The sequence below is a fragment of the Sphingomonas sp. 1185 genome, from assembly GCF_040544655.1.
GTDB lineage: Bacteria > Pseudomonadota > Alphaproteobacteria > Sphingomonadales > Sphingomonadaceae > Sphingomonas.
Map to the genome: position 1 here is coordinate 1 of NZ_JBEPKL010000004.1, position 56,604 is coordinate 56,604.

At 67.6% G+C, this 56,604-nt stretch carries 50 protein-coding genes, 2 tRNA genes, 3 pseudogenes and 1 other annotated feature (1 of these 56 only partly in view); of the genes and pseudogenes, 34 read left to right on the forward strand and 21 right to left on the reverse strand.

The genetic code is table 11. The features are described from left to right. Positions 1-430 precede the first annotated feature (430 nt). From ABIC44_RS04500 to ABIC44_RS04510, 3 genes are all read right to left on the reverse strand, one after another. A complete protein-coding gene (locus ABIC44_RS04500) occupies positions 431-2,542 on the reverse strand; it encodes a transglycosylase domain-containing protein (RefSeq protein ID WP_354293952.1) in 2,112 nt (703 codons plus the stop codon). Between the two features lie 73 nt (positions 2,543-2,615). After that, positions 2,616-3,908, reverse strand: coding sequence for a dicarboxylate/amino acid:cation symporter (locus ABIC44_RS04505; protein WP_354293953.1), 1,293 nt, complete (start codon positions 3,906-3,908; stop codon positions 2,616-2,618). 101 nt (positions 3,909-4,009) lie between these two features. After that, positions 4,010-4,084 (reverse strand) — tRNA-Thr (locus tag ABIC44_RS04510). A gap of 85 nt (positions 4,085-4,169) precedes the next feature. On the opposite strand from ABIC44_RS04510, the gene ABIC44_RS04515 reads away from it, so the two are divergent. Continuing rightward, positions 4,170-4,316 carry a hypothetical protein gene (locus tag ABIC44_RS04515; RefSeq protein ID WP_354293954.1) on the forward strand — a complete coding sequence of 49 codons (147 nt, stop codon included), beginning with the start codon at positions 4,170-4,172 and terminating at the stop codon, positions 4,314-4,316. Between the two features lie 83 nt (positions 4,317-4,399). On the opposite strand, the gene ABIC44_RS04520 is transcribed toward ABIC44_RS04515, so the two are convergent. The 8 genes from ABIC44_RS04520 to ABIC44_RS04555 all read right to left on the reverse strand — a co-directional run bounded on the left by ABIC44_RS04520 (position 4,400) and on the right by ABIC44_RS04555 (position 12,024). Next, the gene (locus ABIC44_RS04520) at positions 4,400-5,167 is read right to left on the reverse strand and encodes an outer membrane protein (protein ID WP_309700495.1); all 768 of its coding nucleotides are present in this window, start codon (positions 5,165-5,167) and stop codon (positions 4,400-4,402) included. A 245-nt stretch (positions 5,168-5,412) separates the two neighbouring features. Next, positions 5,413-6,003: a putative hemolysin gene (locus ABIC44_RS04525; protein ID WP_354293956.1), complete on the reverse strand. Its 591-nt coding sequence runs from the start codon at positions 6,001-6,003 to the stop codon at positions 5,413-5,415. A gap of 186 nt (positions 6,004-6,189) precedes the next feature. Further along, on the reverse strand, positions 6,190-8,607 hold the full coding sequence (locus tag ABIC44_RS04530; protein WP_354293958.1) for a TonB-dependent receptor: 2,418 nt from the start codon (positions 8,605-8,607) through the stop codon (positions 6,190-6,192). Further along, a complete protein-coding gene (locus ABIC44_RS04535; protein WP_354293960.1) occupies positions 8,604-9,575 on the reverse strand; it encodes a FecR family protein in 972 nt (323 codons plus the stop codon). The genes ABIC44_RS04530 and ABIC44_RS04535 overlap by 4 nt, the downstream gene beginning before the upstream one ends. Positions 9,576-9,612: 37 nt before the next feature. Next, positions 9,613-10,263, reverse strand: a complete 651-nt coding sequence (locus tag ABIC44_RS04540; RefSeq protein ID WP_354293961.1) for a sigma-70 family RNA polymerase sigma factor — start codon at positions 10,261-10,263, stop codon at positions 9,613-9,615. A gap of 16 nt (positions 10,264-10,279) precedes the next feature. Beyond that, positions 10,280-10,675, reverse strand: a complete 396-nt coding sequence (locus ABIC44_RS04545; protein ID WP_309697908.1) for a putative hemolysin — start codon at positions 10,673-10,675, stop codon at positions 10,280-10,282. A gap of 303 nt (positions 10,676-10,978) precedes the next feature. Continuing rightward, positions 10,979-11,905 (reverse strand): MlaA family lipoprotein, encoded by a 927-nt coding sequence (locus tag ABIC44_RS04550; protein ID WP_354293963.1) that lies wholly within the window; start codon positions 11,903-11,905, stop codon positions 10,979-10,981. Continuing rightward, positions 11,902-12,024: a hypothetical protein gene (locus tag ABIC44_RS04555; RefSeq protein ID WP_354293965.1), complete on the reverse strand. Its 123-nt coding sequence runs from the start codon at positions 12,022-12,024 to the stop codon at positions 11,902-11,904. Before ABIC44_RS04555 ends, ABIC44_RS04550 begins: the two co-directional genes overlap by 4 nt. Before the next feature lie 328 nt (positions 12,025-12,352). Between ABIC44_RS04555 and ABIC44_RS04560 the strand changes: the two are divergent. Further along, a pseudogene (locus ABIC44_RS04560) lies at positions 12,353-12,640 on the forward strand (IS3 family transposase); the annotation flags it as partial. A gap of 43 nt (positions 12,641-12,683) precedes the next feature. Here ABIC44_RS04560 and ABIC44_RS04565 read toward each other — a convergent pair. The 4 genes and pseudogenes from ABIC44_RS04565 to ABIC44_RS04580 form a co-directional block, all read right to left on the reverse strand. After that, positions 12,684-14,885: a hypothetical protein gene (locus ABIC44_RS04565; protein ID WP_354293966.1), complete on the reverse strand. Its 2,202-nt coding sequence runs from the start codon at positions 14,883-14,885 to the stop codon at positions 12,684-12,686. Between the two features lie 155 nt (positions 14,886-15,040). Then, entirely contained in the window at positions 15,041-17,785 is a 2,745-nt protein-coding gene (locus tag ABIC44_RS04570) for a TonB-dependent receptor (RefSeq protein WP_354293968.1), read from the reverse strand. Positions 17,786-18,184: 399 nt separating this feature from the next. Next, positions 18,185-19,129, reverse strand: a pseudogene (locus ABIC44_RS04575) (transposase). Beyond that, positions 18,733-18,848 (reverse strand) — a sequence feature (AL1L pseudoknot). (Overlaps the previous pseudogene by 116 nt.) 200 nt (positions 19,130-19,329) lie before the next feature. Next, positions 19,330-19,776, reverse strand: coding sequence for a hypothetical protein (locus ABIC44_RS04580; protein ID WP_354293969.1), 447 nt, complete (start codon positions 19,774-19,776; stop codon positions 19,330-19,332). A gap of 118 nt (positions 19,777-19,894) precedes the next feature. On the opposite strand from ABIC44_RS04580, the gene rpiB reads away from it, so the two are divergent. From rpiB to ABIC44_RS04610, 5 genes and pseudogenes are all read left to right on the forward strand, one after another. Further along, positions 19,895-20,338 (forward strand): ribose 5-phosphate isomerase B, encoded by a 444-nt coding sequence (gene rpiB, locus ABIC44_RS04585; protein WP_354293971.1) that lies wholly within the window; start codon positions 19,895-19,897, stop codon positions 20,336-20,338. A 19-nt stretch (positions 20,339-20,357) separates the two neighbouring features. Further along, complete coding sequence (glyA, locus tag ABIC44_RS04590; protein ID WP_261271064.1) at positions 20,358-21,656, forward strand: serine hydroxymethyltransferase; 1,299 nt, start codon at positions 20,358-20,360, stop codon at positions 21,654-21,656. Between the two features lie 12 nt (positions 21,657-21,668). After that, positions 21,669-21,860 carry a hypothetical protein gene (locus ABIC44_RS04595; protein ID WP_309691817.1) on the forward strand — a complete coding sequence of 64 codons (192 nt, stop codon included), beginning with the start codon at positions 21,669-21,671 and terminating at the stop codon, positions 21,858-21,860. Further along, complete coding sequence (gene nrdR / locus ABIC44_RS04600; RefSeq protein WP_354293973.1) at positions 21,861-22,328, forward strand: transcriptional regulator NrdR; 468 nt, start codon at positions 21,861-21,863, stop codon at positions 22,326-22,328. Positions 22,329-22,496: 168 nt separating this feature from the next. Continuing rightward, positions 22,497-23,545, forward strand: a pseudogene (locus tag ABIC44_RS04610) (TrmH family RNA methyltransferase). A 126-nt stretch (positions 23,546-23,671) separates the two neighbouring features. On the opposite strand, the gene ABIC44_RS04615 reads toward ABIC44_RS04610, so the two are convergent. Then, entirely contained in the window at positions 23,672-23,980 is a 309-nt protein-coding gene (locus ABIC44_RS04615; RefSeq protein WP_307102347.1) for a chorismate mutase, read from the reverse strand. Between the two features lie 102 nt (positions 23,981-24,082). Here ABIC44_RS04615 and ABIC44_RS04620 point away from each other — a divergent pair, with 102 nt between their 5' ends. The 7 genes from ABIC44_RS04620 to aguB all read left to right on the forward strand — a co-directional run bounded on the left by ABIC44_RS04620 (position 24,083) and on the right by aguB (position 30,348). Then, positions 24,083-24,307 carry a hypothetical protein gene (locus ABIC44_RS04620; RefSeq protein ID WP_354293978.1) on the forward strand — a complete coding sequence of 75 codons (225 nt, stop codon included), beginning with the start codon at positions 24,083-24,085 and terminating at the stop codon, positions 24,305-24,307. A 160-nt stretch (positions 24,308-24,467) separates the two neighbouring features. After that, a complete protein-coding gene (rpsD, locus tag ABIC44_RS04625) occupies positions 24,468-25,082 on the forward strand; it encodes a 30S ribosomal protein S4 (protein WP_183950038.1) in 615 nt (204 codons plus the stop codon). 122 nt (positions 25,083-25,204) lie between these two features. After that, the gene (locus tag ABIC44_RS04630) at positions 25,205-25,573 is read left to right on the forward strand and encodes a hypothetical protein (protein WP_354293980.1); all 369 of its coding nucleotides are present in this window, start codon (positions 25,205-25,207) and stop codon (positions 25,571-25,573) included. Between the two features lie 125 nt (positions 25,574-25,698). Next, positions 25,699-27,330 (forward strand): M28 family peptidase, encoded by a 1,632-nt coding sequence (locus ABIC44_RS04635; RefSeq protein ID WP_354293981.1) that lies wholly within the window; start codon positions 25,699-25,701, stop codon positions 27,328-27,330. 11 nt (positions 27,331-27,341) lie between these two features. Next, the gene (locus tag ABIC44_RS04640) at positions 27,342-28,313 is read left to right on the forward strand and encodes an agmatine deiminase family protein (protein WP_354294172.1); all 972 of its coding nucleotides are present in this window, start codon (positions 27,342-27,344) and stop codon (positions 28,311-28,313) included. Between the two features lie 144 nt (positions 28,314-28,457). Next, positions 28,458-29,480: a hypothetical protein gene (locus ABIC44_RS04645; RefSeq protein ID WP_354293982.1), complete on the forward strand. Its 1,023-nt coding sequence runs from the start codon at positions 28,458-28,460 to the stop codon at positions 29,478-29,480. A gap of 19 nt (positions 29,481-29,499) precedes the next feature. Next, positions 29,500-30,348 carry an N-carbamoylputrescine amidase gene (gene aguB, locus ABIC44_RS04650; protein ID WP_354293984.1) on the forward strand — a complete coding sequence of 283 codons (849 nt, stop codon included), beginning with the start codon at positions 29,500-29,502 and terminating at the stop codon, positions 30,346-30,348. Between the two features lie 40 nt (positions 30,349-30,388). Here aguB and ABIC44_RS04655 read toward each other — a convergent pair whose 3' ends face one another. Beyond that, a complete protein-coding gene (locus ABIC44_RS04655; RefSeq protein WP_354294174.1) occupies positions 30,389-31,063 on the reverse strand; it encodes a uracil-DNA glycosylase in 675 nt (224 codons plus the stop codon). 22 nt (positions 31,064-31,085) lie between these two features. Here ABIC44_RS04655 and folK point away from each other — a divergent pair, with 22 nt between their 5' ends. The 4 genes from folK to ABIC44_RS04675 all read left to right on the forward strand — a co-directional run bounded on the left by folK (position 31,086) and on the right by ABIC44_RS04675 (position 35,416). Continuing rightward, entirely contained in the window at positions 31,086-31,562 is a 477-nt protein-coding gene (gene folK, locus ABIC44_RS04660) for a 2-amino-4-hydroxy-6-hydroxymethyldihydropteridine diphosphokinase (RefSeq protein ID WP_354293986.1), read from the forward strand. 20 nt (positions 31,563-31,582) lie between these two features. Further along, positions 31,583-31,658, forward strand: a tRNA-Lys gene (locus ABIC44_RS04665). 114 nt (positions 31,659-31,772) lie between these two features. After that, on the forward strand, positions 31,773-34,325 hold the full coding sequence (locus tag ABIC44_RS04670) for a DegT/DnrJ/EryC1/StrS family aminotransferase (RefSeq protein ID WP_354293987.1): 2,553 nt from the start codon (positions 31,773-31,775) through the stop codon (positions 34,323-34,325). Then, positions 34,322-35,416, forward strand: a complete 1,095-nt coding sequence (locus ABIC44_RS04675) for a glycosyltransferase family 2 protein (protein ID WP_354293989.1) — start codon at positions 34,322-34,324, stop codon at positions 35,414-35,416. The genes ABIC44_RS04670 and ABIC44_RS04675 overlap by 4 nt, the downstream gene beginning before the upstream one ends. A gap of 147 nt (positions 35,417-35,563) precedes the next feature. Here ABIC44_RS04675 and ABIC44_RS04680 read toward each other — a convergent pair whose 3' ends face one another. Further along, complete coding sequence (locus ABIC44_RS04680; RefSeq protein WP_309691896.1) at positions 35,564-35,695, reverse strand: hypothetical protein; 132 nt, start codon at positions 35,693-35,695, stop codon at positions 35,564-35,566. Positions 35,696-35,949: 254 nt separating this feature from the next. Between ABIC44_RS04680 and ABIC44_RS04685 the strand changes: the two genes are divergently transcribed. Next, positions 35,950-36,624: a phosphatase PAP2 family protein gene (locus tag ABIC44_RS04685; protein WP_354293990.1), complete on the forward strand. Its 675-nt coding sequence runs from the start codon at positions 35,950-35,952 to the stop codon at positions 36,622-36,624. Here the strand turns inward: ABIC44_RS04685 and ABIC44_RS04690 are convergent. Beyond that, positions 36,601-37,452, reverse strand: coding sequence for an HpcH/HpaI aldolase/citrate lyase family protein (locus tag ABIC44_RS04690; protein ID WP_354293991.1), 852 nt, complete (start codon positions 37,450-37,452; stop codon positions 36,601-36,603). The genes ABIC44_RS04685 and ABIC44_RS04690 overlap by 24 nt on opposite strands. A gap of 5 nt (positions 37,453-37,457) precedes the next feature. Beyond that, on the reverse strand, positions 37,458-38,465 hold the full coding sequence (gene galE, locus ABIC44_RS04695) for a UDP-glucose 4-epimerase GalE (protein ID WP_309691902.1): 1,008 nt from the start codon (positions 38,463-38,465) through the stop codon (positions 37,458-37,460). 77 nt (positions 38,466-38,542) lie between these two features. Between galE and msrA the strand changes: the two genes are divergently transcribed. Continuing rightward, complete coding sequence (msrA, locus tag ABIC44_RS04700) at positions 38,543-39,082, forward strand: peptide-methionine (S)-S-oxide reductase MsrA (RefSeq protein ID WP_354293993.1); 540 nt, start codon at positions 38,543-38,545, stop codon at positions 39,080-39,082. Between the two features lie 232 nt (positions 39,083-39,314). Here msrA and ABIC44_RS04705 read toward each other — a convergent pair whose 3' ends face one another. Beyond that, positions 39,315-40,250 (reverse strand): L-threonylcarbamoyladenylate synthase, encoded by a 936-nt coding sequence (locus tag ABIC44_RS04705; RefSeq protein ID WP_354293994.1) that lies wholly within the window; start codon positions 40,248-40,250, stop codon positions 39,315-39,317. A gap of 107 nt (positions 40,251-40,357) precedes the next feature. Here ABIC44_RS04705 and ABIC44_RS04710 point away from each other — a divergent pair, with 107 nt between their 5' ends. From ABIC44_RS04710 to ABIC44_RS04775, 14 genes are all read left to right on the forward strand, one after another. After that, complete coding sequence (locus tag ABIC44_RS04710; RefSeq protein WP_354293995.1) at positions 40,358-41,176, forward strand: arylamine N-acetyltransferase family protein; 819 nt, start codon at positions 40,358-40,360, stop codon at positions 41,174-41,176. Between the two features lie 466 nt (positions 41,177-41,642). Further along, complete coding sequence (locus ABIC44_RS04715; protein ID WP_307102377.1) at positions 41,643-41,957, forward strand: STAS domain-containing protein; 315 nt, start codon at positions 41,643-41,645, stop codon at positions 41,955-41,957. Continuing rightward, entirely contained in the window at positions 41,954-42,322 is a 369-nt protein-coding gene (locus ABIC44_RS04720; protein ID WP_307102379.1) for a response regulator, read from the forward strand. Before ABIC44_RS04715 ends, ABIC44_RS04720 begins: the two co-directional genes overlap by 4 nt. After that, positions 42,319-44,316, forward strand: coding sequence for a chemotaxis protein CheA (locus ABIC44_RS04725; RefSeq protein WP_354293997.1), 1,998 nt, complete (start codon positions 42,319-42,321; stop codon positions 44,314-44,316). Before ABIC44_RS04720 ends, ABIC44_RS04725 begins: the two co-directional genes overlap by 4 nt. A gap of 4 nt (positions 44,317-44,320) precedes the next feature. Beyond that, positions 44,321-44,824, forward strand: a complete 504-nt coding sequence (locus ABIC44_RS04730; RefSeq protein ID WP_309691920.1) for a chemotaxis protein CheW — start codon at positions 44,321-44,323, stop codon at positions 44,822-44,824. Positions 44,825-44,883: 59 nt separating this feature from the next. Beyond that, positions 44,884-46,668 carry a methyl-accepting chemotaxis protein gene (locus tag ABIC44_RS04735; protein ID WP_354293999.1) on the forward strand — a complete coding sequence of 595 codons (1,785 nt, stop codon included), beginning with the start codon at positions 44,884-44,886 and terminating at the stop codon, positions 46,666-46,668. A 131-nt stretch (positions 46,669-46,799) separates the two neighbouring features. Next, entirely contained in the window at positions 46,800-48,725 is a 1,926-nt protein-coding gene (locus tag ABIC44_RS04740) for a CHASE3 domain-containing protein (protein ID WP_354294000.1), read from the forward strand. Further along, positions 48,722-49,207 (forward strand): chemotaxis protein CheW, encoded by a 486-nt coding sequence (locus ABIC44_RS04745; protein ID WP_307102387.1) that lies wholly within the window; start codon positions 48,722-48,724, stop codon positions 49,205-49,207. Before ABIC44_RS04740 ends, ABIC44_RS04745 begins: the two co-directional genes overlap by 4 nt. A gap of 72 nt (positions 49,208-49,279) precedes the next feature. Beyond that, entirely contained in the window at positions 49,280-51,199 is a 1,920-nt protein-coding gene (locus tag ABIC44_RS04750; protein ID WP_354294002.1) for a methyl-accepting chemotaxis protein, read from the forward strand. Between the two features lie 201 nt (positions 51,200-51,400). Further along, positions 51,401-53,095, forward strand: coding sequence for a methyl-accepting chemotaxis protein (locus ABIC44_RS04755; protein WP_354294003.1), 1,695 nt, complete (start codon positions 51,401-51,403; stop codon positions 53,093-53,095). After that, complete coding sequence (locus ABIC44_RS04760) at positions 53,092-53,583, forward strand: chemotaxis protein CheW (protein WP_307102393.1); 492 nt, start codon at positions 53,092-53,094, stop codon at positions 53,581-53,583. Before ABIC44_RS04755 ends, ABIC44_RS04760 begins: the two co-directional genes overlap by 4 nt. Before the next feature lie 69 nt (positions 53,584-53,652). Then, on the forward strand, positions 53,653-54,504 hold the full coding sequence (locus ABIC44_RS04765; RefSeq protein ID WP_354294005.1) for a CheR family methyltransferase: 852 nt from the start codon (positions 53,653-53,655) through the stop codon (positions 54,502-54,504). Beyond that, complete coding sequence (locus ABIC44_RS04770) at positions 54,504-55,583, forward strand: protein-glutamate methylesterase/protein-glutamine glutaminase (RefSeq protein WP_309699585.1); 1,080 nt, start codon at positions 54,504-54,506, stop codon at positions 55,581-55,583. The genes ABIC44_RS04765 and ABIC44_RS04770 overlap by 1 nt, the downstream gene beginning before the upstream one ends. A gap of 14 nt (positions 55,584-55,597) precedes the next feature. Then, a protein-coding gene (locus ABIC44_RS04775) for a hypothetical protein (protein ID WP_354294006.1) crosses the window boundary here: on the forward strand, positions 55,598-56,604 show its 5' portion. Its footprint extends 736 nt past the window's final position; only the first 1,007 of its 1,743 coding nucleotides appear in the window; it begins with the start codon at positions 55,598-55,600; its stop codon lies beyond the right edge, outside the window.

The window sequence follows — 56,604 nt, forward strand, 5'->3', positions numbered from 1 at the left end:
ATCGGTGCCGCCATCGACACCTTCACGCCTGCCGAATGCGCCAACTACTTCGCCGCAGCCGGTTACGATGCAGACTGATCGGAATTTGCTCTAGCGCAGCTTGGGTGAGGGGTTGAGCGAGCCCAAAGGCTCGCGCGCTCGCCAAGCGAGCGCCTACCCCTCACCCAGCTCCGACTAGGCCTTTGCTTTCGCAAAGACCAAGTCTGCGCAACCCTCTCCCCTCTGCGAGGGGCGAGGGAAGGAGGCCCCTGAATGTCGATCCGCCTCAAATGCTATAAGTACCATCCCGGCCTTCGCCTGGGTGGCAGTTGTCGGACGTCGCAAGCGAAGCGCTGCGATCAAACGCCGAGCCATTCCTCGTCGCGCCGTCGCGGCTTCGGGTGAACCATCTCCCGTTCGCGTGAAGCCCCTCCCGCCGGAAGAGCCCCCGTTACTCCTCGCCCTCGCCATCGCGCTCGTCGGGCGGGCGGCGGTCCTCGGGGGGCGGGCCGGCGCGGTCGGGGCGGCGGCGGCCGGGGCCGACGGTGATCGATCCGTCCTCACCGGTGCGCAGGTCCAGCCCCATGCCCTGGATGATGTCCCCGACCGGGTCGCCCTCGATCGGCAGGGTTTCCTCTTCCATGCCGTTGGCGATCGCGTCGGGATCGACCTCCTGCTCGACCACCGGCGCGGCCACCGGCGGAATGTCCAGCGCGGACTGCATGAAGGCGCGCCAGATCCGCGCGGGCACGCCGCCGCCCGACAGGCCGGGGTTGGGGGTGTTGTCGTCATTGCCGACCCACACGCCCACCACCAGGTCGCGCGCGAAGCCGATGAACAGTGCGTCGCGCGAATCCTGGGTCGTGCCGGTCTTGCCATAGGCGTCGACGGTCAGCAGCGCCTGCCGCCCCGTCCCCGTCTTGATCGAGGACGACAGCAGGTCGAGCATCCCGTCATGCACGGCGGACGAGAAGCCCGTCTTGCGGTTGGTCAGCGCCTGATACCAGCCCTTGTCCTTCACATCGCCCAGGCCGCGCGCGACGACCGGATAGCTTTCATTGGCGATGGCGGCATAGGCGGCGGTCAGCTCCAGCAGGCTGACGGTCGAGGTGCCCAGGCCGATCGTCGCCTCGTTGGCGATCGGGGTGGTGATGCCCAGGTCGCGCGCCGCCTTGATCACCGACTTCACGCCCACCGCTTGGGTCAGCCGCGCGGCGGCGACGTTCGACGAGCGGGCAAAGGCCTGGCGCAGCGTGATCTTGCCCAGATAGCGCCCGTCGCTGTTGCGCGGCTTCCAGCCCGCAATGTCGACCGGCTCGTCCTCGATGGTCGAGTCCGGGGTCATGCCCGAACGCAGCGCCGCCAGATAGACGAACAGCTTGAACGCCGAGCCCGGCTGGCGTCGCGCCTGGGTGGCGCGGTTGAAGGGGCTCTTGGAATAATCCTTGCCGCCGACCATCGCGACGACGCGGCCGTCGGGGCGCATCGCGACCAGCGCGACCTGTGCCTGGTTGAGCCCGGCGCTGCGCACCGTCCGCTCGGCGATCCGCTGGAGCCGGGGGTTGAGCGTCGTCTGGACGGTCGCCTCGGTCTTGATCTCGCCCGCCTGGTCGCGCGCCTCGGGTAGCACCCAGTCGGCGAAATAGGTGCCCGAGGGCAGGGTCTCGGGTCGCGAGGCGAGCACGCGCTGCGGCTGGACCGCATCGGCCTCGCGCTTGGTCAGGAAGCCCGCATCCTCCATCGCCGCGACGACCACCGCCTGGCGCGCGCGGGCGCCCTTCAGATTGGTGGTGGGGGCCAGACGCGAGGGCGCCTTGACCAGCCCGGCCAGCATCGCCGCCTGGCCGATGTTCAGCCTGTCCGGCGTGCGCCCGAAATAATGTTTCGAGGCGGCGGTGATGCCGTACACATTGTCGCCGAAATAGACGTTGGACAGATAGCGCGACAGGATCTCGTCCTTGGTCAGCCACGCCTCCAGCCAGAAGGCGATCATCGCCTCGCGGATCTTGCGGCCCGCCGTCCGGTCGGAATCGAGAAAGGCGTTCTTGGCCAGCTGCTGCGTGATGGTCGATCCGCCCTCGCGCACGCCGCCCGATCCGACATTGTGCCACATCGCGCGCAGGATGCCGCGCGGGTCGATGCCCCAGTGCGAGTAGAAGCGCCGGTCCTCGATCGCCATGAACGCTTCGCGCACATGGGCGGGCAGCTTGGCCGCGTCGACCGGCGCGCCGATGATCGCGCCGCGCCGTGCGATCGGGGTGCCGTCATCGGCGGTCAGCGTGATCGACGGCGGCGTCGGCGGCTGGAGCGAGCGTGACAGCGGCGCGGTGACCGCCAGCCAGATGATCGCTAGTACCAGCAGGATGATGCCCACCCCCGTACCGCGCACGATCCACCGGCCCCAGTGGATGCGGTGGCGCGGGCGTTCGGCGGGCGCCTCGTCCTCGTCGGTGCCGAAGGACCAGCTCTGGGTCTCGGCATCGTAGAGCGGATAGTTGGGCCCCACCGGCTCATAGGGGCGATTGATGGGCGTACGGTCGGGATTGAAAGGGTCGGGGCGCATCACAGGGTTCCGGCGGTCTGCCACTCGCGTGTATTACTTTGCCAGAACACCGCGCGCAAGCTCATGGCGCAGTTTACCCCGTTTGCGGCACCTCCGGCAAGCGGTCTGCGGGGGGCGTCTGTTCGATCAGCCCGGCACGGTGCGCGACGATGGTCGGGACCAGCGCCTGGCCCGCCACGTTGATCGCGGTCCGCCCCATGTCGAGGATCGGGTCGATCGCCAGCAGCAGACCCGCGCCCTCCAGCGGCAGGCCCAGGGTCGACAGGGTCAGGGTCAGCATCACGACCGCGCCGGTCAGCCCGGCGGTCGCCGCCGAACCCAGCACCGAGACGAGCACGATCAGCACATAATCGCCGACATGCAGCGGCAGGCCGTAATATTGCGCGACGAACAGCGCCGATATGGCGGGATAGATGGCCGCACAGCCGTCCATCTTGGTCGTCGCGGCAAAGGGCACCGCAAAGGCCGAATAGGCACGCGGCACGCCCAGCCGCCGCTCCACCGCATCCTCGGTCACGGGCAGGGTGGCGATCGACGAGCGCGAGACGAAGCCCAGCTGGATCGCGGGCCAGGCGGCGGCGAAGAAGCGCTTCGGCGACAGCCCGTTGGCCAGCAGCAGCAGCGGATAGACGACGAACAGGACGAGGCCGAGCCCGATATAGACCGTCAGCGCGAAGCTGCCGAGCGCCGAGAGCGACTGCCAGCCATAGCGGACGATGGCATTGCCCAGCAGCGCGCCCGACCCGATCGGGGTCAGCCGGATCACCCAGGACAGGATGCGCCGGAAGATGGCGAGCGCCGAGGCGTTGAACGACAGGAAGCTTTCGCCCTTGTCGCCGACCCGCACCGCCGCGACACCGATCGCGACCGCCATGACGATGATCTGCAGGATGTTGAACGACAGCCCGGTCTTGAGCGCGCCGCCATCGCCCGCGCTGGTCGAGGCGGACAGGCCCAGGATGTTGGACGGGATCAGCCCGCGCAGGAAGTCGAGCCACGAGCCCGCCGTGTCGGGCCGCACCGCGCTGCCCGCCGCGACGCCGGCATGCAGGCCGGGTTGCAGGACGGTGCCCAGCGTCAGCCCGATCGTGACCGCGATCAGCGCGGTGATCGCGAACCAGATGAAGGTGGCGGCGACCAGCCGCGCGGCATTGTTCAGGTCGCGCAAAGCCGCGATCGACGCGACGATGGCGGTGAACACCAGGGGGACGACCAGCACCTTGAGCAGCTGGACGAAGCTCTCGCCGATGATCCGCAACGCCTCGGCCAGTCCGGCGACATTCTGCGCGCGCGCGAACAGCCCGAGCAGCAGCCCGACGGCCATGCCGACGAAGACCTGGGCCCCAAAGGAAAAACGAAATTTCATTGGGCCATAGCTAGCGAAGCCGCGAAACGATCCCAACCAAGTTTTGTGATGGGTCCCGAAAGCTGGGGGATCGCCCCGGCCCGGTCACGGGCGGGGGGAAATGGTGCTGCCGGTGAGGATTGAACTCACGACCTCAGCCTTACCAAGGATGCGCTCTACCACTGAGCTACGGCAGCACTCGCGTTTCACCGCGGGAAGCGCGCCTAGAGACGATCCGGCGGGCGTTGTCAAGCGGCCGTTTGCCGGAATATGCATTTTGTCATGACAAAAGACGAACGCGCGGAACGGCTGGCGGCGCAGCTGCGGGAAAATCTGAAACGTCGCAAGGCCCAGGCCAGGGGGCTGGACACCCCCGCCCCCGCCGCCCCGCCGCGCGACACGCCGCCAGAGGAGCGGGGCGCCGACTGACGGGGCGCGGGCCCGCCATGCAGAAAAAAGGCGCCGTCCCGGCCGGAGCAGGGACGGCGCCTTCGCATTGGGTCGGCGTGCGATCAGAACTTCTGGCGCAGGCCGATCATGAGCGAGGTCGACGAGCTCTTCAGCTTATAGTCGGTGGTCGAGCGGCTGAGATCCTGATCGAGCGTGACGCCCTTCATCCGCAGGCCCGACGTCTTCGCATAGCGGCCGAGCACTTCGATCGACGTCATCGGCGCCACGTCATAGCTGACGCCCGCGTCCAGATGCCAGCGGAAGCCCCAGTCGGTGCCGACGATGTCCGCGCTGGGCTTCAGCGTGCCGGGATTGGCGCTGCGCGCTTCGCGATAGGCCGAATATTTGACGCGCGAGGCGCCGATGCCGCCGCCGACGAACGGCTTGAGGGGGCCGTCCTGGATCAGGTCGACATAGGCCGAAACGCCCAGGTCGAACGACTTGGCACGGCCGCCTGCGACATAATTCTTGTCGCCCAGGGCCTTGGGATTGACGCTGGCGGTGTCGTAACCCGCCGTGCCTTCCAGGCGGAACCCGCCAAAGTCGTAACCCAGGCCCAGTTCGCCGGTGAAGCCGGAATTGTTGTCGATATTCTTGGGCAGCGTCGGCGCCGTCTTCGACACGGTCTGGCCCTTGGCCAGCACCCGGTTGGTCTTGACGTCCGAGTCGACCTGCACGCCGGCGCGGGCGACGGCATAGGGACCGGGTTCGGACTGCTGCGCGGCCGCGGGGGCAACGGCGACGATGGTGGCAATCATGCTGACGGCCAGGGCCGTCGAATACCGGTACGCACCGAGACGAGCGGCCGCGAACGTGCTAACCAGGGTCATGGAAAATCGTCCTTCGAAATGAAACTTGTTTCGAGTGGGCTGCACCAGTCTGCGTCCCCCTACACTCGCAAGACGACACCATTTCCGATATGCCTTGGGTCCCCGGAAAATTTTTTGGAAAAACTTGGTGGGGGAATTTTCTGCTTGGTCGTTGCTGTCACGGTCCTGCCCATGGCGCAACGAAAACGGCCGCGCGTCGAAACGCGCGGCCGCTATTCACAAAGGCTCCTGGCGAGCCTGGCCGATTACTGCTCGCGATACAGGCGCCATTCCTCCACGACGCGTCCGTTCGGCAGATGGCAATAGCCCGTCGTGCCGCCCGGCCCCTCGCGCATTTCCAGGCGCCCCTTCTGCTTCAGGCAGTAACCCGATGCCGGATTGGCGAGACCGATGCGATCGCGGCGGGCCGGGGCGGGCTTGCCCTCGTCGCGGCGGTACAGCGCCCAGGCATCGACCGTCTTGCCATTGGGCAGGCGGCACAGCCCTACATCGCCCTGCGGCGTGTGGCGGTCGATGTTGGTGCCGCCGATCTTGTCGCAATAGACCGATGCGGGATTGGCCATGGACGCGTCGTTGCGCGGCTTCGGGGCGGGGGGACGCTTCTGGCTTTCGCGGAACAGCTTCCACTCTTCCACGATCCGGCCGTTGGGCAACCGGCAATAGCCGATCTCGCCCGATGGCGTCTTGCGCGAGAATGAGGTTCCCTTGATCGAGACGCAATATTCCGAAGCGGGATTGGCGATGCCTTGCCTATTGGCCTGCGCCTGGGCGGGAGTCGCAAGCATGGCCGCACCCGCGGACACCAGGCTGGTCATCAGAAATACTTTGAGCTTCATATATTTGTCCTTCCCAACGAAGCCGGGAATTTTCCCGTTATGGAGATTGTCATTCCGAAGACGGGTTATTCCTTACTCCGTATTGCCGGTAGCTGAATGAACCGCTCGCCGGTATTCGACGGTCGGCTTTCGAGGCCGGGCAATGGGGATGACGGAGCGGTACGGCCGATACCGTAAAAACAATCGTCAGAAAGCGGCATCCAGCCCGATGCGGAAGGTCCGGGGGCGCAGCGGCGTGACCTGTCCCTTGCCGGTGAAGAAGGGGGTTCCCAGCGCGAAACGGTTGCCGCGCGTATCGGTCAGGTTCGTCACGCCCGCCGTCAGGCCGAAGCGATCCCATCCCAGCCGGGCGGTGAGGCCGCTGTCGAGGAAATTGCCCTGCTCCTCACCCAGCTCGGGTCCGACCCCGAGCCGCGAGGTGCCCACATAGCGGGCCCAGCCATCGACCTTCAGCCGCGTGCGATCGGATAGCGCGGCGTCATAGGACAGCCCGATGCGCGCGGTGACGTTGGCGATGTTCGGAATGGGCCCCAGCCGCGCCGTCACGCCCCCTCCAGCGCCAGCGCCTGCGCCTGTGCTCGCCACGTCGTCGGTCGTAGACGATTTCGGGGTGCGTTCGTTGATGCTGCTGTCGTTGAGCGAGAGCGCGGTGTCGACCCGCAGCCCCTTCGCCACCCGCGCGGAGGCGGTCGTCTCCACCGTCCAGATGTCGCCATTGCCCACATTGGCGGTGGACAAAAGGCCGCCCGCATCGACGAAGTCGGCCTGGATATTGCGCCAGTCGGTATGGGCGACCGTGAGGGAGAAGGCGAATGGGCTTCGCCCGGCGTGACCCAGGCGATAGCCCGCCTCGATCGTCGCGACATGGTCGCTGTTGAAGCGGCGGACATAGCCGTCGAAGATCGTCAACCCGCCGGGCCGAAACCCCTGCTGATAGCGCAGGAACATCGCGGCATCGGCCCCCACGTCCAGCAGGGCCGAGGCGGAAGGCAACAAGGAAAGCTTCCGTCGCGAGGCCAGCGTCGCCCCTACCTCGGGCCCGCTCTGCACCAGCGTGTCCTCGGCCGCCCCCGTCAGCACCGATCGGTTCACGCGCAGGCCGCCCGTCACCAAAAGGCTCTTCGTCCATCGCGCGCTCGCCTCGCCATAGGCGGTGGCATCCTGCGCCGCGTTCGACACGCCGGGAAGCTGCTGGCGGTCGCCGAGCGACAGGAAGGCGCGCGACAGCCGCGAGCGATTGTCGGTATAGCTCAGGCCCAGCAGCCATCCCGATCCGTCGGCATGCGTGACCCAGCCGCGCGTCTCGTTGGCGAACATGCGCGTCCGGTTGGTCTGGAGGAAGACCGTCGGGTCGTCGCCCGCCACCGTCGCGTCGTAACGTTCGGTCAGGTCATGCGCGGTGATGCCGGTCGAGGAACTGAACCGCACCTCTCCGATCCGGCCGTTCAGTACGAACTGGCCCTGGCGGAAGTCGCTTCCGAACCCCTCGACGACCTTGGTGTTGCGGGTCAGGGGGGCGCCGTTCCAATCCGCATATTGGCTGTCGGCCCCGCGGATACGCTGGCCGATCCCGATCAGTTCGGCGCTCCAATGGTCGGCGATCTTCAGGTGCACGGTGCCGCGCCCGCCCGCGATGCGCGTGGTGTTGACATTGTGGCGACCGAGCAGCGGCTTGTCGATGTAGCCGCCTTCCTCGACCGCCGTGGCGACCAGCCTGATGCCCAGCCGATCCGTCACGATCGGCAGATTGAGCACCCCCTGCGCGTCATATCCCGGCGCGCCATGCTTGGTGGCGGAGGCGCCCACCGCGACCGATCCGCCGGTGCGGTCCAGCTCGACGGGATTGGGAACCAGCCGGATCAGGCCGCCGAGCGAACCGGCGCCGTACAGCGTGCCCTGCGGCCCGGCCAGCACCTCGACCGCCGCCAGATCGGCCAGCCGAAGATCCGGGTCGGGGGAATTATAGCCCAGGCGCAGGTCGCCGAAATATTGGCCGACGGTCGCCTGGGTCGGGCCGGTGAAGCTGGAATCGGCGATGCCGCGTATGAACAGCTTGTTGCGCCCGGCCCCCAGATAGGTCGACGCCAGGGTCGACAGGCGAGAGGTCAGCCGCTCCGTCCCTCCGGCGCCGCCGAATTCCAGGTCCCGGCCGGAGATCCGCATGATCTGTCCCGCGACATGATCGAGGGGCAGGTCGCGCTTGCTGGCCACCACGACGATATCGGGCGTGGGCGGGGCGGGAGGCGCGGGTGCCGGGGCGGGTGGCCGGGGTCTGGGCGGGGGCGTGCGGTGCGCCGCTGCGCGGCCCGGCACCAGCCGGAAGAGCGCGGCATCGATCGGCTCGACCGCGCCGCCGCAGCGCGCGGCGATCAGGCGCAGCGCGGCGAGCACGGTCATCCGTCCGCGCAGCGCGGGCACCGGCTTTCCCCATAGCCGCGCATCGGTCACCACGACGCTGACGCCGCCCAGCCGCCCCAGCGCCAGAACCTGGCTGCTGACGCTGCCGGCGGGCAGATCGATCGCCAGCGTCGGCGCGGCGGCGGCAGACGTCGCGGTCGCGGTCGTCAACAGCCCGACCGCGACCCACCCGGCGGCCGGCCTCACCGATCGCCGCCCAGCACCCAGGTCTGGCCGTCCGTCCGGACATTCACCGCCAGCAGGCGACCCAGCAGCGCCGGATCGTCGTTCAGCGAGCGGAGATCGACCGTGCCGCTGAACAGCCGATCGGCGACGGAGGCGTCGGCGCGCACGGCATGGCCCATCTGACGGCTGAGATCACGGGCGACGTCGGACAGGGAAGCGCCGTCGAACGTCACCCGCCCTTCGCGCCAGCCCCCGACATCCTCGGCGCGCTCGCGACGGAAGGAGCGGCCGCCCGTCACCACCACCGCCTGACCGGGATCGAGCCGAAGCCCCGCGCCCTTCGGATCGATCATCACCGCGCCCTCCGCCACCGCGACGCGCGTCCGCTGCGGATCGCGCTTCACGTCGAAGACGGTGCCCAGATCGACCATCGTCGTCTCCCCGGCCGTCACCCGGAAGGGATGCGCCGCGTCATGCCGGACCCGGAACAGCATCTCGCCACGATCCGCGACCGCCACCCGTGCGTTCGCGCGGTCCAGCGTCACGCGCGAGCCGCCCGCCATGATGATCTGGCTGCCATCGGCCAGCGCGATCGCGCGCTGCTCGCCGGGGCGGGTTTCCACCGCATAAGGCTGCGACCGGCTGTTCCAGACCGAGGTGCCGACGACCACGGCCAGCATCGCGGCGACGGCCCCGCCGCCCCAGCGCCAATAGCCACGCCGCGCCGCGCCGGCATCATTGGCGGCGACCGGCACGGCCTGGACCGGGGCGGTAGGGGCGGGTGCGGCCTGAACGGGGGCCGTCTGGACGGGCAGGGCCGCGACGCGGTCGCGCGCCTCGGCGATGGCCATCGTCGCATCGTCATACCGGTCCGGGTTCAGCGGATCGGCCTCCAGCCACGCGGTCAGCCCGTCCCAATCGTCGAAATCGGGATCGGCGGCACGGATGGCCCAATCCAGTGCATGGTCCTCGACCTTCCTGCCGGTCATCGTGCCTTGTCCTTGATCGCGATGGCGTGGGTGATGCTCATCGCAGGTCTTCCTTCAATTCGATCAATGCGCGCGTGGCGATCCGCAGATCCGCCTCCACCGTGCTGAGGCTGACGCCGAGTTCGGTCGCGATCTGTCGTTGCGACACGCCGTCGATCCGGGCGCGGCGGAAGATCGTTTCCCGACGCGCGCCCAGCTTTGCGAGCACCGCCGCCACCCTGGTCACTTCCTGTCGCGCACCGATCACCCGCTCGCCCGCCGGTTCGCCCGAGGTTTCGCCGTCGCTGCTCAGGTCGTACCAGTCCTGGTCGCGGCGCTCCGCCTGGCGGCGCGCCCGATAGCGGTCGATCATCAACGTATCGGCGGCGCGAAACAGATAGGACATGGGATTGGCGATCGGTCCCGGCGAAAGTGTTGAAATCTTTAGCCAAAGATCATTCACCAGGTCTTCGGCGGAATCGCCCGCACCGCGCGCGACCAGGAACCGGACAAGTTTGTCGCGGTTGGCCAGATAGACTGCTTCGAGCCCGCTTGATGACATCGACACCGACATGATGGGAGTGAATCGTATCGAACTCCTTAGTGACGGATCGTTGAAAAAGGAATTCGCCGCCGTCACCCGCCGCGGATGCATGCGGGCGGGCGGCGGGGCGTGATCCCCTGCACGGCAAAAGTCCTGCCGCAGCATCGCGGCCCCATGGCGGTTACCGGCCACGGTACAGCGCCCATTCCTCGACCACCGCGCCGTTGGGCAAATGGCAATAACCCGTCTGGCCGTCCGGCGCGTCCACCGTCTCCAGCGTGCCGCCCAGTTCCTCGCAATAGGCGCTGGCGGGGTTGGACATGACCGCGATGCCTGGCCGTGGCCGGGGGAAATGCTGCTCGTCGATGGCGGGGCGATTTGGCTGGCGGCAATAGGGCGTGCCGTCGACAAGGATGCTGACCCCGCCGGTGCGGAGACACGCCCCGGTCTCGGGCGCCTGCACGCTCACCTGCGGAAAGGCTTCCGCGCTGGTCAGGATCAGCGCCGGTACGCCCGCGCATATCAGCAATCCCGTCGCGACATAGGCCAGTCGATCCATCACATACCCGTCCTTCATCCGCCTGCCCCTGATCCGCGCGCGGGCTTTTCACGCTGCTTTCACTCAGCAGACGGAGCGAAAGGGGCATTGCCTTTGAATCGCGACGGCGAGGTCCGTCACCCGTTCCAGGTCCAAGCCTGTCCATGCGCGGTGTTCGGGATCAGCGTCGCCGAGAGGAGGAGGGAGGTCAGGCAAAGAGCGAGCAGTCGCATCGGTCGTCCTATGATCCAGCCGCCCGGAACAAGGCGGCATGCCGGGTGGGACAGGAGCGGGGCGGGGGCTCCGCGATCCTGCGCTTCGAAGGCAGCGGGGCAGGGGCGATCATCCCGCATGGCTGGCCTTCCGGCGCGGGCAGGCGGGGAGGGGGGCGGACGGATCGACCTGGCCATAGGGCGTTTCCTCCACCACGGCGTCCGGGTCGCCCAGCCCCTTCAATCGCCGCACCCGCGCCTCGCGCTGGTCGAGATAGCGATCCCGTCGGGCAGCATAGGGATCGGGCTGTTCGCTGATCTCGCGCAACTCTTCATCCATCTCGACGCGGCGATCGAGCGTCCGCACGACGTTGCTGATGACGATATAGGCGCGGTTGCGGAACGGCCCCCCGATCGCGACCGGCGAGGCGATGCCGTCGACCGCACCGCCGACGAGATCGCGCAAGGTGGTTGGCCCGAGCAGGGGCAGGAACAGGAATGGCCCCTGTTTGACGCCATAAAAGCCCAGCGTGTCCGAAAAGCCGTTGGGGCGGCGCGGAAGACGGAAGGGGCACCGGCGCGCCATGTCGACCACTCCCGCCAGTCCGATCGTAGAGTTGATCGCGAAGCGGCCCACCGTCTCCGCCGCCTTGCCGAATTTGAACTGAAGGAGGAAGTTCACGAAGGCGACCGGCTCGCGCAGATTGGCGAAGAAGTTGCGCAGCCCGGTGCGGACCGGCCGTGGCGCGGCCTGCTCATAGACATGGGCGGCGGGTTCCAGGATGGCGTCGTCCACCTTCTCGGACAGCGCGAAGGCGGCGGCGTTCACCGCGCGCAGCGGATCGTTCGCGCGGTGTCGGCTCGCGGTCACCACAATCTCCTCCGCCTCGCCGGGATCGCTGTCCGGGGCGGGAGCGGCGGCGGCTTCGGGCGGGGCGAAGGCATGGACATCCTCGATCGTGATCGAGGCCGCCTCGAAATCCGGCGGCAGGGACACCGATCGCTGCACGGGCAGCGACGGGGTCGCCAGTATCGCGACCAGCGACAACGCGATCAACGGCCCTCTCCCTGGCTCTGGACACCCGGACCGGCGTGGGCGCCGCGCACCAGGATGGCGCTCGCGGACCCCGACACGCAAAGGGCGCCGGTCGCCAGCGTCAGGGCAGGAAGCGTCATGGGTCAGGTCCTTCGCATCGACGAAGCGCACGATCACCTCCGTCATCACAGGGACGGAGTCGGCGTCGGACCACCTTATATCCGAACGATCGTATACGGCTGGTTTCGGTCAGCGGGCGAAAGGGAATGGTTGCTCGGCGTTGCGGGACGACGTGGCGCAAGTGGGCGGCCGTGATGACGGCGATGCTCCGCAGTCTCCCTATACTGGAGGCAAGAGCGGAGAAATCCTATGGCCTGCGTCAAGACCTGGCAGGCTCGCCCGCAATCGGGGCGCCGAGCGTCGGGATTGCAAAGGCTCTCATCCACCAATCGAGCGGTCAGACCGAAACCTTCGCGATGGGCGGCGGTTGTTTCCATTGCGGAGAAGTTCGGCCGAGCGCCACATACACCGTATGAGTGGACGAAGAAGGCCGAGGTCGAGAGCGGAAAGCGCGCCGAGGTTCCGACCGAGGTGGCGGACAAGCTGAAGGCGTTGCAACGCGAGAATCGCGAACCGCGTCAGTTCAACCAAATCCTGTGCAAAGGCACCTGTGTATTTTGCCCAGGCGAAGCTCGACCACCACTTCCGGCGATGATCGCCTTAATCGACGATCATCGCGAAGCCTATTCGCTCAAAACGCAACTGTAATGCTAAGCATAACGCGCAAGGCTGAAATCCTTCATTTGTCGGCGATCAGCCATGTCTCCGCCACCTGTTTCCCGCGTCCGCTGCCCCCCATGCCGGACGGTCGGGTCCAGGCCAGGTCGAGCGTCCCCCCAGCGGTGGCCTCGCGCGGGATGGAGAGCGTCACCTGCATCGGGTTGGCGGTGCGGGCGAACTGATCCTGGAGAACGATATGGCCGTTGGCGACCAGCCGTATGGGCAGCGTATAGTCCTCCCCCGCATAGGTGACGGTCAGCCGGTAGCTGCGACGCGGGTCGAGGCCGGTATAATGCAGCCGCAACGGGCTGTCATACAGCGTCTCGGCATAGTCCAGCTCGCCGGGCCACCAGCCATCCTCGGGCGTGCGGTCGGCGATGCCGTCGATCGCGGTGATGAACATCTGCGGATCGGCCGTGAAGCCCAGCCCGCGCACCAGATGCGGCTCGGCATCGGGGCGGCCGAGATCGTCGTACAGCGCCCCCTCCGCGCGTCGGCTGCGATCGGGGATCGGCCAGCCTTTGGCCATCTGCGCAGTGATCCAGGCACGCCCGGTCAGGTCGACATCGGCACGGTCGAGATTGGCGCCGCGTTCGATGTTGGACGCGCCGAAGCGCTTCACGCTGAGCTGCAACCGCGCCTGCTGCCACAGCCGCTCTGCCAGGATGTTCAACCGGGCGAGCAGCGCCGCTGCCTCCGGCCCGTCCCCGGTCGCCAGGATCGCCCCTGCCCGTTCGGGATCGGGGGCAGCCAGGGCGGCCGCCCGGCGTGCACGCGCGGCGATGGTGCGGCGACGGACCATCGCGTCATAGACCGCCCGGTAACGCAGCGCGTCGATCCGCCAGTCGGCAAAGGCGGCGGGCCGGATCGCGTCCGCCAGGCGCAGCGTCGCGTCGATCCGTTCGTTGCTCGCCGGATCGCCGACCCAGTTGGCCTCCAGCGCGGGCGGAAGCATCGCGGCCATGGGATCGCCGATGAACATCCGAACATAGTCGCGCGCAAAGGCCTTCGGATGGGTGTGCGGGTTCCAGCCCAGCTCGAACCAGAGGAACTGGTTGAAATCGTCGTTCACCCCTTCGGAATAGGTGATGAACCCGGAGGTCAGGGGCATGAAGCGCGCGAAGATGTGCGTATAGGCGGCCGGGCGCGGATTGATCGGCTCGCGTCCCTCGGTCAGCGCGAATTCGGGCCACCAGCGCGGCACGGGGAATTGCGCGTGCATCGTGTGCGCAATGTCGGGATAGAGGATCAGCGGATAGCGCGCCGGAATCCGCGCGCGTTCGAGCGGCAGCGGATCGCGGGTCTGCGGCCCCACGAAAACGCCGGTCAGCCAGTCGGGGCGCTTGTCCAGTTCGTGATAGAAGGCCTCGAACCCCGCCGCGTCGAACCCTTGCGACGAGATATAGACGGACGCTGCGGGGTTGCGCGCGTGGAGCAGGGCAGCCTGCTGCGCCACCAGCGGGAATAGGAGCGACGGCGATGTATGACCCGGATCGCCGCCCGGCACATAGAGTGCATCGACATGGGGCAGATCGGCGAGCGTCCGCCGGAACGCCGCGAGTTCCGCCTCCACCGCGCCTAGTTTCTCGTAGTGACCGAGTTCGGGATAATAGAGCGCAAGGTCCAACCCCAGCCGATGGGTGATGGTCGCGATCCCCGCCAGCGTCTCGCGCACGGGTGCGGGGAAGAGCGGTCCCGTCTCGTCATCATCTGAGACGGGGGCGATCAACTGCACGCCGCTCGCGCCCCAGAGTGCGAAATCCTCGATCCGCCGCTGAAACATGGGCAGCGTCCAGGCGTCATAGCTGTTGTTCTTGGGGCGATAGCCGATCTGGGTCAGCCGCGTGGCATAAGCGGGCGACTGGCGGACCGTCCCTTTCAGCGACAGACGCGCCGTCCCGCCCGCGATGTCGAGATGGCGCAGGGCCCAGCCTGCGCCATAGACCAAGCCGCGCGTTCCCTCGGCCGTGATGACGGTGACGGGACCGACCCGGCGGACCTCGAAGGCCTCGCGGCCCAGCGATGCCGGGCGCCGCCACCGCCCCCGCCATCGGGGAGGCAGCGCCTTGGCAACCCCGTCCGGCGGAGCGATCAACAGCCGAACGGTGCCGCAATGCTGCACCCTCTCGGCCATTCGACGGGTCAACAGGTCGGCCGCAACCTCTCCCCCCGGTCCGACCGTAACACAGGACGCCGCGAGCGCGGCCGCTGCAAGGATCATGCGGCGTTCCGGGGAGAAAGGGAGACATTGCGGGTCACATTCTGCTCCATGGTTTCATTTTGGTCTTGTTCCGCGCCATCGGCGCAGAAAAAAGGCCCCGGCAGCGATGCCGGGGCCAGCGGAAGGCGGCTGCGCGACCGCCCTCCCGGGACGGATTAGAAGCGCGCGGTTCCCGTCAGCGAGAAAACGCGCCCATTCTTGTACAGCGCGGTCGGGGCCGACGGCGTGCTGCTATACTGGTAATATGTTTCGTCGAGCAGGTTCGACGCATTCGCCGTTACACGGAAATGATCGTTGATGTTGTACGACGCCGAGAAGTCGAGCTGACGATAGGAGTCGGTGAAGTTCGACGACTGGAGACGCCCGAAGCCATAGAAATATTTCGAGCGATAATTGTAGCTGAGCCGCGCCTGGAACGGTCCCTTCTCGAAATAGGGGACGATATTATAGGTGTTGCGCGACAGATAGGGCAGGCCCTGACCCGCGACGGCGGTCTCACCGCTGGCGAAGGTATAGTTGGACTGGATGCCGAAGCCCCAGATTATGTTCGCCTGCCCGGTCAGCGAGAAGCCGGTGACCGTCGCCTTGCCGCCATTGACCGGGCGGTTGATGGCGTATTTGTTGGTCAGGCCGGTCACCGCATTGGTGTATTCCACGCCTTGGCCATCGGGGCCGTTGTCGACGACATTGCCGATATAGTTGCTGATGTCGCGGTAGAACACCTCGCCCGACAGATAGCTGGCGGGGGCGAAATACCATTCCGCCGACAGGCCGAAATTGGTCGCGGCATAGGGCTTCAGGTCGGGATTGCCGCCTCCGCCGGTCTTCTGCGTGTCGTCGAGCGACAGCGAGCCGGCAAGGTCGCTGTAGCGCGGCCGTGCGATGACCTTGGCCGCCGCACCGCGCAGCACGACGCTGGGCCCGGCGTCATAGGCGATGTTGAACGCAGGCAGGAAGCGGTCGTCGGTGCGCGGTGCCGTCACCAGCTTGGTCTGCCCCGCCGAGGACAGATAATAGGTCGAGATGTCGCGCGTGCGGACAAAGCGGCCGCCGATATTGCCGCGGAACTTGCCCGTCTCGTAATCGACCTGGACATAGGCCGTGCCGATCCGTTCCTGCACCTGGAAGAAGGAGCCGGTGTCGAGCGGACGGGTGATGTTCAGCGTACCCGGCGCGTTCAGCGCCTTGATCGCGGCTTCCTTTGTCAGCGTGGCATAGGGCACGGCGTTGCCGGTGGTAGACAGGCCGTCATAGACGCTGCGGCTCAGCACATAGGAGCCCAGATCGGCCAGGGTGAAGAAGTTGTTGGTGTAGGTCGCGCCGCCATAGGTGGTCTGGCGGTTGTCATGGATGTTGGCGCGCACCCCGAAGCGCACCGTCTTCAGCAGGCCGCTGTCGAGGTCACGCGCGAAGTCGATCTGGCCGAACTTCTCCTGGTCGACGGTGTTCTCGGCGCGGGTGATGCCACCGATCTGCGCACCGTAGAAGCCCGCGCCGTTGGTTTTGGCCAGTACCGCCGCTTCGGTCCGCAGCTTGGATTCGGCGGGTGAGGTGCTGATCCACTGGGTGCCGTCGCTGGCCGGATTGTCCCAGTTCAGCGTGGTGTTGCGGCCGTTCGCGCCCACGGTGAAGCCCTGACGGGTACGGAAGTTCAGCAGATATTCGGGGTCCTTGCCGCCGGTCGCGCGGGTATAACCGGCATTGCCGGTAATCTGCCAGCCATCGACGTCCCAGTTGAACAGCGCGCTGTAGCTGTCGTTCTTGATGCGGGTGCGACGGAAATTGGTGTCGAGTTCGCCCATCCAGGTCTTGCTGGTGCTGGGCTGTGCCGCGAAGGTCGCCGAGGTGATCAGACCGTTGCTGATCGTCGCGGCGGTCAGCTGCGACCCGCGCGTGTTGTAGCTATATTCGGAATTGCTGAAATTGTCGTAATTGCCGCGGATCACGATCGCATTGGCGGTCAGGGTAAAATTGTCCGTCGGCTTGAACTGCATCGTGCCGGTGAAGCCCAGGCGCTGGCGCGTCTGCTGAAAATATTCATGCGCCAGATAGCCCGGCAGGCGCGCCGTCTTCAGGTCGTTGACCGTGCCCCCGGTAATCTTGGCGTTCGGGTTGATCAGCACGGTCTGGCCTGACGCGTCGGTGGTGGTGAACTGGCTGCCGGTCAGATAGCCATAGACCGCGACACCGGCGCGGGCGAGGTTCTCCTTGTCGTAATTGACCGAACCCAGGATCGCGAAGGTGTCGCTGTCATTGTGCCAGCTATAGAGTGCCGATCCACGGAAATTTCCCTTGGCCGAGCGGTCGTTATATTCATAACCGCCGGTCGCGGTGATGGTGCCGGGCTTCAGGTCCAGCGGCTTGCGCGTGACGATGTCGACGGTACCGCCGATCGCGCCTTCCTGCAGCCTCGCCTCGGGCGTCTTGTAGACGACGGCCTGGCTGATGATTTCGGGCGAAAGCAGCGAATAGTTGAAGGTGCGGCTCGACCGGTCGCCGGGATTGCCGCCCCAGTCGGCCGAGGCGATCGAGTGGCCATCGATCAGCACGCGGTTTAGCGCTGGCTCGACGCCTGCGATGGAAACCTGCTCGCCCTCGCCGAATTGGTGATCGACCGTCACGCCGGGCAGGTGCGACAGCGATTCCGCGACATTGGTGTCGGGGAATTTGCCGACATCCTCGGCGCTGATGACGTCGACGATCGCATTGGTCTTGCGCTTGGTGTCGATCGCATCCTGAAGGCTCTTGCGGATGCCGCGCACGACGATGTCGTTTTCTTGGCCGACGGCGCTTTGGTCCTGGGGCGATGTGACGGCGGATGCGGTCGTGGACTGAGCCTGCGCGGTGCCGGTCAGGCCCGCCAGGATTGTGGTCGCGAGTATGCAGTTGCGCAGGCGCATGATGATAACCCCCCTTTTTTTGGCGCACGCCCCCTATTGGTGTGAACCGAGTTTCGGCCGTCTCCTTGACGGACAAAAGTGCAGGGGACGTAGTCCGCTTTAGATAGATGACGCCCCCGCATCTAAATTGGAGGCATACCAATTAGTGCCAAAAAGGCCACCAAAAAGTTATATTATTATTGCTGCTGTTGGGCTTTCTGTAACGTATTACTATCAAAGCAAATTTCGTTGCACTTGGCGGATGCGCCCGCCCTGCTCCTCACTTTTTGATGATCGGGTACGTTAGATTCCCGCCGTGCAATTTTAAGTTGCGAATCGATGAGTTTACACCGGTAGTCTCGGATCGCCCATGCTGCGGCCTGAACCGCGCCGGGTTAACCGGAGGCGTTGGGTTGTGAGTCACGCTGCCATATCGATGGTATCTGCGGCAGCATAATATAGCTCCTCGGCTTCGGCGGGCGGGATGTTGCCGATGGGTTCGAGCAGCCGGCGATGGTTGAACCAGTCGATCCATTCGAGCGTGGCATATTCGACAGCTTCAAAGCTGCGCCACGGCCCACGCCTGTGGATTACCTTGGCCTTGTAGAGGCCATTGATCGTCTCGGCTAAAGCGTTGTCGTAGCTATCGCCGACGCTACCGAATGACGGCTCGATCCCGGTTTCGGCGAGGCGCTCGGTGTATCTGATGGATGCGTATTGCGACCAGCGGTCGCTGTGATGGATGAGGCCGGCCCGATGGGCCGGCCGGCGGTCATGGAGAGCCTGCCCCGGCGAAGGCCGGGGTGAAGTCCGACACCCGCAGCATGTTTGGCGCTGGCGCGTAGAACCAGCCTTTGACGTGATCCAACGGGCACCGCGCTGCCTTGTCGCTTATGGTCGTGCGAACCGGCTTGCCCCGGATCACACCCTGTAGGCCCATGTCGCGCATCGGCCGTTCGATAGTGCCATGGGCGATCGGCAAAACGCGGCAGATCGGCTCGACCCCATAGACATCGCGGTGATTGTCGATGAAGGCGATCATCGCCGGAACGGGCGGCCGAACTCCGCCTGGGCGAAATATGCGGAAGCCTTGCACAGAATCTCGTTGGCTTGGCGCAACTCGCGGACTTCACGCTCCAACGCCTTCATCTTGTCAGCGACCTCGGTCGGAACGCCGGCGCGCTTGCCGCTGTTCACCTCGGCCTTCTTCATCCGCTCATGCAGCGTCTGCGGAACGCAGCCAATCTTCTCCGCGGTGGAAACCACCGCTGCCCACCGCGATGGGTGATCGCGCTCGTGATCCAGCACCATCCGTACCGCTCGCTCGCGGACCTCGGGCGAAAACGTGTTCGTCGTCTTGCTCATACTGGCCCCACCTTCTCAGGAGTTGGAGCCTCCGACAAACCCGGCGCGGTTCACTTGGGCCTCCCACACATGACCAGTCCGCTCCATCAAGGTCCCGGCAACTGGGCCCCGGCCTTCGCCGGGGAACAGGGGGCGATAGGGCTGTCGGATGCCGGAATTTCGCGGGGAAGCGAGTCCGTGATCGACGGCTCGGCCCCGCCTTACGACTTGCAGTAACCCTCGCCCGTCTTGACCGTCAGGCACTCGGTCTTTCCTGCCAGATATTTCAGCCCGGTCGCATCGCCACCCGTCGGGCGCAGCGTCTCGCGCACGCCGTTGCGCTCGAAGACGATGGTGTCGCCCACCGCATCGCCCCGGAACTCGCCCCTGTGGTCGAGGTCCCATTGCATCTCCAGCCGATAGCGGCCGGGCGTCGCGGCATGTTTCACGTTCAGGACCATGCCCTCCACCCCGATCCAGCGGCCGACATAATCCGGCGCCTTCTTCTTCGGCACGCCGTTGAAGGTCGCGCCGTCGCCCGCCGGGCCCGCCGTTGCGGCCGCCTGGGGGCCGCTGGCCGGGACGGCGCCGTTGGTCACCGAGTCGGGTGCCTCGCGCGAGCAGGCGGAGAGGGTGGCGAGGGCGGCGAGGATCAGGATACGCGTCATGCCGCGCAGAACCCCTGGCCATGGCGCACGTTCCGTTGCGCGAAGGGGTAGCCATCCGCCCCGTGCGCGCGTAAAGGCGCGCTCATTCCATTCCTACCCCGTCAGGAGCGCCCGTCCCATGCGCATCGCGATCGCATCCGATCATGCCGCCGTCTCGTTGAAGACCGTGCTGGCGGACTGGCTGCGCGAACAGGGGCATGAGGTGCTCGACCTGGGCACGGACGGCACGGCGAGCGTCGATTATCCCGATTTCGGCCATGCGGTGGCCGAGGCCCTGGCCGATGGTCGCGCCGAGCGCGGCGTGGCGCTGTGCGGATCGGGCATCGGCATTTCGATCGCCGCCAACCGCAACCCCGCCTGCCGCTGCGCGCTCGTCTCCGAGCCGCTGTCCGCCGCGCTCGCCCGCCAGCATAACGACGCCAACGCCATCGCCATGGGCGCGCGCGTCATCGGCGAGGAAATGGCCAAGGCCTGCCTGACCGCCTTCCTGTCCACCCCGTTCGAGGGCGGACGTCATCAGCGCCGCGTCGACATGCTGTCCGCCGCACCCGCCCAGAATTGAACGCCCAAGGATATCCGCAATGAGCACGCTTAACGACGTCCAGCCCGCCGGCTTCTTCACCCGCACCCTGGCCGATGCCGACCCCGCCGTCTTCGCCGGTGTGTCGCACGAGCTGGAGCGCGAGCAGACCCAGATCGAGCTGATCGCCAGCGAGAACATCGTCTCCAAGGCGGTGATGGAAGCGCAAGGCTCGGTCTTCACCAACAAATATGCCGAGGGCTATCCGGGCAAGCGCTATTATCAGGGCTGCGCGCCGTCGGACGAGGTCGAGCAGCTGGCGATCGACCGAGCCAAGCAGATCTTCGGCTGCGACTTCGTCAACGTGCAGCCGCATTCGGGCGCGCAGGCGAACGGCGCGGTGATGCTGGCGCTGGCCAAGCCCGGCGACACGATCATGGGCCTGTCGCTCGACGCCGGCGGTCACCTGACCCACGGTGCCAAGGCGGCGCTGTCGGGCAAGTGGTTCAACGCGGTCCAGTACGGCGTCGACCCCGAGACGCATCTGATCGACTATGACGAAGTCGCCCGCATCGCGCGCGAGTGCCAGCCCAAGATCATCATCGCGGGCGGATCGGCCTATCCCCGCGTCATCGATTTCGCCAAGTTCCGCGCGATCGCGGACGAGGTCGGCGCGTACTTCATGGTCGACATGGCGCACTTTGCGGGCATCGTCGCAGGCGGTCTGCACCCGACCCCCTTCGGCCATGCGCATGTCGTGACCACCACCACGCACAAGACGCTGCGGGGCCCTCGCGGCGGCATGATCATGACGAATGACGAGGCGATCGCCAAGAAGATCAACTCGGCGGTCTTCCCCGGCCTTCAGGGCGGCCCGCTGATGCACGTCATCGCCGCCAAGGCGGTCGCGTTCGGCGAGGCGCTCCAGCCCGAGTTCAAGACCTATATCGCGGCGGTGGTCGAGAATGCCCGCACGCTGGCCGCGACGCTGAAGGCGCGCGGCGCGAACCTGGTCGCGGGCGGCACCGACACGCATCTGGCGCTGGTCGACCTGACCCCGCTGGGCATCACCGGCCGCGACGCCGACGAGGCGCTGGAGCGCGCGGGCATCACCTGCAACAAGAACGGCATCCCCAACGATCCGCTGCCCCCGATGAAGACCAGCGGCATCCGCGTCGGCTCGCCCGCGGGCACCACGCGCGGTTTCGGCCCGGCGGAGTTCGAGCAGATCGGCCATATGGTCGCCGACGTGCTCGACGGCCTGAAGGCCAAGGGCGAACATGGGGACCCCGAGGTCGAGGCGAACGTTCGTGCCCGTGTGCGTGAGCTTTGCGCACGCTTTCCGATCTATCAGGGATAAGGACGTAAACGCATGGCCAAGTTCGACGAGAAGTTTTCCGAGGTGCAGAACGACATCAAGTCGACCCCCGGCCTTGGCAAGAGCATGGCGAAATGGGGCGCGCTCGGCGCCGTGGTCGCGATCCCGGTGCCGTTCGTCGGTCCGGTCCTCGGCGCGGCGGCGGGTGCCGGTTACGCCTATTTCAAGGCCAAGAAGAAGATCTGAATGCGCTGCCCCTTTTGCGGCCATGAAGACAGTCAGGTAAAGGACAGCCGCCCCACCGAAGATGGGGCGGCGATCCGCCGCCGCCGCCAGTGCGAGGGCTGCGGCGCGCGCTTCACCACCTTCGAGCGCATCCAGCTGCGCGAATTGACCGTGATGAAGAGCGAAGAGCGGCGCGAGCCGTTCGACCGCGAGAAGCTGCTCCGCTCCATCGCCATCGCGACCCGCAAGCGCCCGATCGACCCGGTACGGGTGGAAAAGCTGGTGTCCGGCATCCAGCGCCAGCTGGAGACCAGCGGCGAGGGCGAGGTATCGTCCAAGCGGATCGGCGAATTGGTGATGGAAGGGCTGAAGCGCCTGGATTCGGTGGCCTATATCCGCTTCGCCAGCGTGTATCGAGAGTTCGGAGAGGCCAAGGATTTCGAGGCTTTTGCCGGGACGGTCGAGGAAGTGGCGCCGAAGGGGGAGTGAGGTGAGGTTCGGGGCGTGGGCTTCGACTTAGCTCAGCCTGAACGGCTGTTTGGATAAGCCCCAATTCCCCCGCCCCGTTCAGGCTGAGCGAAGTCGAAGCCCAAGGGACTCCCTTGCCCCAAGCCCCCGTCGCGATACCATCGCCTGGTAACGGACGGGAACCGGGCCATGGCCTTCTACTGCTACATCCTCCGCTGCTCCGACGGCAGCTATTACACCGGCCACACCGAAAACCTCGAACACCGCATCGCCCAACATCAGACCGGCGAACTCCCCTGCTACACCCAAACCCGCCGCCCGGTGGAATTGGCTTGGTCGCAGGACTTCCCCACCCGTCACGAAGCCCTGACCGCCGAGCACCAGATCAAGGGCTGGTCCCGCACCAAGAAATCCGCCTTGATCGCATCGGACTGGACGCGCCTGAAAGAAGCCGCGATACCGCGCGCGGAACGTGCCCTTCGACTTCGCTCAGGGCGAACGGAAGAGTGAACGTGAACAAATCCCAGCCCCCCGTCATCGTCCTGGTCCGCCCGCAGCTGGGCGAGAATATCGGCAAGGCCGCGCGTGCCATGCTCAATTTCGGGCTGGTCGAGATGCGCCTCGTCACCCCGCGCGACGGCTGGCCCAATCCGCAGGCGGGGCCCGCCGCCTCGGGCGCGGACAGCGTGCTGGAACAGGCCAAGGTCTATGAGAGCGTCGCCAATGCGGTCGCCGACTGTGCGCAGGTCTATGCCACCACCGTGCGCAAGCGCGGCGTCACCAAGCCGGTCGTGACCCCGGAAGAGGCGGCGCGCGAAATCCATGCCGACACGACCGGCCGGGCGGCCTTCCTGTTCGGGCCCGAGCGATCGGGGCTGGAGACCGACGACGTGGCGATCGCGCGCAAGATCGTCACCGTGCCGATCAACCCCGAATTCGGCAGCCTGAACCTGGCCCAGGCGGTGATCCTGATCGCCTATGAATGGTCGAAGGGCGTTGAGCTGGCCCAGCCGCCCGAGGTCGAACTGCCCGAGGTCGCGCCGCAATGCGAGCTGGACGGCATGATCGGCCAGTTGGAGGAGATGCTGGACGGCGCGGGCTATTTCTTCCCGCCCGACCGGACGCCCGCCACCAAGCGGACGCTGCGCACCCTGCTGACCAAGCCCGGCTGGTCGAGCCAGGAAATCCGCACCCTGCGCGGCGTGCTGTCGACGCTGGCCCGCCCGCGCGAGCGGTAACGCCCTACCTCCGTTCAGCCTGGTCATAGTCGAAGGCCACGCCGTGATCTCCGCCACGGGGGCCGCTTGGCGGGGGATGGCCCTTGGCCTTCGACTACGCTCAGGCCGAACGGAGGTGGGGTCGCCTTACCCCCGCGTCCGGTCGAAGGTCGCCAGTTCATAGGCGATCGACCCTTCGACCAGAACGTCCCACATCTCGGCGATGACGGCGCCGGGCAGGCCCAGCCGTTCGGCCTCGGCCCGCGCTTGTTCGATCACCTGGGTCTTGCGATCCTCGTCACGCACGCGGTCGCGGCTCGGCTTGATCCGCGCGGCGGCGTCCATATAGCCGAAGCGGCGCGCCAGCAGCGCCACCAGCTCGCGGTCGAGCTGGTCGACGCCCGCGCGAACCTCCGCCATGGTGGTGCAATCGGGTCCGGCGAGAATCTGGGTCATGGCCAAGCTCTGCCGGGCGGCGTTCGCGCTGTCCAGTCCGGCTTGCGGGTCGGGGCTGGCGCGCGATAGGCTGCGGCTTCGGTCCAATTGGGAGATAGGACGATGCTGACCACCTTGCTGCTGCTCGCGCTTTCCGGCCAACAGGCCGAACCCACCCCCGCGCCGGTGAAGGAAAAGAAGATTTGCCGCGTGCAGGAAACCACCGGCTCGCGCCTCGCCAGCAAGCGGATCTGCAAGACCCAGGCGGAATGGGACGAGATCGCCGCCAATGCCCGCAACGATGTGGAAAGCACCGCCGGACGGCTGAGCACCGCCAACGGCCGCTGATCCGCCGCTTCGCTTGACTCCGGGGTGCGTCTCGGTTAGGCGCGCCCCTTCGCAATTGCCCCCGCATCCCGGTGAAGCGGTGGGCCTGCGCTTGTCCCCATAAAGGCTTGCATGGTGCGATACCGGGACCAACGTCGTTCGTAATTGCCAAGGATTTAAGATGTCGAAGCGTCAGAGCGCGAAGTACAAGCTCGATCGCCGTATGGGCGAGAACATCTGGGGCCGCCCCAAGAGCCCCGTCAACAAGCGTGAATATGGCCCCGGCCAGCACGGTCAGCGCCGCAAGGGCAAGATGTCGGACTTCGGTCTGCAGCTGCGCGCCAAGCAGAAGCTGAAGGGCTATTACGGCGACGTGACCGAGAAGCAGTTCAAGGCCTGCTACCAGGAAGCCGCCCGCATGAAGGGCGACACCTCGCAGAACCTGATCGGCCTGCTCGAGCAGCGTCTGGACATGATCGTGTACCGCGCCAAGTTCGCGCCGACGATCTTCGCCGCGCGCCAGCTGGTCAGCCACGGCCACATCCGCGTCAACGGCGTGAAGTGCAACGTCGCGTCGCGCCGCTGCTTCGTCGGCGACGAGATCTCGCTGGGTTCGAAGGCGACCGAAATGGCGCTGGTCATGGAAGCGCAGCAGCTCGCCGAGCGTGAAGTGCCCGATTACGTCACCGCCGACGGCAACACCAAGGTCGCGCTGACCCGTATCCCGACCCTGGACGAAGTGCCCTATCCGGTGAAGATGGAGCCGAACCTGGTCGTCGAATTCTATTCGCGCTAAGTTTTCGGGTCTTACCGAATTGCGGAAAGGGCGGTCCTTCGGGGCCGCCTTTTTCGTTTCGGCGTCGCTTGCCGGATGCCGAAGGGCCGCCCATACTCCGCCCGTTCAAGGGGAGGGGCGCGATGCGACCGGGTTTTGTTGCGATCGGTGCATGGATGGTCGCGACGGCCGCCACGGCCCAGACCGCCGAGCAGGGCCAATATGCCGGACAGCTCCGCGCCATATTCACCGCCGTCGCCAGTGGCACCTGCCCGGCCGACCTGATGGCGGATGGCCTGCTCAAGGCGTGTCAGGACCAACTCCCCCGGATGGCGCCGGACCTGAAGGCGGCGGGGCCCGTCAAGACGATCACCTTCGTGCAGGCCGAACAAATAAGCGGCGAGCGGTATGAACAATATCGGGTGATCTTCACCAACGGCGCGCCGTCGAAGTGGACGATCGGCGGGCTGCGGAATGGCAAGTTCCAGTCGGTCTATTCGCTGGGGGACTGACGTTTCTCCTTGGCCCGGAACGGCTTTTCCGGGGTGGAAGCCGGATTGAGGGCCGATGCTCGGCATGCTTGCCCTTGGCGACGCCGCCCGGCACAACCTCCCCAAACACAAGGGGAAAGCACATCATGCGTCGTCTGGTCCTATTGTCCCTCCTGCTCTCGGGCACCGCCATCGCGCAGGAACGGCCCGCCATTTCGGTCGACACGCTCAAGACCGTGACGCAGGTCCTGTCCTCCGACGAATATGAAGGCCGTGCGCCGACTACGCCCGCCGAGGACAAGACCGTCGCCTATATCATCGACCGCTTCCAGAAGGCCGGTCTGAAGCCCGGCAACAAGGGCAGCTGGACCCAGGACGTGCCGATGGTCGAGATCACCGCGACCGACGTCCAGCCCTTTACGGTGGCGGGCAAGGGGCAGCCCATTTCGCTGGCCTACCGCACCGACATGGTGGCGGGGACCTATCGCGTCACGCCCCGGATCGACGTGAAGGACAGCGAGATGGTCTTTGTCGGCTATGGCATCACCGCGCCCGAAAAGGGCTGGGACGATTATGCCGGGGTCGATGTGCGCGGCAAGACGGTGGTTATCCTGATCAACGATGCCGACTGGCAGACCATGGGGCGCGAAGGGCCGTTCGAGGGCCGTGCGATGACCTGGTATGGTCGCTGGCCCTATAAGTTCGAGAATGCCGCGAAGCACGGTGCCGCCGCCGCGCTGATCGTGCACCAGACCGAACCCGCCGCTTACCCCTGGGCGGTGGTCCAGTCCTCCTGGACCGGGCCGCAGCTGGAGCTGGACGAGGCGGGGGATCATAGGGACCAGAGCCAGGTGATCGGCTGGATCCAGCAGCCCGTGGCCGAGCGCATCCTGAAGGCGGCGGGCCAGGACCTCGCCAGCTTGACCAGGGCGGCGCAGACCAAGGGGTTCAAGGCGGTGCCGCTGGGCCTGACCCTGTCGGGCGGCTTCGCCAACGCGATCCGGCGCCAGGCATCCAAGAACGTGATCGGCGTCCTGCCCGGCACCACCGAGCCGGGCGATTACGTCCTCTATTCGGCGCATTGGGACCATCTGGGCCGCTGCGACGCGGTGGACGGCGACGATATCTGCAACGGCGCGCTCGACAATGCCACGGGTATCGCCGGGCTGGTCGCGCTGGCCGAGGCGCAAGCAAAGGCGGGGCCTGCCAAGCGCTCGATCGCGTTCCTGGCGGTGACGGCGGAGGAAAGCGGGCTGCTCGGCTCGGGCTATTACGCACAGCATCCCGTGTTCCCGCTGGCGCGGACCGTGGGGGGCGTGAACATGGACGGGCTGAACGTGACGGGCCGCTCGAAGGACTTCGTGCTGGTCGGCAAGGGCAAGTCCGAGATCGAGGATCTGGCCAAGGGCTTTGTCGGCCGGCAGGGCCGCTATATCGGCGAGGAAGCCAATCCCGAACGCGGCAGCTATTACCGCTCCGACCATTTCTCCTTCGCCAAGCTGGGCGTGCCGATGCTCGACGGCGGGTCGGGGCAGGACAAGGTGATGGGCGGGATCGCCGCGGGCAAGAAGGCGACCGAGGATTATGTCGCCAACCGCTATCACAAGCCCGCCGACGAATATGATCCTCGCTGGGATTGGTCGGGCGCGGTCGAGGATTTGACGGTCTATTATCAATTGGGCAGGACGCTGGCCGACCGGCCGGGCCTGTGGCCCAACTGGTATCCCACCGCCGAATTTCGCGCCATTCGCGATCAAAGCAGGAAGAACGTCCAGTGACCACGCAGACCGTGACCACGCCCCCGCCGCCCGAATGGGCCCCGCATGACGCCGTGTGGATCGGCTTTCCCAGCCATCCCGAGCTGTGGCAGGAGGATCTGGAGCCTGCACGCGAGGAGGTGCTGGCCTTTGCCCGCGCCGTCCATGCCGATGGCCGGGGCGAGCGGGTGATCCTGGTCGCCGCAGACGGCGAGGCGGCCGATGCCGCGCGGGCCATGGCGGGCGACGCGGCGGACGTCGTAGTCCAGCCGTTCGGCGATATCTGGCTGCGCGACACCGGCCCGATCGTCACCGGCGACGGATCGGCGCGGCTGTTCCAGTTCAACGGCTGGGGCGGCAAATACGACCTGCCCGGCGACGATACGGTCGGCGCGCGGCTGGCCGAGGATCGCGGTATCGCGGCGACGGCGTGCGACTGGGTGCTGGAAGGCGGCGCGATCGATGGCGACGGCACCGGGCTGGCCATCACCACGCGCCAGTGCCTGCTCAATCCCAATCGCAACCCCGAGCTGAGCGAGGCGGCGATCGCCGACCGGCTGGCGCGCGACCTGGGGCTGACGCGGATCGTCTGGCTGGGCGACGGCCTGCTCAACGACCATACCGACGGCCATGTCGACAATCTGGCGCGCTTTGTCGGACCGAACCGGGTCGCCATGCCCGAGGCGGCCGAGAACGACCCCAACTGGCAGGTCTATGCCGCCGCCAAGCGGACCGCCGAGGCGGCCGGGCTGGAGGTCGTGACCATCCCGTCGCCCGGCCGTGTGCTGCGCGACGAAGAGGTGGTGCCCGCCAGCTATATGAACTTCTATATCGGCAATGCGGCGGTCGTCGTGCCGGTCTATGGCAGCGAGAATGACGATGCGGGCGTCGCGGCGATCCAGGCGATCTTCCCCGACCATCAGGTCGTCGGCCTGCGCGCCGACGCGATCCTGACCGGCGGCGGCAGCTTCCACTGCATCTCGCAGCAAATCCCGGCGCGCTGATCCGAATCGAGGCTGACAAAGGGCCCGCGCTTCCGGAGGGGAGCGCGGGCCTTTTTGCTGTGTAACGCTTCCAGCGGAGAGGGATCGGGGATGCGGCCCCTCGCATAAGGTGCTACTCCTTTCATGATAGAAGGGGGATGCGCCATGATGATCGCCCGCTCGACTGCCACGCCCGATCGTTCCGTCTGGTCGGCCATCGTCCCTCCCCTCGTTATCATGGCGGCGGCGGCCCTGCTCCGCCTGCCGATCGCGCTGGCCCATCCCTATGCGGCGGCATTGCTGTTCCTGTGGGTCGCCTCCGACGCGATGATGCTGGGCCTGATCGCCCGCCATCGCCGTCCCGGCTGGCGCGCGGGCATTGCTGCCATGGCGATGGCGGGTTCGGCGGTCCTTTCCCTGTCGCCGGTGCCGATCCGCGCCGCCCTGGTCGACATGCCCTGGGCGCTGGCGGTGCCGGTGGTCGCGATCGGCCTTCATGGTGGCTGGGGCCTGTGGCGCGTGGCGGAGCGGGTGCGACATTGGGATGCGCGTGATCCCGATCGCTGGGGCGCATTGCTTGGCGAAATTCTACCCCCGCCACTTGCGCGCTTCGCCATGGCCGAGGCGAGGCTGCTGCATCTGGCCCTGTTTCGCTGGAACGGCGCACCCGACGTGCCGCTGGGGACGATCGGCTTTGCCTATCACCGCTATCTCCAGCCGATGATGATCGCGCTGCTGCTGCTATCCTGCATCGAGATCGGGGTCACGCACCTGCTCATCGCGCATTGGAACCGGACGCTGGCGTGGATCCTGTTCGCGATCAGCGACGTGTCGCTTCTCTATCTGGTCGGTCTCATCAAGTCGCTGCGACTGGCACCTGTGTTGCTGACCCCGGCGGGGGTACGGATTCGCGCCGGGATTCTGATCGACCGGACAATCCCCTATGAAGCGATCGCCGAAGTCACGGCGAATCCCGATGGCGAGACGGTGCGGGCGCCGGGCAGCTGGGACGTGGCGTTGCTCGCGTGGCCCAACCTGATGCTCCGGCTCGAAACGCCGCTGCCGCCCCGTTCGCCCTGGCATGGCGCGCCGGTCCACGCGATCGCGTTGCGGCTCGACGAGCCCGGTCGCTTCCTCGACGAATTGCGCGGCCGGCTGGTCACTCGGCGGGTGACGGGCCGGTCCTGAGCCATTAAAGGGCGTGGCCATGACCCAGATCACCGTCGCCGCGCTGCAACTGGCCTTCACCGCCGATATCGACCGCAACATCGCCGAGGTGTCGCGCCTCGTCCGCGAGGCGGCGGCCCAGGGGGCGCAGGTGATCCTGCCGCCCGAATTGTTCGAGGGCGAATATTTCTGCCGCGTCGAGGACGAGGGGCTGTTCGCCAACGCCAAGCCGACCGCCGAGCACAAGGCGGTGCGCGCGATGCAGGCGCTGGCCTCCGAGCTGAAGGTCCATATCCCGACCAGCTTCTTCGAGGCGGACGGCCCGCATCACTATAACTCGCTGGCGATGATCAATCCCGACGGGCAGGTCGCGGGCGTCTATCGCAAGAGCCATATCCCGGACGGTCCGGGTTATGAGGAGAAATTCTATTTCCGCCCCGGCAATACCGGGTTCAAGGTGTGGGACGGCCCCGCGACCAAGCTGGGCGTCGGTATCTGCTGGGACCAATGGTATCCCGAGACGGCGCGCGCGATGATGCTGATGGGCGCCGAAATCCTGTTCTACCCCACCGCGATCGGCAGCGAGCCGCATGACGATAGCCTCGACACCGCCCGGCTGTGGCGGCGCGCGATGGTCGGCCATGCGGTGTCGAACGTCGTGCCGATCGTCGCGGCCAACCGGGTCGGCTGCGAACATGGCCAGACTTTCTACGGCACCAGCTTCATCTGCGACGAGCGCGGCGACATCCTGGCCGAGCTGGACCGCGAGCAAGAGGGCGTGATCGTCGCCACGCTCGATATCGACCGGGTGAAGCGCCACCGCGCGGCGTTCGGCTTCTTCCGCGACCGCCGTCCCGAGCTGTACGGACGGCTGGTCCAGGATATCTGACGTCTTGTTCCTCCCCAAGCGCGCTTGGGGAGGAGCGGGATCATCCCCGCAAGGCCAGCGCCCGTTCGAACACCGCCTTGAACATGGCGGGGGTCAGTCGCCCGGTATTCTGGTTGTAGCGGGAGCAGTGATAGCTATCGAGCACCACCGGCCCGCCGCCGGGCAGGCGGTGCTCGGCCAGATGCGCGAACCGCGCCTTGGGCAGGCGTCCGCCCAGCGCCTTGATGACCGATCGGTGCGCGATCTCGCCCAGTGCGATGACGACCGACAGCCGGGGCAGCGCGGCGAGTTCCTGCTCCAGGAAGGTGCGGCAGGTGCGGATTTCGTCGGGCGTCGGCTTGTTCTCGGGCGGCAGGCACTTGACCGCGTTCAGGATCACCGCGCCGTTCAGCGTCAGGCCGTCATCGACCCGCGCGTCGAAATTCCCCTCGGCCAGCCCGAACCGGGCGAGCGTGCCATAGAGCAGCGGCCCGGCGCCATCGCCGGTAAAGGGGCGGCCGGTGCGATGCGCGCCATGCTTGCCGGGGGCCAGGCCGACGATCGCCAGCCAGGGATCGGCATCGCCGAAGGGCGGCACGGGGCCGTTCCACCAGCCGGGATATTCGGCGGCGACCGCGTGGCGGACTTCGACCAGACGGGGGCATAGCGGGCAGTCATGGGGCGGCTGGACGGGCACGAGCGGTGCGGGGATGGCGGGAAAGGATGCATCGGACATCGCGCTCGGGTAGTCGTCGGGCATGACGACGACAAGCTATGCCATCGCGCTGGGTTCCAACCGTCCGGGGCGGCATGGCTCGCCGCGCGCCGAGATCCGCGCGGCGCTGGCCGAGCTGGGCGATGTCCGCGCGGTGTCGCCGATCATCGTCACCGCGCCGGTCGGCCCGTCGATCCGGGCCTTCGCCAATGCCGCCGCGCTGGTCGACAGCCCGCTCGATCCGCCCGCGATGCTGGCGCGGCTGAAGGCGATCGAACGCGCCTTCGGGCGGCGGCGCGGCCAGCGCTGGGGCGCGCGGGTGATCGACCTCGACATCATCCTGTGGTCGGGCGGGGCCTGGCGGTCGCCGGGACTGGTCGTCCCGCACATCGCCTATGCCGCGCGCGCCTTCGTGCTGCACCCGCTGGCCGCCATCGCCGCGGACTGGCGCGATCCGCGCGACGGCCGCCGGGTCAGACATTTGCGACATGGTGTTGACCGCAGGCGTCCGCGCCCCTAGGTCGCTTCCACCCCGATGGAGGGTCCGTAGCTCAGTTGGTAGAGCAAGCGACTTTTAATCGAGAGGTCCCGGGTTCGAGTCCCGGCGGACCCACCACGGGGTGTTTCAAGACATTGCGGACCTTTCCCGATCGGCGGGTGGCATAAGCGCCCCGCACGTCCCCGCCTGATACGGGTGGCCCGATGGGGTCATGGCGGCAGGGGCTGCCCCATGGTAATCCGTAGCGGCGCCAATGACGTAGGATGCTGGCGCGCCGAACAGGACGAGCGCCGCATGGATTTTCCGCTGATCGCCCCCCAACCGCCCCGGCTGTCCGAGCATCTGGACGGGCTGAAGCGGATCGAGGCGTCTGGGCAGTTCAGCAACAACGGCCCCGAAGTCCGCGCGCTCGAGGCGGAGATGGTGGACCGGCTCTTCGACGGCCGGGGGGCGGCGCTGGCGGTGGGCAATGCGACGCTGGGGCTGATGATCGCCATCCGGCAGGCGGCGGGCATGGCGCCGAAGCCCGGCATGCTGGCGATGATGCCTGCGATGACCTTTGCCGCGACCGCGCAGGCGGCGATCTGGGCGGGGCTGACGCCGTTGATCGTCGATGTCGATCCGCAAAGCTGGACGGCTGATCCGGGCGAGGAGGAGCGGATGCTCGCGCGCCATGGCGACCGGATCGGGGCGATCGTGCCCTATGCCACGTTCGGCACGGACATCGACCTGGATCGCTATGCCTGGCTGGCCAGGCGCCATGGCGTGGGGGTGGTCGTCGATGCGGCGGCCTCGCTGGGCACGCTGGACGAACGGGGGCAGGGGTTCGGCACGGGTGCGCCCTTCGCGCTGGTCTATTCGATGCACGCGACCAAGACCTTTTCGGTCGGGGAGGGCGGGCTGGTCTATAGCGGCGATGGCGACCGCATCGACCAGTTGCGCGCGATGGTGAATTTCGGTTTCGAGCGCGGGCGGGTTGCGACGCTGCCCGGCATCAACGCCAAGATGCCCGAGATACTGGCCCTGATGGCGCGTACGAAACTGGCGGAGATCGACGCCGTCTGCGCCGCGCGCGCGGATCTGGACCGCGAATATCGCGAAAGCCTGCCCGGCTATGGCTTTCAGGCGGAGCGGGGGCGGCGGCAGGCGACGCAGTTCATGCCGGTGCTGTTGCCGCCAGCGATTGCCGGGCGCCGCGATGCGGTGATCGCCGCCCTGGCGGCGGACGGCGTCGGGGCGGGCCATTATTTCAGCCCGCATCTCGGCGAGCAGCCGCTGTTCCGCGACACCGCGCTGATCCAGCCGACCCCGGTCGCGGACGCGCTGTCGGCGCGGATGCTGAGCCTGCCGATCACGGACGGGATGAAGCCGGGCGATGCCGGGATCGTCGCCGAGCGGCTGAAGGCGGTGGTCGCGCGCATCGCCGCCGGGGGCGAGCCCGCGCGCGCGCCGGACCGCGACCGGCCCTGTGGCTGCCTGGTGGTGGGGGGCGGCCCGGCGGGGACCGCGATCCTGATCGCGGCGAGCAAGACGGGACAGCTGGTGCCGCTGGCCCGGCAGGGACTGGTCCTGGTCGAGCGGTCGGACCGGATCGGCGCGGGCGAACTGGGCGGCTATGCCATCCGCTCGGACACCACCGCCGAGACCTTCCTGTCGGCGGTGAAGGGCAATCCGCATCCCGAACTGGCCGCGCTGGAGGCGCATCCGGCGGGGCAGGTGATGGCGGGCTATTGCGGGGCGCTGGGCGCGCCGCTTCGCGATACCGCGCCGCTGCTGGAGGCGACGGCGCAGCGGCTGCGCGGGATCGTGACGGATCATGGCGGGGCGGTCCTGACCGCGACCGAGGCGGTGCGCGCGGACCGCATGGCTGATGGCGGGTGGCGCACCACCCTAAACGGTCCCGATGGCGTCCGCACCCTGACTTCGCGACATATCGTCATAGCTACTGGGGGATACCAGACCGACGAACAGATCGCCGACACGATGGTGGCGGGCGTGCGGCTGGGCGACATGGCGGGGGACCGGCTGATGCGATCCGACACGCTGCTGCGGCATGGCGGGATCGACCGGGCGCGGGAGCGGCTGGCGGGAGTCCGCGCGCCGCGCATCGCGATCATCGGCGCATCGACCAGCGCGATCGCCTGCGCCGTGCAGCTGCTCAAATGCCACGATCTGCCCTTCGGAGCGGAGGCGATCACCCTGCTCGCCCGGACGCCGCCCAAGCCCTTCTTCCCGACGGTCGAGGCCGCCCATGCCGAGGGGTTCACCGATTTCACCCCGGACGACATCTGCCCGGTCAGCGGCTTCGTGCTGCGCCTTGCCGGGTTGCGGCTGGAGTCGCGCGAACTGGTGCTGCGGATGCTGGCGCTTGGCGGGCGCACACCCGATCCGCGCTTGGCGCTTCACCGGATAGCGGGCGATGCGGACCTGCACGCGCGCGCCATTATCGGCGCGGCCGATCTGGTGATCGGGGCGCTCGGCTATCGTCCGCGCGCGCTGCCGCTGTTCGACGCCGCCGGGGTGGCCATCGCATTGGCGCATGAGGAGGGGCGGCCGATGGTCGACCGCCATTGCCATATCCTCGATGCGCAGGATCGCCCGGTGCCGGGCGCCTATGGCATCGGCCTGTCCGCCGGGTTCGTGCCCTGGGGGCCGCTGGGGGGAGAAAGGAGCTTTCGGGGGCAGGCCAACGGGCTGTGGCTGTGGCAGAACGATGTCGGCCGGATGATCGTCGATCAGGTGCTGGGGCAGGGCGATGCGCAATCGGGTGCGGCGGCGGCATGAGCGATCCGATCGTCAGCGTCGTCATTCCCGCCTATAACGGCGCGGCGCTGATCGGTGAGACGCTGGCCAGCCTGGAAACCCAGACGCTGACCCGGTGGGAGGCGCTGGTCGTCGACGATTGTTCGTCCGACGACACCCGCGCGCTGGTGCGCCACTGGCGCGATCCGCGTGTTCGCCTGATCGAGAATGCGGTGAATGGTGGCCCGGTGCGGACGCGCAATCGCGGCTTTGCCGAGGCGCGGGGGCGCTATCTGGCGGGGCTGGACCAGGACGATCTCTGCCGTCCCGAAAGGCTGGCGCGGCAGGTCGCCTATCTGGAGGCGAATCCCGATATCGTGCTGGTGGGCGCGCAGGCGGAGCAATGGGTCGAGGGACGGATCCTGCCCATGAACTATGCGCCGCACACCACCCCCGATCTGATAGCCTGGCTGAGCTGGATCGAGAATCCGCTGGTCTGGTCGACGGTGATGGTCCGTGCCGAGGTCGCGCGGCGGCTCGATCCCTTCACGAGGCCCGACATCCTCTATGCCGAGGATTTCGACCTGTATCATCGCATCCGCCCCTTCGGCCGGATCGCGCGGCTCGACGAGCCGCTGCTGATCTATCGCCAGCATGCCGGGGGCGTGTCCAAGCGCTTCACCGACACGATGCGGGACAGCGCGACGCGGGTGCTGGCCGAGGCGCATCGGCCGCATCTGGGCGCGGAGGCCGAGGCGGTGGCGCGGCTGCTGGTCCGGCACAATATGGGCGGCCTGCCGGTCGCGGACGGGGCGACGTTCCGGCGGCTGGGACGGGCGATCGCGGGATTGCAGGCGGCCTTCGTCGCCGAGGTCGCGCCGCGCGACGAATCCCTCACGCTGATCCGCTGGGAAACCGCGCGGCGATGGCGGCAACTGGCGCGCGCCGCTCTGCGCTCGGGAGGCGTGACGCTGGGCGATGTGCTGAGCGCGCGGCCGCCGCATCTGGGGCTGGGCTATGCGGGGCTGGACGATCTGCTGCGCTGGCGCGCCATCGGCGCGGTGCGACAGCTGCGTCGCATCCGTCGGGAATCGAACCGATCCACCGTAGAAAACGAATCGTCCAAGGGGTGATTCGCGGCGGCAATGTCGCGCTTCGGGATCGGGAAGGGCCGCTTGCGGACGGCCCAAACAAAAGCCCGCGCAGAGGGGGGCTGCGCGGGGGATGGCAATCAGTACGTCTTGGGAGCCGGGCTTGTCGATCCGCAAGCCCCGGAAAAATCAGAAAAGATGATGAACCAGTCGCGAGGCGCCCAGCGCGACGCCGCCAACGGCGACCCAGCTGGCCATCGCACCGAAGGCCAGGATCAGCAAACGGTCAACGGGCGAAATGGCGTTATCGTTCATGGTCATCGGTCCTCTCCGACCGGTCTGCCTGCCGGTATGAGACATTTCTGCGACAAAATTCGCCGAGAAGCAAACCCATTTTTCAAATCAGCCTGATTGATAAATTCTCCGTTCAGGAAAAAGGGGAGGGGCAAAATGCGCGCCTTGGCCCCGCCAGGCCCGGAAATCGGGCATTTCCCCTTGCCTTGCCAGGGAGATGGCACGATCAGCACCCTCCTATGACAGACCCGAACCCCGTCCCCGATATGCGCCCCGCGTCCGTGTTGAGCGAACCCGGTGTTCGACCCTCGACCATGCCGCTGGCGTTGCGCGGCGCCGCCGCGGGCGCAACGGCGCTGGCGCTTCTGCTGATTCTGGGCCTGCTGATCGATCACTGGCCCTTTGCCTGGGACCGGGCGATTCTGACCGGGCTGCGCGCGCACGGCCAGTCGCGCGCGCTGATGCGGGCGGCGGTCGATGTCACCGCGCTGGGCAGCGTGCCGGTGCTGATCCTGATCATGGCGGGGGCCGTATCGCTGCTGGCCGCACGTCGGCTGTGGCTGACCGCGATCGCCACGGCGGCGGCGGGGATCAGCGGGGGCATGGCGGTGACCCTGGTCAAGACGATCGTCGCGCGGGCGCGGCCCGATCTGGTGCCGCACTGGGTGGACGTGTCCAATGCCAGCTTTCCCAGCGGCCATGCGGCGGGCAGCGCGATGGTCTATCTGACGCTGGCCGCGCTCGCGACGCAGGTGACGCAGGAGCGGCGGGTGCGCCACATGATCGTAATCCTGGCGGTGCTGCTGGTCGGGATGATCGGGGTCAGCCGCGTGTATCTGGGCGTCCACTGGCCGTCCGACGTGGCCGCCGGATGGTGTTTCGGAACGCTCTGGGCGCTGGGCTGGTGGTGGGCGACCGCCGCCGCCCGCGAGTCATGGCGCGGCGCGCGCCAATAGCCGCTCCGCCGCCTTCAGGTGCGGCGCATCGAGCATCTTGCCGTCCAGCTGGAGCACCCCCGCGCCGGGGTTCGCCGCGAACAGGTCGACAATCGCCTGCGCCCGGATCACCTCTTCGGGCGTCGGGGTGAAGGCGGCGTTGATCACCGGCACCTGCCGGGGATGGATCGCCATCATGCCGGTAAAGCCGTCGCGCCGCCCGCGCGCGGCATAATCGGCCAGCCCGTCCGCGTCGCCGAAATCGGGATAGACCGTCTCGATCGCCGCGACACCCGCCGCGTGCGCCCCGAACAGGGTCAGCGAACGGGCCAGCTGATAGGGGGCGGTATAGCCGCCATCGGCATGGCGCGCGGTCGTGGCGCCGATCGCGGCGGGCAGGTCCTCCGCGCCCCAGGTCAACCCGGCGAGCGGCAGGCGCGCGCCCGCATAGTCGCCCAGCCGGAAGATCGCCGCCGGGGTCTCGGTGGCGATGGGCAGGATGGGGGGCAGGACGGGGATGTCCGCCACCCCCAGCGCCGCCAGCGCGTCCAAGCTGGCCAGCCCTTCCGCCTTGGGCAGGACGAGGCCGTCGGGACGCGCGGGCAGGATGATGGCGAGATCGTCGGCGGCCAGCGGTCCGTCGACCGGGTTGATCCGGACGAAGATCGCCTTGTCCGTCTCGCGCGGGGCGGACAGGAAGCGGGCGACGGCCTCACGCGCCGCCGGCTTGGCCTGGGCCGCGACCGAATCCTCCAGGTCGAGGATCAGCGCGTCCGCCTCCGTTCGCAGCGCCTTGGCCATCAGGCTGGGCTGGTCGCCCGGCACGAACAGGAGCGAACGCAGCCGCATCGGCGTCAGCGGCCCATTTCGGCCAGCTTGCGCTCCCAGGCCAGCGCGTCGCGGACGATGCCGTCCAGATCGTCGCGTTGCGGGCGCCAGGGCAGCGCCGCCAGGATCGCGCTATTGTCGGCGACCAGTTCCGCGGGATCGCCCGCGCGGCGGCCCTCCATCCGGCGCTCGATGGTCAGGTTCGTCACCCGGTCGACCGCGTCGAGCACCTCGAGGACCGAGAAGCCGCGACCATAGCCGCAGTTCAGCGTGTGGCTCTCGCCCGGCTGCGCGACCAGCAGCTCCAGCGCGGCGACATGCGCGGCGGCGAGGTCGGAGACATGGATATAGTCGCGCACGCCGGTGCCGTCGCGGGTCGCGAAATCGGTGCCATAGACGCCGACCGCCTCACGCTTGCCGATCGCCGCCTCGACCGCGATCTTGATGAGATGGGTCGCGCCGACCGTCGACTGGCCCGAGCGGCCCTGCGGATCGGCCCCCGCCACGTTGAAATAGCGCAGCGCGCAATAGTTGATCGGATGCGCGGCGGCGACGTCCTTCAGCATGATCTCGGTCATCAGCTTGGACATGCCATAGGGATTGATCGGCGCCTTGGGATCGCTCTCCTTGATCGGCACGCGTTCGGGCGTGCCATAGGTGGCGGCGGTCGAGGAGAAGATGAAATGCGCCACGCCCTCGGCCACCGCGCTTTCCATCAGCGAACGGCTGGCGGCGGTGTTGTTGCGATAATATTTGAGCGGATCGGTGACCGACTCGGGGACGATGATTGAACCGGCGAAGTGCATGATCGCGCGCACGCCATGCTCGCGGATCGCGGCGCGCACCGCTTCGTCGTCGGCGACATTGGCGACCACCAGCGAGGCACGCGGATCGACCGCCCAGTCGAAGCCGGTGACGAGATTGTCGAGCACGACGACGTCGTAGCCCGCATCCAGCAGCGCCAACACGGCATGGCTGCCGATATAGCCGGCGCCGCCGGTCACCATCACCTTGCCGTCGATCGTCGCCATCATCTTTTGTCCCAAAGCCTTGGATTGTCGTCGCCTAGCGCCTTCCTATCTAGGCACACAAGACGACAAGGAGATTCCGAGTGACCGAATATGTGACGCTGGCCGGCGGATGTTTCTGGTGCACCGAGGCGGTGTTCAAGGACGTGATCGGGGTCGAGTCGGTCGAGAGCGGCTATATCGGCGGGACCGTGCCCAACCCGACCTACAAGCAGGTGTGCGGCGGCGATACCGGCCATGCCGAGGCGATCCGCATCGGTTTCGACCCCGAGCAGCTGGCGCTGGACGATCTGCTCGACATCTATTTCGCGACGCATGATCCGACGCAGCTGAACCGCCAGGGCAATGACGTGGGCACGCAATATCGCTCGGCGATGTTCCCGGCCGGCGAGGCGCAGGAGGCCGCGATGGTGGCGGCGAAGGCGCGCGCGCAGGACGGCAGCGACAAGCCGATCGTCACCGCGATCGAGCCGATGGCCGAATGGTATCCGGCGGAGGATTATCACCAGGATTATTGGGAAACCTCGGGACGGTCCAACCCCTATTGCATGGCGGTGATCCCGCCCAAGCTCCAGAAGCTGCGCAAGAGCTTCGCCGCGCGGTCGAAGGCGGTGACGGCGTAAATTCCGGGGCGAGGTCGGGGCGTACGCTTCGATTCCGCTCAGCGTGAACGGAGCAGTGGAGCGATCCCATTCTCCCGTTCAGCCTGAGCGTAGTCGAAGGCCACGCCCCGGACGTTTGCCAAAAATGCCCTTGTGGTGTCGGTTGATCCCTTGGCCTTCGACTTCGCTCAGGCCGAACGGAGGGAGGGTTTTTCCTTCGCGCTGAGCGAAATCCAGGGCCTCGCCGCAAACACTATCGCGTCGCCGCGCGCCGCAGCCGGTCGTTGATCGCCTCGCCGATCCCGTCCGCCGGGATCGGGGCGACCGCCAGGCGGGCGTGGTCGCTTGCATCGGCGCGGTGGAGGGCGTCGAACAACCGTGCGGCGGCCTCGACCGGATCGCCGCTCGCCGACAGCGTGTCGTGGCCCGCGACCGCGCCGAAGCCGATCAGCCATTCGTCCGTATCCGCTGCCGTGGCGTTCAGCCGCAGCGCCTTGCGCGGGGCATAATGGCTGGCGAGCTGCCCCGGCGCGGTGACGATCGCGGGAGTGTCCGGCCCCTGTTCGACCGTGCCCAGCACGCCCGCCAGCATCGCCGCCGTGACCGGACCGGGGCGCAGGATGGTGCGGCCCGCGACGATCGTCGATTCCAGCCCCGCCTCGGTCGCGCCGTCGTCCAGAATGGGCACGTCCGGCCCCAGGCTGGCGCGGACATGGGACGCGCGGGTCGGGCTGATCCCGCCGCTGGCATTGGCGGAGGGGGCGGCGAGCGGACGGCCGCTCTCCGCCAGCAGCGCCTGCATCGCGCGGTGGCGCGGCACCCGGATCGCCACCGTGTCCAGCCCCGCCGTCACCAGCGAGGCGATGCCCGACCCCGCCCGGACCGGGCGCACCAGCGTCAGCGGGCCGGGCCAGAAGGTCTCGGCCAGCGCCAGCGCCTCGGCATCGAAGTCGGCCAGCGCCTGCGCCGCCGCCAGATCGGCGACATGGACGATCAGCGGGTTGAAGGACGGCCGCCCCTTGGCCGCATAGATCCGCGCCACCGCCGCCGCGTCGGTCGCATCGGCGGCGAGGCCATAGACCGTCTCGGTCGGCACCGCGACGATCCCGCCCGCCGCGATGACCTCGGCGGCGGCACGGATCGCGGAAGGGCCGAAGGGCAGGGTCGGGTCGTGATCGGGAAAGGTCATGGCTGACGCGGCCTATATCCTGTCGGGACGTGCGCGATAAGGGGGCGGGGCAGGGCCATGCGCGCGCCCCTTCGACAATCGCGGTTGGGCATCCTATCTGCTGGGCCATGTTCGACCTCGATTCCTATCTCGCCCGCATCGCCCTTCCCTCGCGCGTGACCGTCGATGCCGAAGGGCTGGCGCGGTTGCAGCGCGCGCACCGGCTGGCCATCCCGTTCGAGAATCTCGACGTCCGCCTCGGCCGTCCGATCGCGATCGACAGCGCCAGCGTCTTCGCCAAGCTGGTCGGGGCCCGGCGCGGCGGATATTGTTTCGAGCAGAACCGGCTGCTCCTCGACGTGCTGGCGGCGCATGGCTTTGCCGCGCGGCCGCTCCTGGCGCGGGTCTGGCTGCGCGCGACCGACGTGCCGCCGACCACCCATACGTTCAGCCTCGTCCATATCGATGGCCAGGACTGGATCGCCGATGCGGGCTTCGGGGGCAGCTATTCGCCGCCGATGCCTTTGGTCGACGGGGCGGAGGCGAAGGGCCCCGACGGCGCGCGTTTCCGGCTGACCCGTGACGTCCAGCATGGCTGGATGCTGCTGCGCGACGGGCATCCGGGCAACACCGACGGCCGCTCGATGGGCGAGGGGTGGGAGCCGCAATACAGCTTCACCACCGACCATGTCTGGGATGCCGACCTGGCGATGGGCAACCACTGGACCTCGACCTATGAGGAGAGCCGGTTCCGCCTGGCCAATATCGTCAGCATCATCCTGCCGCGCGGCTTTGCGACGCTGACCGGCCGGCATTATCGCCGCTGCGTCGGGCAGGAGGTGACGGAAGGAACGATCACCGACCCACGCGTCTATCGGATGCGGATGAGCCTGATGTTCGGCATCGACCTGACTGCCGACGAAACCGCGACCCTGTTCGCCGAATAATCCCGAACCCCGTCCGCGAATCGCGCCGTCGCCCGGTGGCGGTGCGATTCGCGGTCGCGCCCGATCGATCTTCACCGAAATGCCGTCCGGCGGATGCTTGCCCGGACGGGTTGTCCCGTGCGCGCCGCGCCATCTGACGCCGATGAAATGGCGGCTTTTCAGGACATCGCACAGGCGCGCCCAATAATTCGCCATTTTGGGCAGAAATTTTTGCCCATTTAAGGGGCATTTTACCTTTGATCCCTATCCCTCCAAATGAATGCGGGGGAATTACAAATGAGTCGACCCTTAAACACGCCCCTTCACCCGTGCCAAGGCAAGCCGGGTGCAGCCGCGCGACAAGGGTGACTCCCGATTGGGATACGGAACCGGGCGCCGAAATCTTGACGATCGTCCCGATAGATAAGTGATCCTCGACGCAGGCGCGATCCTGCGCCGTCGAATCTTTGCTGCGAAGGATAAAATCATGTCGATCACGACAGTGATGGCAAGCGAGAATCTGTGCCTGCCGAACATCGGCACGCTTGCCGAGGAATTGCAGGCGGCCATCACGCCGGGCGCGACGGTCCGGCTGGATCTCTCCGAGGTCGCCGCCCCCGATCTGAGCGTCGTCCAGCTCGTCCAGGCGGCACGGGTCGGCGCGGCGGAGGTCGATTGCGATTTCGCCCTGGCGGCCCCGGCGGGCGAGTCCTTCCGCGCGCTTCTCAACCGGGCGGCCTTCCTGCCCCACCCCAACCCCGAACACAGCCAATTCTGGTTCCACGGAGATACGGACCAATGACCGCCTCGATCCTTACCGTTGACGACAGCGCCTCCCTGCGCATGGCGATCCGCATCGCGCTGACCGGCGCGGGCTATGCGGTGACCGAAGCCGCGGACGGCGTCGAGGGGCTGAGCAAGGCGACCGCGACCCGGTTCGACCTGATCGTCACCGACCTGAACATGCCCAATATGGACGGGTTGGAGATGATCCGCGCGCTGCGCCAGCAACCCGCGCAGGCGGGTGTGCCGATCATCTTCCTGACCACCGAATCGGACGACGCGATGAAGGCGCAGGCCAAGGCGGCGGGCGCGACCGGCTGGCTGGTCAAGCCCTTCCAGCCCGAACAGCTGATCCGCGTCGCGCAGAAGGTCCTCGCACGGTGAGCGGCGAGGATCCGACAGCCGCCTTCCGGATCGAGGCGGGCGAGCTTCTGGAGCAGGTCGAGCAGGGGCTGCTCGATCTGGGGCACCGGCTGGACGATATGGGCCTGGTCAATGCCGTGTTCCGGGGGCTTCACACGCTCAAGGGCTCGGGCGCGATGTTCGGCTTCGACAAGCTGGCGGCCTTCACCCATCACTGCGAAACCGCGTTCGACCGCGTCCGCAAGGGCGATGTTCGCGCGACGCCGGACCTGGTGTCGGTCATCCTGTCGGCGGGCGACCATATGCGCGCGCTGGTCGAGGGCGATGCGCCCGAGGCCGAGGGGCAGGCGATCCTGACCCGGCTGGCGGCGGCGGTCGATGCCGCGGCGGGCGGGGCTGGCGAAGTGCCCGCGCCCGTCGCCGCGCCGGTCAGGACGGGCTGGACGCTGTCCTTCCGCCTGCCGCCCGACGCGATGGCCAACGGCACCAATCCGCTGGCGCTGCTCGACGAGCTGCGCGAGCTGGGCGAGGCGACGATCGTCGCGCGGACCGACGAGATTCCCGCGCTCGGCACCTTCGAGCCCGGCCATTGCGTCGTCGGCTGGGACTGCACGCTGATCGGCGACATCTCGCGCGATGCGATCGAGGACGTCTTCCTGTTCGTCATGGACGATATGGAGATCACCATCGCCCCGCTGGCGGTCGAGGCGAGCGAGGAACCGGCGGTGGCGGACGAACCGGCGGCGGCATCGCCCGTCGCGGCTCCGGCCCCCGCGCCCGCCGTCACGGCCCCGGTCGCGGCGAACGACCAGCCTGCGCGCACCCCGGCCAACCGGTCGCAGGGCGAGCATGTCCGCGTCCCCGCCGAGCGTCTCGACGAACTGATGGACCGGGTCGGCGAGCTCGTCATCGCGCAGAGCCGCTTGTCGCAGCTGGCGGGCCATGGCCATGACCTGAGCCTGCGCTCCGTCTCCGAGGAGATCGAGCGGCTGGCGGGCGAGATGCGCGACACGATGATGATCCTGCGCATGGTGCCGGTCTCGACGCTGTTCGGCCGCTTCCGCCGCCTGATCCACGATCTGGCGATCGAGACCGGCAAGACGATCGAACTCGTCACCGAGGGCGAGACGACCGAGGTCGACAAGACGGTGATCGAGCGGCTGTTCGACCCGCTGGTCCATATCATCCGCAACAGTTGCGACCATGGGCTGGAACGGGCCGAGGACCGCCTCGCGGCGGGCAAGTCGGCCAGCGGCCTGATCCGCCTCAGCGCGCATCAGGCGGGCGGCGAGGTGCTGATCACCATCACCGACGACGGGCGCGGCATCGATGTCGAGCGGGTCCGTGCCAAGGCGGAGGCCAATGGCCTGATCCAGCCGGGGCAGGTGGTCGGTGAGGACGAGCTGCTGGGCCTGATCTTCCACCCCGGCTTCTCGACGGCGGCGCAGGTCACCAACCTGTCCGGGCGCGGCGTCGGCATGGACGTGGTCAAGCGCACGATCGAAAGCCTGCGCGGCTCGATCGACGTGAAGAGCGTGCCCGGCCAGGGTTCGACCATCACGCTGCGCATTCCGCTGACGCTGGCGATCATCGAGGGGCTGCTCGTCCGGGTGGGTGAGGGACGCTATGTCATCCCGCTCGCGGCGGTCGAGGAATGCCTGGAGCTGTCGCTGGAGGAGGATCTGCGTTCGCGCGGGCGCAGCATCATCACGCTGCGCGAGCGGCTGGTGCCGTTCCTGCGGCTGCGCGACCTGTTCGACACCGGGACCAAGCCCGACACCTATCAGAAGATCGTGGTGGTCGGCACCGGCCAGGAGCGGGTCGGCCTGGTCGTCGACCAGATCATCGGCAACCACCAGACGGTCATCAAGGCGATGTCGCCGCTTCACCGCAACGTCGCGGCCTTTGCGGGCGCGACCATATTGGGCGACGGTTCGGTCGCCCTGATCCTCGACATCGCCCAGCTGATCGCGCTGAGCCAGCCCAGGGAGGAGCGGCGTCTGGCCGCTGGATAAGCCCATGCCCTATCACAAAGTACCCCATTGGACGCCCGACCAGGGGCTGGAGGTCCTGACCTTCGGCCTGGGCGGAGAGACCTTCGCACTGGAGGCGGGCATCGTCCGCGAGATACTGGACATGATGCCGGTCACCGCAGTGCCGGGCGCCGATCCGCTGGCCGCGGCGGTCATCAACTTTCGCGGGCGCATCGTGCCGCTGGCCGATCTGCGCGGTTCGTTCGGGATGGAGGCGCTGAGCACCACCGCCGACAGCCGGATCATCGTCATCGAACTCGACCTGGACGGCAATCCGATCCTGATCGGCCTGACCGCCGACCGGGTGAACGAGGTGACCGTGCTGCATGCGGGCGATGCGGAGGAGGCGCCCGTCATCGGCATGCGCTGGCCGCGCGACCATGTTCGCTGCCTGGTCCGGCGCGAGGGCGACGTCGTCGTCCTGCCCGATCTGGCGGCCCTGTTCTCGCGTTTGACCGCCCATGCGACCGAGGCGGCAAGCATCCACTAAAACATACGACATATCAGCCATTTGCGCGGGGGGACAAAATCATGCGAGCAACGATAAAAATGAAACTGGCGGCCAGCTTTGCCGTCACGATATTGCTTTTGCTGGCCGTCATCGGCGTCGGCATCGCCAAGATGAACGCGCTGAACACGGCGATCACCGACGTCATCGCGGGCCCCGCCAAGCGGCTGGAGATCGCGCTCATGGTCAATGAGCGGATGAACAAGACGCTGCGCTTCGAAAAGAACATGGCGCTGACCAACGACGATGCGCTGACCCGCAAGTTCGACGAACAGGTCATGAAGGCGCGCAGCGAGACGCGCAACATGATCGCGACGGGGCTGAACATCGCCAGCGCCGACGGCAAGCCGCGCTGGATGCAGGTCCAGTCGCTCTTCGAGCAATATGTGCCGGTCAACGACCAGATCCGCAGCCTGGCACTGGTCAACAAGAATGCCGAGGCCGGACAGCTTTCGGTGTCCAAGTCGCGCGAGATCGCGGGCACCATGTCCGACCAGATCGACCAGATCGTCAATATCGCGCAGGACGCGATGAAGCAGGCCGATGCCGATACCAATGCGCAATATGAGCAGGCGCGCAACATCCTGCTGGCGACGGCGGTGGCGGCGATCCTGATCGCGATCGGTGCGGCCTTCTGGATCGCGCGCCTGGTGTCGCAGGGGCTGAGCAAGGTGTCGGTCGCGCTCGACGCGGTGGCCATCGGCGATCTCAGCCAGGATGTGACCGTCAAGACCAATGACGAGATCAAGGACCTGGTCGACACCGTCAATCGCATGACCGCCAATCTGCGCGAGAGCGCCCAGCTGGCCGATACGATCGCCAGCGGCGACCTGACCGTCAGCCACCAGCCCCTGTCGGACAAGGACGTGCTGGGCCATGCGCTGGTCTCGATGGTCGAGCGTCTGCGCGGCGTGGTGAGCGACTCGACCCAGGCGGCGCAGAATGTCGCGGCGGGGTCGCAGCAGCTGTCCTCCTCGTCGGAGCAGGTGAGCCAGGGCGCGACCGAACAGGCCGCCGCCGCCGAAGAGGCCTCGGCCTCGATGGAGCAGATGGCCGCCAACATCAAACAGAATGCCGACAACGCGACCCAGACCGAGAAGATCGCACGCCAGTCGTCGCAGGACGCCGAACAGAGTGGTGCGGCGGTGCAGAAGGCGGTCGTCGCGATGCGCACCATCGCCGAAAAGATCGGCATCGTGCAGGAAATCGCGCGCCAGACCGACCTGCTGGCGCTGAACGCGGCCGTCGAGGCGGCGCGCGCGGGCGAACATGGTCGCGGCTTCGCGGTCGTCGCCGCCGAGGTCCGCAAGCTCGCCGAGCGCAGCCAGTCGGCCGCGGCCGAGATCAGCGGCATGTCCTCGGACACCGTCGCCGCCGCCACCCAGGCGGGCGAGATGCTGACCAGGCTGGTCCCCGACATCCGCCGCACCGCCGAGCTGGTCGCCGAGATCAGCGCCGCGTGCCGCGAACAGGATATCGGCGCGGTCCAGATCAACGAGGCTATCCAGCAGCTCGACAAGGTCACCCAGCAGAACGCCTCGGCGTCCGAGCAGATCTCGTCCACCTCGGAGGAACTGGCCAGCCAGGCCGAGGAGCTTCAGGAAGGCATCGCCTATTTCCGCGTCGAGAAGGCCGGTGGCCAGCATGTGCGCAGCTCGGCGGTTCGCAAGCCGGTCGTCCAGCGCGCCGCGCCGGCCAAGAAGGCCAGCCCGGCCTCGCGATCCGGCTCGATCGCCGACCAGCAGGCGCGGGTGCGCGGCTTCGCGCTCGACCTGGCCAATGGCGGTCCCGACAGCGAGGACGCCGATTTCGGACGCGCCGCCTGATCGCTGCGTGACCGGGGGAGGCGGATCGCCTCCCCCACCCCCCCTTTTCCACCCGCAACGCCGACCGTCATCCGCGCGCCAAGACGCGGAGGCCCCGGCGTGCGTCCTTTTTTCCTCCTTGGGACATCACCATGCTGACGCTGTTCAACAATCTGTCGATATCGAAGAAGCTGACATTATGTCTGGGCGCGATCATCGCGATTACGGTCGGCGTCGACGGGGTGATCCTGTCCAATGCGGGCAAGGTCAAATCGACCACCGAGATCAACGAGCATACCTATAAGGTCATCGCCACGGCGGACGATATCGTCACCAATATGGTCAACCAGGAAACCGGCTATCGCGGCTATCTGGTGTCGGGGAACGATGACTTCCTGAAGCCCTATCACAAGGGCTGGACCGATTTTTCGCAGGCCTGGACCGAGGTCAAGGCGATGACCAGCGACAATCCGGCGCAGCAGTCGCGGCTGGACGATATCCGGCGGCTGGCGGAAAGCTGGCATAACGATGTCGCCGAAAAGGCCATCCGCCTGATGGCGCATCCCGAAACCCGCGAGAGCGCGCGCGCGCTGGAGAGCAGCGGTGCGGGCAAGGCGGCGATGGACCAGCTGCGTGGCCGGGTCGGCGAACTGGTCGCCACCGAACGCACCCTGCTCGCCCAGCGGCAGGAGGCGCAGCGGGACGCCTTCTCGACGATCACCCTGGCCATCTGGATCGGCATGGCGGCCAGCGTGCTGGCGGCGGTCGCGATCGGCCTGTTGATGACCCGCACGATCGCCCGCCCCATCGGCCTGTTGTCCCAGGCGCTGGCCCGCATCGCCGAGCCGCTGGCGACCAATCGCCGCGACGAGATCGGGCAGATGCAGGGCAGCGTCGGCGCGGTCGAGGGCGCGTTCGACCAGATTTCGGGCGTGCTGGATGCCGTGTCCAGGGGCGACACGACGGTCGGCATGACCCAGCGTTTCGGCGGCCTGACCGATCAGCTGAACGCCAATCTCGACGCGCTGCGCCGCAGCTTCGAGGGGATCGCCGCCATCGCCGGGGAGATTGCCGGGGGCGACCTGACCGTCCAGCCCAAGCCGCTGTCCGACCAGGACCGGCTGGGCCATGCGCTGGTCACGATGGTGGAGCGTCTGCGCGGCGTCGTCGGCGATGCGACCCAGGCGGCACAGAATGTCGCGAGCGGCAGCCAGCAGCTGTCGTCGTCGTCGGAACAGGTGAGCCAGGGCGCGACCGAACAGGCCGCCGCCGCCGAGGAGGCTTCGGCCTCGATGGAGCAGATGGCCGCCAACATCAAACAGAATGCCGACAACGCCACCCAGACCGAGAAGATCGCACGTCAGTCGTCGCAGGACGCCGAACAGAGCGGCGCGGCGGTACAGAAGGCGGTCGTCGCGATGCGCACCATCGCCGAGAAGATCGGCATCGTGCAGGAGATCGCCCGCCAGACCGACCTGCTGGCGCTGAACGCGGCGGTCGAGGCGGCCCGCGCGGGCGAACATGGTCGCGGCTTCGCGGTGGTCGCCGCCGAGGTCCGCAAGCTCGCCGAGCGCAGCCAGATGGCGGCGGCCGAGATCAGCGGCATGTCGTCCGACACCGTCACCGCCGCCGTCGAAGCGGGCGAGATGCTCAGCCGCCTCGTCCCCGACATCCGCCGCACCGCCGAGCTGGTCGCCGAGATCAGCGCCGCGTGCCGCGAACAGGATGTCGGCGCGGTCCAGATCAACGGCGCCATCCAGCAGCTCGACAAGGTCACGCAGCAGAACGCCTCGGCCGCCGAACAGATCTCGTCCACCTCGGAGGAACTGGCGAGCCAGGCCGAGGAGCTTCAGGAAAGCATTTCCTATTTCAACGTGGATGACCGCGACCGCGCCGGGTCCGCCCGATCGTCGCGTGCCGCCAAGCCGGCCGATCGCCGCGCCGCCGCCCGAAAGGCCAAGCCCGCGCCGCGTTCCCAGTCGGTTGCCGATCAGCAGGCCCGCGCGCACGGCTTCGCGCTCGACCTGAGCAATGGCGGCCCGGACGGCGAGGACGCCGAATTCGGACGCGCGGCATGAGCGCGCGCGGCGACATCCAGGTCGTGGTCTTCGGACTGGGGGAGGAGGAATTCGCGCTTCCCGTGACCAGCGTCCGCGAGATCCTGGACCATCGTCCGGCCTATCGGGTGCCGGCCGCGCCCGACTGGTTCCTGGGGCTGACCGATGTGCGCGGCCTGTCGGTGCCGATGGTCGACCTGCGCGCGCGGCTGGGCCTCTCGCCGGTCGAACCGACGCTGACGACCCGGATCCTGGTCGTCGACCTGGTCGGGGCGGGGGACGTGCCGCTCTCGCTCGGGCTGGTCGTCGACCGGGTGCTCGACGTCAGCATCTTCGCGGCGGACATGATCGAGGATTCGCCCGGTGTCGGCGGCCGATGGCGATCGCAGCAGATCGAGGCGATCCTGCGGCGCGGCACGGGCTTCGTCGCGCTGCTCGATCCCGGTCGGCTGTTCGCGGCGGACGATCTCGACGGCCCCATGTCCCTTGCGGCGGCGGCCTGACTTTCGGGGGCGGTATCGATCGATACCGCCCCGCTTCCTTTTTCAAGATCATAACCTCTTCGGAGCAGTAAAATGCGTTTCCATGCCTCGCTCAAGACCACATCGCACGTCGATGTCGCCACGATGGAAATCACCCGGTTGCAGCGCGCCTTCGCCCAGGGGCGGACGCAGGAGCGGGCCGATCTGACCGGCGCGACCGGCAAGGCGCGCGACATTCTGGTCGCGGTGAACGACATGATCGAAGCGGCGGCGTCCCCCGCCGCCGCCTTTACCCGGCGGCTGTCGCACATGGCCGCCGAGCATGATCGCGGCGATATCGACGCGATGCTGCCGGTCGACGATTTCCAGGGCGACCTCGCCACCGCCGCCCGCCTGGTCAACGACCTGGTCGCCAGCCATATCGCGGTCAAGAAGATGGCGATGGCCTGCGTCAAGTCGCTGGGCGAGGGCGATTTCGAGGCGCCGCTGGCGCCGCTGCCCGGCAAGAAGGCGTTCATCAACGACACGATCGAGCAGCTTCGCGGCAATCTGAAGGGCCTGATCGCCGAGATGAACACCATGTCGGCCGAGCATGATCGCGGCGATATCGACGTCTTCGTGCCGGTCGAGCGGTTCCAGGGCGACTTCGCGGCGATGGCCAAGGGCCTCAACGACATGGTGGCCAACCATATCGCCGCCAAGAAGAAGGCGATGGCCTGCATCAAGCAGTTCGGCGAGGGCGATTTCGACGCGCCGATGGAGCAGCTGCCCGGCAAGAAGGCCTTTATCAACGAGACGATCGAGCTGCTGCGCACCAATTTCAAGGCGATCATCGGCGAAATCCAGCGGCTGATCGCCGCCTCGACCGCAGGGCAGCTGAGCGAGCGGGGCGAGGCCCAGCGCTTCCCCGGCGACTTCGCGCGTCTGGTCCAGGGCATCAACGGGATGCTCGACGCGATCCTGCTGCCGATCGGCGAGGGCAACCGGGTGCTCAATCTCGTCAGCACGGGCTCGCTGCTCGAGCGGGTCGATATCGCGTGCGAGGGCGATCATCGCCGGATGAAGGATGCGATCAACAATCTGGTCGACAATCTGACCAGCTTTGCGATCAACGTGTCGGGCGCGGCGGACCTGGTCGCGGCGGGCAGCCAGCAGCTGTCCTCCTCGTCGGAGCAGGTGTCGGGCGGCGCGACCGAGCAGGCTGCGGCGGCGGAAGAAGCGTCGGCCTCGATGGAGCAGATGGCCGCCAACATCAAACAGAATGCCGACAACGCCACCCAGACCGAGAAGATCGCGCGCCAGTCGTCGCAGGATGCCGAGATCAGCGGGGCGGCGGTGCAGAAGGCGGTCGTCGCGATGCGCACCATCGCCGAGAAGATCAGCATCGTGCAGGAGATCGCGCGTCAGACCGACCTGCTGGCGCTGAACGCGGCGGTCGAGGCGGCCCGCGCGGGCGAACATGGTCGCGGCTTTGCGGTCGTCGCCGCCGAGGTCCGCAAGCTGGCCGAGCGCAGCCAGACGGCGGCGGCCGAGATCAGCGGCATGTCGTCGGATACGGTGGCGGCCGCGACCCAGGCGGGGGACATGCTGACCAGGCTGGTGCCCGACATCCGCCGCACCGCCGAACTGGTCGCCGAGATCAGTGCCGCGTGTCGCGAACAGGATATCGGCGCGGTCCAGATCAACGAGGCGATCCAGCAGCTCGACAAGGTGACCCAGCAGAACGCCTCGGCCTCCGAGCAGATATCGGGCACGTCGACCGAACTGGCGGGCCAGGCCGAGGATTTGCAGGAAAGCATCGCCTTCTTCCAAGTGGCGCAGGAGGCGCGTCCGGCGGCGGCCAAGTCGGCAGTGCGCAAGCCCGCGTCGCGTCCGACGGCGGCCAAGGCGCGGCCCGGCGGCGGACGTGCCGGATCGGTCGCCGACCAGCAGGCGCGCCTGCGTGGCTTCGCCCTCGACATGACCAGCGGCGGCCCGGACGGCGAGGATGTGGATTTCGGCCGAGTCGCCTGACGTCGCCATCGGGGGCGGGTATCGGGGGCGGGGCGTCGCATTGCCTCGCTCCCGGACGCCATCGCCGCGCAAGGCCGCGTAAAATCGGCACAAGAGCATCCGCTCTGAACCAATCCTTCATCAGTTGCCGGTTAATTGATGATCGAAATTTTATGGGTGATTCGAAACCACCTCGAAAGGTGGTTCTCACGGGGACTGACGATGCGCGCAACCATCAAGATGAAGTTGGCCGGGACGTTCGCGGTAGTATTGTTGCTATTGGCGGTGGTCGTCGGGGTCGGCATCTCCAAGATCAACGTTTTGAACAGCATGATCGCGGACATCATCGATGGACCGGCCAAGCGTATCCAGCTCTCGTTGACCGCCGATGGCGATATCGGCCGCGCGATCCGCGCCGAAAAGAACATGATGCTGACCCAGGATGCGGCGGCGAACCGCAATTTCGAGGCGCTGTTCGCGCAATATGACGCCAAGATCCAGGAAAGCCTGAACGGCGGGCTGAAGATCGCCACCGAGCAGGGGCGTCCGGTCTGGACCAAGGCGCTGGAGGAATGGCGCGCCTATAAGGCGGTCAGCGAGCGGGCGCGCGGCCTGGCGATGGAGAATCGCAATGCCGAGGCCGCGCAGATCTCGATGACCGAGGGGCGCACCATCGCCACCAATCTGAGCGAGACGCTGGGCAAGCTGGCGATCATCACCCAGGGGCAGATGGTCAAGGCCAATGCCGAGTCGGACGCGCTCTACGCATCGGCGCGCACCACCATGTTCACCACCGCCGCGGTCGCGCTGCTGATCGCGATCTGCGGTGCGGTGTGGATCGCGCTGCTGGTGTCCAACGGGCTGCGCAAGGTCGGCGAGGCCATGTCCGCAGTGGCCGAAGGCGACCTGAACAACGAAGTGTCGGTCCGCAGCAATGACGAGATCAAGGATCTGGTCGACACGGTGAACCGCATGACCGGCCGCCTGCGCGACACGATCACCCAGACCGCCCAGGCGGCGCAGAATGTCGCGAGCGGCAGCCAGCAGCTGTCCTCCTCGTCGGAGCAGGTGAGTCAGGGCGCGACCGAACAGGCCGCCGCCGCCGAGGAGGCTTCGGCCTCGATGGAGCAGATGGCCGCCAACATCAAACAGAATGCCGACAACGCCACCCAGACCGAGAAGATCGCGCGTCAGTCTTCGCAGGACGCCGAACAGAGCGGTGCGGCAGTGCAGAAGGCGGTCGTCGCGATGCGCACCATCGCCGAAAAGATCGGCATCGTGCAGGAAATCGCCCGCCAGACCGACCTGCTGGCCCTCAACGCGGCGGTCGAGGCGGCGCGCGCGGGCGAACATGGTCGCGGCTTCGCGGTGGTCGCCGCCGAGGTCCGCAAGCTCGCCGAGCGCAGCCAGACGGCGGCCGCCGAGATCAGCGGCATGTCGTCCGACACCGTCGCCGCCGCCACCCAGGCGGGCGAGATGCTGACCAGGCTGGTCCCCGACATCCGACGTACCGCCGAGTTGGTCGCCGAGATCAGCGCCGCGTGCCGCGAACAGGATATCGGCGCGGTCCAGATCAACGAGGCGATCCAGCAGCTCGACAAGGTCACGCAGCAGAACGCCTCGGCCTCCGAGCAGATCTCGTCCACCTCGGAGGAACTGGCCAGCCAGGCCGAGGAGCTTCAGGAAGGCATCGCCTTCTTCCAGGTCGACACGATCGGCCATGGGGCTCCCGCCCGCACGCCGCACAATCGCCGCCCGGCCTCGCGCCCGGCCGTCGCCAAGGTCAGGGCCAAGGCTCCGTCGTCCTCGCGGCCCGGCTCGGTCGCCGACCAGCAGGCGCGGGTGCGCGGCTTCGCGCTCGACCTGACCAATGGCGGCCCGGATGGCGAAGACGCTGAATTCGGACGCGCGGCATGAGCGCGGCGGGGGGAGACATCCAGGTCGTGGTCTTCGGTCTGGGGGACGAGGAGTTCGCGCTTCCCGTGACCGCGGTCCGGGAGATCCTGGACCATCGTCCGGCCTATCGGGTGCCCGCCGCGCCCGAATGGTTCCTGGGCCTGACCGATGTGCGCGGCCTGTCGGTGCCGATGGTCGATCTGCGGTCGCGGCTGGGATTGCCGCCGGTCGAGCCGACGCTGACGACCCGGATCCTGGTCGTGGACATGACCGGCGCGGGGGGCGCGCCGCTCGCGCTGGGGCTGGTGGTCGACCGGGTGCTCGACGTCAGCACCTTCGCCGCCGACTCGGTGGAGGGCTCGCCCGATATCGGCGGCCGCTGGCGGTCGCAGCAGATCGAGGCGATCCTGCGGCGCGGGGCGGGCTTCGTCGCGCTGCTCGACCCCGCCCGGCTGTTCGGCGCCGATGACGGGCCCGACGCGCTGGCGACCCTGGGCCTGGCGGCCTGATCCTTCTTGCAACCGGCCGCCCGGCGCGGCGGCCGGTCCCTTTCCTTCCGGCGAACAGGAGCCGACCCCTTGAGCAATCTGGCCCGCGTGGCAGACACGACCGATACGCTGCAACCGCGCGATTTCGATCGGCTTGCCGCCTATATCTACAAGGAGTGCGGCATCCGCCTGCCGCCGGTCAAGATCACCATGATCGAGGGGCGGCTGCGCCGCCGGGTGCGCGCCAACGGCCTGTCCAGCCTGCGCGACTATTGCGGCTGGCTGTTCGACGGCAATCATCTGGAGGGGGAGCGCGAGCATCTGTTGAACGCGGTCACCACCAACAAGACCGACTTTTTCCGCGAACCCAAGCATTTCGACTATCTGGTCGATACCGCGCTGCCCAAGATGCACCGTGAGGGCGTGCGCCAGCTGCGGGTGTGGAGCGCGGCCTGCTCGACGGGGGCGGAGCCCTATACGCTGGCGATGCTGCTCGATGCCTATGCCCAGGACAAGGGCGGCCCCGATTTCGGCATCCTGGCGACCGATCTGGACAGCGAGGTGCTGCGCACCGCCCGGCGCGGTGTCTATCCGGCGGCGATGCTGGACCCGGTGCCGACCGCGCTGCGCAACCGCTATGTGATGCGGCCGAGCGATCCCAAGCGCGGCGAGATGCGGATCGTGCCCGCCCTCCGCTCGGCGATCGGCTTCGCGCAGATGAACCTGATGGACCAACGCTATCCGGTGGGCGATGCGATGGACATCATCTTCTGCCGCAACGTGCTGATCTATTTCGACAAGCCGACCCAGGAAAAGGTGGTGTCGCGGCTGGTCGCCTGTCTGCGGCCCGGCGGGCTGATCTTCCTGGGCCATTCGGAGTCGATCGCCGGGTTCCAGCTGCCGCTGCGCCCGGTCGCCAACACCGTGTTCGAGCGCGTCTGATGCCGGTCAAGAAAATCCGCGTCCTCGTCATCGACGACAGCGCCAGCGTCCGCCAGGCGATGACCGCGATCCTGTCCGCCGATCCGGCGATCGAGGTGATCGCCGCCGCCGCCGATCCCTTCGCCGCCGCGCGCTACATCCAGGAGGAGGTGCCCGACGTCATCACGCTCGACGTCGAGATGCCGCGCATGGACGGCATCACCTTCCTGCGCAAGCTGATGGCGCAGCGCCCGGTGCCGGTCGTCATGTGCTCCTCGCTGGTCGAGGAAGGGTCGGAGACGCTGCTCCAGGCGCTGGAGGCGGGAGCGGTCGACGTGATCCTGAAGCCGCGCGTCGGGGTGGCGGACCATCTGGCCGAGGCGCATCTGATGATCCGCGAGACGGTCAAGGGCGCCGCCACCGCGCGGCTGGGCGCGCGGCGCCAGGGGCGGACCACGGCCCCCGCGCAGAAGCTGACCGCCGATGCCGTCCTGCCGCCGCCGACCGGCCGCGCGATGAGCCGCACGACCGAGATGGTGGTGTGCATCGGCGCGTCGACCGGCGGGACCGAGGCGCTGCGCGAGGTGCTGGAGGCGCTGCCCGCCAATTCGCCGGGCATCGTCATCGTCCAGCATATGCCCGAGAGCTTCACCCGCGCTTTCGCCAAGCGGCTCGACGGGCTGTGCCAGGTCGACGTCAAGGAGGCCGAGGACGGCGACACGGTGATGCGCGGCCGGGTGCTGATCGCGCCCGGCGGCCTGCGCCACACCATGCTGGAACGGCAGGGCGCGCGCTATGTCGTGTCGGTGCGCGAAGGACCGCTGGTCTCGCGCCATCGCCCCTCGGTCGACGTGCTGTTCCGTTCGGCGGCGCGCAATGCCGGGGCCAATGCGGTCGGCATCATCCTGACCGGCATGGGGGACGACGGCGCACGCGGCCTGCTGGAGATGAAGCAGGCGGGCGCGCGCACCTTCGCGCAGGACGAGGCGACCTCGATCGTCTTCGGCATGCCCAAGGAAGCGATCGCGCGCGGCGCGCATGACAGGATCATCCCGCTGGGCAGCGTCGCGCGCGAACTGCTGCAAGCCACGGCCCGCTGAGAAGGGGAAATACCATGTTGATGGCACGGATCGATACGCCCCTGGCCACCCCCGTCCTGGGACCTGTTTTGGGTGCCCCGTCGGTCGGGGAACTGGCCGATCATCTGCAAGGCGAGATGACGGGGCTGGAGGATGCCTTTCGCCAGACCGGCGAGGCGCTGGCCTCGGCGATCGACACCATCGACGGGCTGGCGCAGGGGCTGGCGGCGATCCGCGAGTCGCTGTCGCCCGAGACCGCCGGGGTCGCCGTCACCCGGCTGCGCGACGTCGCCTATCGCCTGATCACCCTGCCGATGATCCAGGCGCGCCGCGCGGTCGAGGTCGAGACGCTGAACGGGCGCACGCGCGAGTTGCGCGGGCTGCTGGGCGAAGTGGGCATGATCCTGAAGCTGCTCGGCATCTATGGTATGAACATCAAGATCGCCTCGTCGGGCGAGCCGTCCTTCCTGAACTTCGTGGTCGGCATGGACGAGAAGCTGGCCAGCGGCCGGAACGAGCTGCGCCATATCGAACAGGATCTGGGCCAGTTCAACCAGGTCATCGGCGAGGTGCAGGCCGCCGACCAGCGGCTGGCCCGCGAATGCGCGAGCGCCGGGGGGACGGTGCCGTCCGAACTGACCGGCAATGCCAATGCGTTGCAGGACCATGTGAACGCGGTGATGCGCACCACCGACGAGGTGGCGGGCATCATGCGCACCGTGCAGGGCGAGGTGGCGCGCATCCTGGGCGCAATCCAGATCGGCGACAGCGTGCGCCAGCGCGCCGAGCATGTGATCACGATCCTGCGCCGCATCGCGCCCGCGACGATCGGCGACGTGCCGCCGGTGCCGCCCGGCGCCGCCGCGCATCTGGCCCGGCTGGCCGCCGCGCAGATGGAGGCGATGGCCGATGATTTCGGGCGGGAGATCGTCGCGATCGTCCAGTCGCTCGAACGGCTGGGGCCGCTGGCCGATCATCTGCGCACGCTGCTGGGCTCGCACAATGCCGATGACGGGCAGATCCTGGTCCGGCTGGAACTGGA

What these genes read in the sequence shown, in the direction of transcription:
- ABIC44_RS04500 (WP_354293952.1), bottom strand. Translation starts at nt 2,542, where the DNA reads ATGCGCCCCGACCCTTTCAATCCCGACCGTACGCCCATCAATCGCCCC.
- ABIC44_RS04505 (WP_354293953.1), bottom strand. Translation starts at nt 3,908, where the DNA reads ATGAAATTTCGTTTTTCCTTTGGGGCCCAGGTCTTCGTCGGCATGGCC.
- ABIC44_RS04515 (WP_354293954.1), top strand. Translation starts at nt 4,170, where the DNA reads ATGACAAAAGACGAACGCGCGGAACGGCTGGCGGCGCAGCTGCGGGAA.
- ABIC44_RS04520 (WP_309700495.1), bottom strand. Translation starts at nt 5,167, where the DNA reads ATGACCCTGGTTAGCACGTTCGCGGCCGCTCGTCTCGGTGCGTACCGG.
- ABIC44_RS04525 (WP_354293956.1), bottom strand. Translation starts at nt 6,003, where the DNA reads ATGAAGCTCAAAGTATTTCTGATGACCAGCCTGGTGTCCGCGGGTGCG.
- ABIC44_RS04535 (WP_354293960.1), bottom strand. Translation starts at nt 9,575, where the DNA reads ATGACCGGCAGGAAGGTCGAGGACCATGCACTGGATTGGGCCATCCGT.
- ABIC44_RS04540 (WP_354293961.1), bottom strand. Translation starts at nt 10,263, where the DNA reads ATGCTGCGGCAGGACTTTTGCCGTGCAGGGGATCACGCCCCGCCGCCC.
- ABIC44_RS04545 (WP_309697908.1), bottom strand. Translation starts at nt 10,675, where the DNA reads ATGAAGGACGGGTATGTGATGGATCGACTGGCCTATGTCGCGACGGGA.
- ABIC44_RS04555 (WP_354293965.1), bottom strand. Translation starts at nt 12,024, where the DNA reads ATGACGCTTCCTGCCCTGACGCTGGCGACCGGCGCCCTTTGCGTGTCG.
- ABIC44_RS04565 (WP_354293966.1), bottom strand. Translation starts at nt 14,885, where the DNA reads ATGATCCTTGCAGCGGCCGCGCTCGCGGCGTCCTGTGTTACGGTCGGA.
- ABIC44_RS04570 (WP_354293968.1), bottom strand. Translation starts at nt 17,785, where the DNA reads ATGCGCCTGCGCAACTGCATACTCGCGACCACAATCCTGGCGGGCCTG.
- ABIC44_RS04580 (WP_354293969.1), bottom strand. Translation starts at nt 19,776, where the DNA reads ATGACGCGTATCCTGATCCTCGCCGCCCTCGCCACCCTCTCCGCCTGC.
- rpiB (WP_354293971.1), top strand. Translation starts at nt 19,895, where the DNA reads ATGCGCATCGCGATCGCATCCGATCATGCCGCCGTCTCGTTGAAGACC.
- glyA (WP_261271064.1), top strand. Translation starts at nt 20,358, where the DNA reads ATGAGCACGCTTAACGACGTCCAGCCCGCCGGCTTCTTCACCCGCACC.
- ABIC44_RS04595 (WP_309691817.1), top strand. Translation starts at nt 21,669, where the DNA reads ATGGCCAAGTTCGACGAGAAGTTTTCCGAGGTGCAGAACGACATCAAG.
- nrdR (WP_354293973.1), top strand. Translation starts at nt 21,861, where the DNA reads ATGCGCTGCCCCTTTTGCGGCCATGAAGACAGTCAGGTAAAGGACAGC.
- ABIC44_RS04615 (WP_307102347.1), bottom strand. Translation starts at nt 23,980, where the DNA reads ATGACCCAGATTCTCGCCGGACCCGATTGCACCACCATGGCGGAGGTT.
- ABIC44_RS04620 (WP_354293978.1), top strand. Translation starts at nt 24,083, where the DNA reads ATGCTGACCACCTTGCTGCTGCTCGCGCTTTCCGGCCAACAGGCCGAA.
- rpsD (WP_183950038.1), top strand. Translation starts at nt 24,468, where the DNA reads ATGTCGAAGCGTCAGAGCGCGAAGTACAAGCTCGATCGCCGTATGGGC.
- ABIC44_RS04630 (WP_354293980.1), top strand. Translation starts at nt 25,205, where the DNA reads ATGCGACCGGGTTTTGTTGCGATCGGTGCATGGATGGTCGCGACGGCC.
- ABIC44_RS04635 (WP_354293981.1), top strand. Translation starts at nt 25,699, where the DNA reads ATGCGTCGTCTGGTCCTATTGTCCCTCCTGCTCTCGGGCACCGCCATC.
- ABIC44_RS04645 (WP_354293982.1), top strand. Translation starts at nt 28,458, where the DNA reads ATGATGATCGCCCGCTCGACTGCCACGCCCGATCGTTCCGTCTGGTCG.
- aguB (WP_354293984.1), top strand. Translation starts at nt 29,500, where the DNA reads ATGACCCAGATCACCGTCGCCGCGCTGCAACTGGCCTTCACCGCCGAT.
- ABIC44_RS04655 (WP_354294174.1), bottom strand. Translation starts at nt 31,063, where the DNA reads ATGTCCGATGCATCCTTTCCCGCCATCCCCGCACCGCTCGTGCCCGTC.
- folK (WP_354293986.1), top strand. Translation starts at nt 31,086, where the DNA reads ATGACGACGACAAGCTATGCCATCGCGCTGGGTTCCAACCGTCCGGGG.
- ABIC44_RS04670 (WP_354293987.1), top strand. Translation starts at nt 31,773, where the DNA reads ATGGTAATCCGTAGCGGCGCCAATGACGTAGGATGCTGGCGCGCCGAA.
- ABIC44_RS04675 (WP_354293989.1), top strand. Translation starts at nt 34,322, where the DNA reads ATGAGCGATCCGATCGTCAGCGTCGTCATTCCCGCCTATAACGGCGCG.
- ABIC44_RS04680 (WP_309691896.1), bottom strand. Translation starts at nt 35,695, where the DNA reads ATGACCATGAACGATAACGCCATTTCGCCCGTTGACCGTTTGCTGATC.
- ABIC44_RS04690 (WP_354293991.1), bottom strand. Translation starts at nt 37,452, where the DNA reads ATGCGGCTGCGTTCGCTCCTGTTCGTGCCGGGCGACCAGCCCAGCCTG.
- galE (WP_309691902.1), bottom strand. Translation starts at nt 38,465, where the DNA reads ATGATGGCGACGATCGACGGCAAGGTGATGGTGACCGGCGGCGCCGGC.
- ABIC44_RS04705 (WP_354293994.1), bottom strand. Translation starts at nt 40,250, where the DNA reads ATGACCTTTCCCGATCACGACCCGACCCTGCCCTTCGGCCCTTCCGCG.
- ABIC44_RS04710 (WP_354293995.1), top strand. Translation starts at nt 40,358, where the DNA reads ATGTTCGACCTCGATTCCTATCTCGCCCGCATCGCCCTTCCCTCGCGC.
- ABIC44_RS04715 (WP_307102377.1), top strand. Translation starts at nt 41,643, where the DNA reads ATGTCGATCACGACAGTGATGGCAAGCGAGAATCTGTGCCTGCCGAAC.
- ABIC44_RS04720 (WP_307102379.1), top strand. Translation starts at nt 41,954, where the DNA reads ATGACCGCCTCGATCCTTACCGTTGACGACAGCGCCTCCCTGCGCATG.
- ABIC44_RS04730 (WP_309691920.1), top strand. Translation starts at nt 44,321, where the DNA reads ATGCCCTATCACAAAGTACCCCATTGGACGCCCGACCAGGGGCTGGAG.
- ABIC44_RS04735 (WP_354293999.1), top strand. Translation starts at nt 44,884, where the DNA reads ATGAAACTGGCGGCCAGCTTTGCCGTCACGATATTGCTTTTGCTGGCC.
- ABIC44_RS04740 (WP_354294000.1), top strand. Translation starts at nt 46,800, where the DNA reads ATGCTGACGCTGTTCAACAATCTGTCGATATCGAAGAAGCTGACATTA.
- ABIC44_RS04745 (WP_307102387.1), top strand. Translation starts at nt 48,722, where the DNA reads ATGAGCGCGCGCGGCGACATCCAGGTCGTGGTCTTCGGACTGGGGGAG.
- ABIC44_RS04750 (WP_354294002.1), top strand. Translation starts at nt 49,280, where the DNA reads ATGCGTTTCCATGCCTCGCTCAAGACCACATCGCACGTCGATGTCGCC.
- ABIC44_RS04755 (WP_354294003.1), top strand. Translation starts at nt 51,401, where the DNA reads ATGCGCGCAACCATCAAGATGAAGTTGGCCGGGACGTTCGCGGTAGTA.
- ABIC44_RS04760 (WP_307102393.1), top strand. Translation starts at nt 53,092, where the DNA reads ATGAGCGCGGCGGGGGGAGACATCCAGGTCGTGGTCTTCGGTCTGGGG.
- ABIC44_RS04770 (WP_309699585.1), top strand. Translation starts at nt 54,504, where the DNA reads ATGCCGGTCAAGAAAATCCGCGTCCTCGTCATCGACGACAGCGCCAGC.